The sequence below is a fragment of the Micromonospora sp. DH13 genome (assembly GCF_020873825.1).
GTDB classification, from domain to species: Bacteria; Actinomycetota; Actinomycetes; order Mycobacteriales; family Micromonosporaceae; genus Micromonospora; species Micromonospora haikouensis.
Window position 1 is genome coordinate 170,728 of record NZ_JAHWGR010000007.1, and the last position, 56,235, is coordinate 226,962.

Genomic DNA, 56,235 nt, shown 5'->3' on the forward strand with positions numbered 1-56,235 from the left:
CTCCTCCCAGACCGGCTCGGAGTCCACGATCACGCCGTCCAGGTCGAAGACCACCGCATCCGCCACGGGCACCATCCTGCCCGAGCCCTCGCCCGCCCGCTCCCCGGGGCGGCCCGCTACCGGCCTCGCCGGCGGCCGGTGGCCCGGCACCGGTCGCTCGTGGGCGGGCCCGGCGGCGTGTGCCGCCGCCCGGGAGGTCAGGCCGGCAGCGGCGGCAGGCGGATCGGATTCTCCGGCGGGATCACCGTGTGCCCGGCCCGGGCCAGCGGCTCCAGCAGCTCCCGCAGCCGGTCGGTGCGCTCCGCGCCGAGTGCCTGCCACGGATGCAGGGCGGCCACGTCGGTGGCGTCCTCCACCGCCCGGAACTCCGCCCGGCCGTGCTCGGTCGGCTTCCCGTCCCCGGTCAGCCAGCCCCGCTCGGCGAGCCGCGCGGCCGCCGCCTCCCACTCCTGCGGCGACCAGCCCCGGCCCAGCAGGTTCAGCTCCGGCATGCCCTCGGCGACCCGCCAGGCGAGCGTCTCCACCGGGTCCAGGCCGGCGGCGACCAGCGCCGCGATGTGCCCGTCGCCCCGGTGCTCCCGCAGCGTCGTCGCGGCCTGCCACAGCCGGGCCAGCGGGTATTCGGCGGCCGGCAGGGCGGCGTTGGCCGCACCCAGCACCCGGCCCTCCGGCCGCGCCGCCCCGGCGGCCTCCTCCAGCAGCTCGGCGGCCTCCGCGAGGTGCCGCTCCGGCAGCTCGTACGCCAGCTCCGCCAGCGCCTGCACGGCACCGGTGAGCCGGGCCCGCAGCGCCTCGGCCGGCGTCACCAACTGCCACACCGCCGGCACGGCCCGCGCCACCACGGGCGGGGCGAAGCTGAAGAACGCGGCCACCACCGGGGCGGCCTCCACGGCGCCCAGCGGGGCGGCCCGGCCGGCGAAGTAGCCCCGCCAGAAGCCGCGCAGCCCGACCGCCTCGAACGCCGCCCGCGCCCGGGGATGGAAGTAGGTCACCGTGTGCACCGGCTCGAAGTGGGTCCACATCAACCGGGCGATCCCCGGATCGTCCAGCGCCGCCACGTGCACCTCCGCGTCGATGGGGTCACCGTGCGGCGGGCGGGACCGCCCACGGTGACCCCGAACCTACTGGTCGTAGGCGACGGGAAGAAAGACTGTTGTGAACTACCGCACCAGGTGCGGGCTACTGCGCGGCGAGCACGTCGACGACGAACCGCAGCGGTCCGGCCGGCCGGCCGCCCGAGGAGTCGTTGCCGTACGCCAGGTCGGCCGGGATGTCGAGCTGCACCCGGCTGCCCACCTTGACCCCGACGAGGCCCTGGTCCCAACCCTTGATGACCTGGCCGACGCCGATCGGGAAGGTGGCCGGCTGGCCGCTGTTCCAGGACGCGTCGAACTCCTTGCCGTCGGCGTAGAACACGCCCACGTAGTTGGTGGTGATCTGCTGCCCGGCCTTCACCGCCGCGCCCTTGCCCTCGATCAGCGTCTTGACGGTGAGCTTCTTCAGCTCGCCCTTGCCCGCCTCGACCTTCGGCTTGGTGGCCAGCGCCGGGTCCGACCCCTCGGGCAGCTGCGGGGCGGGCGGCGCGGTGGGCGGCTGCTCCTCAGCCGGCGCGGTCGCCGACGGGGCGGAGGCGACCTCCTCCGGCGCGTCGTCCTTACCCTGGTTGACCACCACGAACACGGTGATCAGCACGCCGACGACGGCGACACCGGCGAGCGCGCCGACGATCGACTGGAGGCGGCGCTTCTTCTCGGCGGCCTTCTTCGCCGCCAGCTGGGCGGCCAGTCGCCGCTCCGCCTTGCCCGGGCCCTGGCCCGCCGACCGGTTCTGCACACGCTCGCTCACGTCGACTCCCTGATCAAGAGGTGGGGGGCCCGGCGGCCGCTGCCGAGGCCAGCGCACACGGTACCCGCCCTGCTGCCCACGGTGCTGCCTCGGCCGGCACCCCCACCGGTCCGAGCGGCTGCGGTTGCCGGCGCGCGGGGGTCGACGGGGGTAACTTGTCGACCATGGCGATCCTCACCGAAGAAGACCTGGCCCTGCTGGCCGAACCGCAGCTCGCCCACGTGGCCACCATCGAGCCCGACGGCAGCCCGCACGTCACGCCGGTCTGGGTGGACACGGACGGCGAGCACATCGTGTTCAACACCGCCAAGGGACGGCAGAAGTACAACAACATCCAGCGGACCCCGATCGTGGCCGTCTCGGTGGTGGACAAGGCCAACGACTTCCGCACCCTGTGGGTCAAGGGCACCGCCGAGTTCGTCGAGGAGGGGGCCGACGCGCACATCGACAAGATGGCGCAGAAATACCTCGGCCAGGAGACCTACCCGTTCGGGCAGCCCGGCGAGGTGCGGGTGATCGTCCGGATCACCCCCACCCAGAAGCTCGGCCGCGGCTGACCCCCACTTGCAAGGAAGGGCCCCTATTAACACCTGCGGTGAGAAGGGGACCCCTCTCTACCGGATGCGTTAACAAGGGGCCCCTCCTTACCCCCCGATGTACGCCGCGAGGTGCTCGCCCGTGAGCGTGGAGCGGGCGGCGGCCAGGTCGGCCGGCGTGCCCTCGAAGACGATCCGACCCCCGTCGTGACCGGCTCCGGGGCCCAGGTCGACGATCCAGTCGGCGTGCGCCACGACCGCCAGGTGGTGCTCGACGACGAGCACCGACTTGCCGGCGTCGACGAGCCGGTCGAGCAGCCCCAGCAGCTGCCCGACGTCGGCGAGGTGCAGGCCGGCGGTCGGCTCGTCGAGGACGTACACGCCGCCCTCGGTGCCCAGGTGGGTGGCCAGCCTGAGCCGCTGCCGCTCGCCACCGGACAGCGTGCTGAGCGGCTGGCCCAGGGTGAGATACCCGAGCCCCACGTCGGCGAGGCGGTCGAGGACCGCCCGCGCGGCCGGCGTACGGGCCTCGCCGGCGGCGAAGAACTCCCGCGCCTCGTTGACCGGCATCGCCAGCACCTCGGCGATGTCCCGGCCGCCGAGGCGGTATTCCAGCACCGACGCCTCGAACCGCCGCCCCTCGCACTCCTCGCACACCGTGGCGACCCCGGCCATCATCGCCAGGTCCACGTAGACCACGCCCGCGCCGTTGCAGCCGGGACAGGCGCCCTCCGAGTTGGCGCTGAACAGGGCCGGCTTCACGCCGTTGGCCTTCGCGAACGCCTTGCGGACCGGGTCGAGCAGCCCCGTGTACGTCGCCGGGTTGCTCCGCCGCGAACCCCGGATCGGGCCCTGGTCGACCGACACCACCCCCGCGCCGGCCGGGATCGACCCGTGCACCAGTGAACTCTTGCCCGAACCGGCCACGCCGGTGACGACGACGAGCACGCCGAGCGGGATGTCGACGTCGACGCCACGCAGGTTGTGGGTCGACGCGCCCCGGATCGGCAGCCGGCCCGTGGGCGTGCGTACCGTCTCCTTGAGGGCGACCCGGTCGGCGAGGTGACGGCCGGTCACGGTGCCGCTGGCCCGTAGCCCCTCGACGGTGCCCTCGAAGCAGACGGCCCCGCCCGCCGCGCCCGCGCCGGGCCCCAGGTCGACGACGTGGTCGGCGATCGCGATGGTGTCCGGCTTGTGCTCCACCACGAGCACCGTGTTCCCCTTGTCCCGCAGCCGTAGCAGCAGGTCGTTCATCCGCCTGACGTCGTGCGGGTGCAGGCCCGTCGTGGGTTCGTCGAAGACGTACGTGACGTCGGTGAGCGGGGAACCGAGGTGCCGCAGCATCTTCACCCGCTGCGCCTCGCCGCCCGACAGCGTGCCCGACGGCCGGTCCAGCGACAGGTAGCCCAGCCCGATCTCCACGAACGAGGCGAGGGTCTGGTGCAGCTTGTCCAGCAGCGGCGCGACCGACGGCTCGTCGAGACCGCCGACCCATTCGGCCAGGTCGCTGATCTGCATCGCGCAGGCGTCGGCGATGTTGACGCCGCCGATCCGGGCGGAGCGGGCGGCCTCGCCGAGCCGGGTGCCGCCGCACTCCGGGCACGCGGTGAAGGTGACCGCCCGGTCCACGAACGCCCGGATGTGCGGCTGCATCGCCTCGCGGTCCTTCGCGAGGAACGACTTCTGGACCTTGGGGATCAGCCCCTCGTACGTGAGGTTGACGCCCTCCACCTTCACCCGGGTCGGCTCCCGGTGCAGGAAGTCGTGCCGCTCCTGCGCCGTGAACTCGCGGATCGGCTTGTGCGGGTCGAGGAAGCCCGACTCGGCGTAGACCCGCACCGTCCAGAAGCTGTCGGCCTTCCAGCCGGGGATGGTGATCGCGCCCTCCGCGATCGACTTCGAGTCGTCGAAGAGTTGGGCGAGGTCGAGGTCGGTGACCGTGCCCCGGCCCTCGCAGCGTGGGCACATGCCGCCGGTGCGGGTGAAGGTCTGCCGTACGGTCCGGCCGCCGCCGCGCTCCACCGTGATCGCGCCGCTCGCCCGCACCGACGGCACGTTGAAGGAGAACGCGGCCGGCGGCCCGACGTGCGGCCGCCCCAGCCGGCTGAACAGGATGCGCAGCATCGCGTTGGCGTCGGTGACGGTGCCGACCGTCGAGCGCACGTCGCCGCCCAGCCGCTGCTGGTCGACGACGATGGCCGTGGTCAACCCGTCGAGCACGTCGACCTCGGGCCGGGCCAGCGTCGGCAGGAAGCCCTGCACGAAGGCGCTGTACGTCTCGTTGATCAGCCGCTGCGACTCCGCCGCGACGGTGCCGAACACCAGCGAGCTCTTGCCGGAGCCGGACACGCCCGTGAACACGGTGAGCTGCCGCTTCGGCAGGTCGACGCTGACGTCCTTGAGGTTGTTCTCGCGTGCGCCCCGCACCCGGATCACGTCGTGACCCCCGGCGTCGCGCCGCGCGGTCGACTCCGACCCCGTTCCCGCGACCATGCTCAGCGCAGCTCCTGGATCCGGACGAGGTTGCCGGCGGGGTCGCGGAAGGCGCAGTCGCGCACCCCGTACGGCTGCTCGGTCGGCTCCTGGACGACCTCGGCGTCGCTGGCCTGGATCTTCTCGAAGGTGCCGTCCAGGTCGGGCGTGGCCAGCAGGATCCAGCCGTACGTCCCCTTCGCCATCATCTCGGCGATCGTGCGCCGCTCGTCGTCGGTGATGCCGGGGTCGACGGCCGGCGGGGCCAGGAGGATGCTGGTGCCGGGCTGGCCGGCGGGGCCGACGGTGATCCAGCGCATGGTGCCCGTGCCGACGTCGTTGCGGACCTCGAAGCCGAGCACGTCGCGGTAGAAGGCGAGGGACTCCTCCGGGTCGGTGTGCGGCAGGAAGCTCGTGTGAATGGTGATGTCCATGCCGATCACGCTAGTTGCGGCCGACTGACCTGTGCTTCTTGATTCCTGATCGGTCCGGCCGTCGGTTCGTGTCGGCGGTCCGGCCGTCGGTTCGTGCCGCCGGTCCGGCCTGCCCGGCGGCCGCCTAGGCGGGCACCGGGGTCAGGACGACGATCGCGGTGTCCCGGCCCCGGTGGGCGGCGAGGCCGTCCAGGTCGCCGTAGCCCCGGTAGTCGTGCAGCGCCGACCACAGCCGGTCGCGCTCGGCTCCGGTGGCTCGGTGGGCGGTCACCTCGCGAGACTCGCCGCCGAGGTCGACGGTCGCCCGCGGGCGGGCCTGGAGGTTGAGCCACCAGGCGGGGTCGGCCGCGTCCCAGCCGTTCATGGCGAGGGTGACGAACCGGTCGCCGTCGCGGATGTAGCCGACGATGACGGCACGTGGCCGGCCCGAGCGGCGGCCGGTCGTGTGCAGCCGCAGCATGCCGAACCGGCCGCCCGGCGTCGGGGCGCTCAGGCCCACCCGGTCGGCGGTGACGCGGAGGAGAGCCTTGTGGCCCAGCCAGGCGCTGCGGACGAACCACCTCGGCGGGGGCTTGGGGGAGGTGCCCATGGCGGCCTCGTTTCTACGGTGTAGGTCTACACCGTAGAGTAAGTCCTACGCCGTAGGGCGGCAAGTAGGATCCGAAGGTGCCCCGACACGCCGACGACCGCTCCGCGACCCGCGCCCCCGCCCGCCTCAGCCGGGAGGCGATCGTCGCCGCCGCGATCGGCCTCGCCGACCGGGACGGCCTCGCCGGGCTGAGCATGCGGCGGCTCGCCCAGCACCTCGGCGTGGACGCGATGTCGATCTACTACCACCTGCGCGACAAGGACACCCTGCTCGCCGCGATGGTCGACGCCGTCGCCGCCGAGATCGAGGTCGACGGCGAGATCGAGGCCGCCACACTAGGCGGCGGTGGGACCGAGGCCGCCGCAGTCGGCGGCGGTGGGACCGGGGCCGGCGGCGAGGTGGCGGCCGGCAGCGGCCCGGCAGGCGCAGGCACCCCCGGGCCGTGGACCGACCAGTTGCGGGCGCTGATCATGCGGGCCCGCCGGACGATGCTGCGCCACCCCTGGGCGGCCCGCGTGCTGGAGGCCCGCGACACGCCCACCCCGGCCGTGCTGCGGCACATCGAGCGGGTGCTCGCCGTGCTGCGGGGCGGCGGCTGCTCGGTGAGCCTGAGCCACCACGCCCTGCACCTGCTGGGCAGCCGGATCCTCGGCTTCAGCCAGGACCTGTTCGACGACTCGCCGAACACCCCCGCGACCGAGGCGGAGACCGCCGCGCAGGCAGCCGCCTGGGCCGAGAGTATGCCGCACATCGCGGAACTCGCCGTCGCGGTCTCGCACAGCGGCGCCCTCGGCGGCTGCGACGACGAGGACGAGTTCGCCTTCGCCCTCGACCTGCTGATCGAGGGGCTCGACCGCCGGCGGCTCGCCGAACAGGGCTGACCTCCCCTTGCGGGGCCCCGCCCGAGGTGCGCGCGATCAGTGGCCGGTTGCGGTGGAACCGCACCGGCGTGTCGTGTGGTGGAGGCAGCCACTCATCCCGGCCCGGTCACTCCGGGACGCCTCGATACCCGGTGACACCGGCCCCGGCTAGGCGGTCTTGCGGGGCGCCGCCTTCTTCGGGGCGGCCTTTCGCGCCGGCGCCTTCTTCTCGGCCTTCGCCCCCGCCGCCTTCGTCGTGGCCTTCCCCGGGGCCGCCTTCTTCGTACCCCCGGTGGACCCGCCGCCGGTCCCGCCGGCCGCCTTCTTCGCCGGCTTCTTCTCGGCAGCCTTCCGCGCCGGGGCCTTCGCCTCCTTCGCGGCCTTCGTGGCCTTCTGCGCCGACCGGGCCGACGTGATCGGGGTCGGCTCGCCGCCCCGCTCCGGCTGCTCCCCGCGCGCCGCCCGCGCCCGCTCCACCGACGCCTTCAGCGCCGCCATCAGGTCCACCGCCGCCGCCGGGGCCTCCTCGACCTCCTCCGGCTGGACGACCTCCCTGCCCTCCACCTTCGCGTCGATGACCTCCTGCAACGCCGCCCGGTAGTCGTCGGTGAAGACCTCCGGCTCGAACTCGCCCGCCATCGAGTCGATCAACGAGCTGGCCATCGCCAGCTCCGGCGGCCGGACCTTCAGGTCCTCGCCCAGGAAACCGAAATCGGGGGTACGCACCTCGTCCGGCCACAGCATCGTGTTGAGCAGCAGCACCCCCTCGCGCACCCGCAGGGTCGCCAACTGCTCCCGCTGGCGCAGCGCCACCTTGACGATGGCCACCCGCTCCGAGTCGACCAGTGCGTCGCGCAGCAGCACGTACGGCTTCGTCGCCGCGCCCTCCGGCTCCAGGAAGTACGCCTTGTTGTAGAGGATCGGGTCGACCTGCTCCGCCGGGACGAACTCCAACACGTCGATCGCCCGCGACGTGGTCAGCGGCAGGTCCGCGAAATCCTCGTCGGTCAGGATCACCATCTCGCCGCCGCCGATGTCGTACCCCTTGGCGATGTCGTCGTAGGTGACCTCCTCGCCGCACACCGAACAGGTGCGCTTGTACCGGATGCGCCCCCCGTCCTCCCGGTGCACCTGGTGGAAGCGGATGTCCTTCTCCTCGGTGGCCGAATAGAGCTTCACCGCGATCGAGACCAGCCCGAACGAGACGGCCCCCTTCCAGATCGCCCGCATCCCCCGCTCCTCTCCCCGGTTAACGTTCAGGATCGCAAAGGATCGAAGCGGGCGCGATGACTTCTGTTGCCCTACTACAGTCAGGAAATGCCCGGCGCGCCGCTGAAGCCGATGCTCGCGACGACCGGCCCGCTGCCCGCCGGCGCCGAGTGGGCGTACGAGTTCAAGTGGGACGGCGTACGCGCGCTCGCCGACATCGTCGGCGGCCGGCAACACCTGTACGCCCGATCCGGCGTGCAGATCACCGCCGCCTACCCGGAGCTGATCACCCTCGCCGAGCAGGTCGACGACGCCCTGCTCGACGGGGAGGTGGTGTTGCTCAACCAGGCCGGTCAGCCCTCCTTCACCGCGCTCGCCGAACGGATGCACGTGCGCGATCCGACGAAGGCGGCCCGGCTCGCGGCGAGCGTACCCGTGACGTATCTGATCTTCGATCTGTTGCGGCTGCGCGGCGCGGACCTCACCGGCCGGCCCTGGCGCGAACGCCGCGACCTGCTGGAGGGCCTCGGACTCGGCGGCGCCCGGTGGGCCGTGCCCCCCGTCTTCGCCGACGGGCCCGCCACCTACGAGGCGGCCGGCGAACACGGCCTCGAAGGGGTGATGGCCAAGCGCACCGGCTCGGCCTACCGGCCCGGCGTCCGCTCGCCCGACTGGGTCAAGGTCAAGCTGGAGGTCACCGGCGACTTCGTCGTCGGCGGCTGGCGGCCCGGGGCCCGCAAGATCGGCGGCCTGCTCGTCGGCGTGCCCCGCCCCGACGGCCGGCTCACCTACCGGGGCCGCGTCGGCGGCGGCATCGGCGCGGCCCTCGAACGCGAACTGCTGCGCGAGCTGGAACCCCTGCGCGCCGGCAGCTCCCCGTTCGCCGCCGACGTGCCCCGCGAGGATGCCCGGGGTGCCATCTGGGTAGATCCTGAGGTCGTGGTGGAGGTGAAGTACGGCCAGCGCACCCCCGACGGCCGGCTGCGCTTCCCCCGGGTGCTGCGGCTGCGCCCCGACAAGCCGCCCGAGGAGGTGGACGATGCCGGCTGACCGGCTCAAGGTCGACGTGCAGGGCCGCTCGCTGGAGCTGTCCAACCTGGACAAGGTGCTCTACCCGGCGGCGGGCTTCACCAAGGGCGAGGTGATCGACTACTACACCCGCATCGCCCCGGTGCTCCTGCCGCACCTCGCCGACCGGGCCCTCACCCGCATCCGCTACCCCAACGGCGTCGAGGACAAGAGCTTCTTCGAGAAGAACGCCCCCGCCGCCACCCCCGCCTGGGTACGCACCGAGAACCTCCCCGCCCCCGGCTCCACCAAGGGCCGCGAGACCATCGACTACGTAGTCGCCGACGACCTGCCCACCCTCGTCTGGCTGGCCAACCTCGCCGCCCTGGAACTGCACACCCCGCAGTGGAAGATCGGCGGCCACCCCGACCTGCTGGTCGTCGACCTCGACCCCGGCCCCCCGGCCGGGCTGCGCGAATGCAGCCAGGTGGCGCTGCTGCTGCGCGACCGGCTGGCCCTTGACGGGCTCGACTCCTATCCGAAGACGTCGGGCAAGAAGGGCATGCAGCTCTGCTGCCCGATCGCCGGCACCCAGTCCTCGGACACGGTCTCCGACTACGCCCACCGGGTCGCCCGCGAGCTGGAGGAAGCCCACCCGAAGCTGGTCGTGTCGAAGATGGCGAAGAACCTGCGCGGCGGGAAGGTCTTCATCGACTGGAGCCAGAACAACGCGGCGAAGACGACGGTAGCGCCGTACTCGCTGCGCGCCCAACCCGTGCCGGCCGTGTCGACGCCGCTGACCTGGGACGAGGTGGCGGCCGGCGCGGCCGGAAAGCGCCCGGCTGCTCGCCCCTACACCGCCGCCGAGGTGCTCAAGCGGGTGGACAAGCACGGCGACCTGCTAGCCCCGCTGCTCGACGGCGGCCCCGAGGTGTAAGGAGGGGCCCCCTGTTAACGCATTCTGTTGTACAAGGGGCCCTTCCTAACCAACCAGACCCGGCAGCGCTAGCCGACTGCGGCGACGGTGGCGCCGCTCGCCAGGACGTGCCGCCCGAGGGGACGCAACGTGTGCAGCACGGAGCCGCCCGTCCGACGGGTGTCGATCAGCCCGGCGGCCCGCAGGACGCTCGCGTGCTGGCTGGCGGTGGCCGCCGACACGCCGACCCGCCGGGCCAGTTCGCTGGTGCCGCATCCCGCGCCCACCGCCGCCAACACCGCCGCCCGGGTGCCACCGAGCAGCGCGGCGAGCGACGCGCCCTCGGCCGCGTCCACCTGCGGTGGCGGCCAGGCGGTGTCGAGCCCGGCCGCCTGGGCGGTGTCGAGGCCGGTCGCCCAGCCGGTGTCGGGGCGGTCGGGCGCGGCGGTGCCCAGGTCGGTCGTCCGGGCGGCGTCGGACCGGCCGGGTCCGGCGCGATCGGCCGGCCCGACGGCGTACGCCTGCTCCGGCGGGGCCGGCACCAGGGCGGGACGGTGCGCGACCGGGTACACCAGCACGGGTGGCAGCTCGGGATCGCGGAGCAGGGTCGGCCTCCGCCAGCAGAAGAAGGACGGGACGAGCCGTAGCCCACGGCCGCCGAGGCGGACGTCCCGGCTGAAGCTCGTGCCGTGCAGCTCCAGCACCGGTGCACGCCACCGCAGGTCGGGGTGGAGCGACCCGACCAGCCCTTCGAAGCCGTGCCCGGTGAGCGTCCGCAACCGGGTGGCCCGGTCGGCGGTGACGGCGGCCCGGATCACCGGCCAGTACGGGGCCACCGCCGCCCGGTGGTAGTCGCCTACCGCGTCGGCGACCAGGCGCAGGCTCGCCGGCTCGGCGCGCGCGAGTGACCGGGCCAGCGGGGTGGGACGGCGCTGCTCGGCGAGCCGCCGCAGGTCACCGGCGAGCCGGCGGGGCCGGGTCGCGAGCAGCGCCTCGATTCCGGCCGCCAGGCCGTACGTGCCGGCGGACGGGGTGAGGAAGTCCGGTGAGTAGCCGCGGGGCGGGGCCAGCTCGGCGAGCAGCCGCGCCGCCGGGGGCAGTTGACGGCGGGTCTGCCGCCACCACTGTCGGATGCCGGGCGCCTCCGGCCGGCCCTGCAGCAGATGAATGCTGAGCAGCACCTCCCACATCGGATCGGGTGCCTCGGCGATCCGCACCCGGACGAGGTCGTCAGGGGTGAACAGAATCCTGATCATTACGACTTTCCCCCGTTCGTGTGACCAGAAATACCAGCCTTGTCGCCTCGGAGATCGTCGGCAACCCCATTCAACCTAATCGACGTACGGTGTCGCAGATCCGTTTGGCGGCGTGATTGTCGGTGGCGGATTTCGGGCTGAGTCGAAGGGTGTTGCCGCTGCTGGAGGCGTGGGGGACTCTGTTCGCAGAGGTGGAAAGCAGGGGCGCCTCGACGGAATTTCTGCCTTTGGTCAGCCTTATTCGGCCACGAATGTCAATGGTCGATCCGATCCCTCCGCGTGCCGATGGCGGCCTTCTCCTGCCGTACCCGAAAGGAAACCGCATGTTCAAGTCGACCATCAGCCGGACCCGGGCCGCGCTGCTCGCCCTCGCCGCCACGGCGGCGCTGCTCGCGGCCGGCAGCGTGCTCGCCGCGCCCGCGAGCGCAGCGAGCCGGGCCGCCGCCCCCGCCGACGGGCGGCCGGTCTGCGTGACCGTCCTGGCGCCCCTCAAGGCGGGGCAGGAGTTCTCCGAGGTCCTCTCCCGCCGGTGCGGGGCGTCGGAGCAGGCCGCCCTCGCGGCGACCAGGGAGGCCGGCGTCACCGCATCCGTGCAGATCTTCACGCTGATCGAGCACGCCAACTACGGCGGGGCCTACGACCACGTCTACGGCGGCGCCTGGTGCGACGCGGCCGGCTACGGCATCAACCCCGGCTGGTACGAGTGGCGGCTGTCGTCGTTCCTGCCCGACGGCGGCTGCTACTACACCACGCTGACCAACCACAGTGGGGCGTCCCGGCGGTTCAACGGCGGCACCCCGAGCCTCCCCTCCGGCTTCAACGACAACGCCGCGAAGATCCGCACCACCGCCTGACCGGTGCCCGAGGGGCCCGCACGCACCCGTGGGCGTGCGGGCCCGCACCCTCCGCCCGCAGGTGCGGCGATCAGTGACTCTCCGCGACGAGTCGTCCGCCGCGCTCCGGCGTCGGCGGTTGCCGGAAACTGGTCGCAGGTCTACGCCCCCGGCGGCTGCCGCCCGCGCCACCCGTAGGACCGCTGGTTGCGGCGGCTCGCGCACGGCGCGAGGTGGTCGCTTGGCAGGCCGCACCGCGCGCCGCCAGCCAGTCGCCGGTCGCAGAACACCCGATGATGTACGCGCTGCTCGTCCTCGGTCGACACGGTCACCTCCCCGACGTCGACACACCGGGTGAGCTGGGCCAGGACCCGTGCCGCCGTGCGGGCGAGGATCCGGGCGCGGAGCAGGTCCGGCACGACGATCGGCACGTGCACGACCCACCGGCTGTTGGGGCCCTTCATCGGCTTGGGGTCGGGGTCTTCGACATTCCAGTGCCCTTCCGTTGGTTGGGGGTGGACCTGCCGGCGCAGCCTCACTCGACGTGCGGCGGCAGGGCACAACTGGGGCCGGGGCGGCCGGGCCGGGGGAATGGCCCAGCCGCCCCGGAACGGGGGAGTGGTGCTGACGGGACGGGCCACCACCACGGCAAGCGCCAACCGACCGCAGGCGCCGCGTCACTGAAAGCGACCGTACGGACCCTTCGAAGCAATGTCAAGAGCAGTCGCAGTGTCCTCACCTATGTCAGCACTGCCAAATGGCTTAGGTGTTTTGCCTGTCTCAGGAGGTGGATCGATACTGGCAAAGCCAACCGACTGCAAGGGGTGCTCGTGCCTATCCCGCCCACCATGAACGAACTGCTGGAGGATCTCGTCAGGCGAATCGACGAGGGGGAGTGGCCTCGTGGTGCCCAGTTGCCGCCCGGTCATGTGCTGGCCGACGAGTACGACGTGTCGCTGTCGACCATCAACCGGGCTTGGGCGACGCTGCGGAAGCGGGGCGTCCTGGTGGGCCGCCCCGGCCGAGGTGTCTTCGTCGCCGAGCGCTAGCAGCAACTAGGCGCAAGCACGGTGGTGCGCGGGGTAGCGCGGCCAGGCCGGATGCCGAACGACGAGTGCCGCAGGGTCACCCCCGCATGCGTGGGGAGCAGCCCAGCCACGTCGCGGACACGTCGAAGATCAGCGGATCACCCCCGTATGCAGCGGGGAGCAGCGCATCGGCTGTCCGGCGTCGCTGTCGATGACGGGATCACCCCCGCATGCGCGGGGAGCAGAAGTGGGCGCTGACGGTGGTGAGCCCCTTCCAGGGATCACCCCCGCATGCGCGGGGAGCAGATGACCACGATCCCCGACCCCCGCCGCCTGGCCGGATCACCCCCCGCATGCGCGGGGAGCAGCTGCGGTCCGGGCCGCCGCCGATCTGGGAGCCGGGATCACCCCCGCATGCGCGGGGAGCAGGGCGTCGGCGGGTTGAGTGCGGCGGCCAGGAGGGGATCACCCCCGCATGCGCGGGGAGCAGCGCTTCTTCCCCAGGCAGGCGACGATGACGCCCGGATCACCCCCGCATGCGCGGCGAGCAGCTCGTCGAGGGCTACACCGAGCAGCTCGACAAGGGATCACCCCCGCATGCGCGGGGAGCAGCTGGGCATCAACGTCTACGACGCCCAAGGCCAGGGATCACCCCCGCATGCGCGGGGAGCAGGTCACGATCACCCGCGATCGCGGCGATTGGGAGGGATCACCCCCGCATGCGCGGGGAGCAGGACACCGACTTCGAGCTGGAGTTCGCCGGGCTGGGATCACCCCCGCATGCGCGGGGAGCAGCCCTTCTCCGTCCCCTCGTCGAGGGTCGCCCCGGGATCACCCCCGCATGCGCGGGGAGCAGGTCTCCGCCGGCCTGGACAAGGTGCTCCCTGGGGGATCACCCCCGCATGCGCGGGGAGCAGGCCACAATCCCAATGATGATCAGTCCAATGGGGGGATCACCCCCGCATGCGCGGGGAGCAGCTTAGCTCCACCGCGCAACAGCATCTTGCACAGGGATCACCCCCGCATGCGCGGGGAGCAGAAGGGGCACACCGACAGCGAGATCGCCGACGGCGGATCACCCCCGCATGCGCGGGGAGCAGAGCCAGTCGCCCACCGGCACCTGCTGGTCCGGGGGATCACCCCCGCATGCGCGGGGAGCAGCAGGATCACGCACTTCCCGACCGGCCCGGTCGCGGGATCACCCCCGCATGCGCGGGGAGCAGCGGGTGCCCGCCGGATGCTCTTTGGTGATCCCGGGATCACCCCCGCATGCGCGGGGAGCAGACCTGCCCGTCGCCGGCCAGCGCGCGCCGCTCGGGATCACCCCCGCATGCGCGGGGAGCAGGTTCCTCTCTGCGACAGAGGGCGCGGAACCCGGGGATCACCCCCGCATGCGCGGGGAGCAGGTACGGGGTTCCGTACGAATGACCGTACGGGATGGATCACCCCCGCATGCGCGGGGAGCAGCAAGACGGACGACTCCGGCACGATCAACACCGGGGATCACCCCCGCATGCGCGGGGAGCAGGTTTTCGTCAGTTCGTCAGCCTCATCGCCACCGGGATCACCCCCGCATGCGCGGGGAGCAGAGCAGATCCGGATCGCGGCGGTGCTGGCGGCCGGGATCACCCCCGCATGCGCGGGGAGCAGTTGTCGTGTTTGCCGAACTGGGATCGGCGGACGGGATCACCCCCGCATGCGCGGGGAGCAGAAGTGCGACGCTGCTACCCGAACGCCTTTCCAGGGATCACCCCCGCATGCGCGGGGAGCAGACTCTCGCGTTAGTGGCAGGATCATAAAGGTCGGGATCACCCCCGCATGCGCGGGGAGCAGGCCGAGGGCAGCGAGACCGTCGGCCGCGGCAACGGATCACCCCCGCATGCGCGGGGAGCAGGTCGCTTAGTGCACAGGTCGGCATGCTCATGGAGGATCACCCCCGCATGCGCGGGGAGCAGGTCTTGACCACGCCCGACCCGGCCGTGCCGGCGGGATCACCCCCGCATGCGCGGGGAGCAGGCTGTTTGCAACTCCCTTGACTTCGGATCGGGGGGATCACCCCCGCATGCGCGGGGAGCAGTCGTCCGGCCCGCCCAGGTAGACGCGGTACGGCGGATCACCCCCGCATGCGCGGGGAGCAGCGTTAGTCAGGTGCGCCAGGGAGGGGAAACCTGGGATCACCCCCGCATGCGCGGGGAGCAGTTATGCGTGCGGGCCCCAAAGCTTCCCTTATTCGGATCACCCCCGCATGCGCGGGGAGCAGGCTTTCTGACCTGCGATGCTAAAGATCAACTTCCTGGTTTTCGTTCACTTGCCTCTCAAGGCCATCGCTGTTGGAATCGAGCGCGCCGGTTGGGTTGGTGTGAGTCGCAGCCGGATCAGCGTACCGATGGAATCTCCGCGAGGGCGTCCGACGGGGAGGGGTTCCGGCGACCGGATTAATCTTGCTCGATCTCCAGCCAGGCCGCGTCCGGGCGTATATGAGCGTCGTTCTCGATGCTGAAAGCGGCCGCGTGGTCGGTCTGTGAGTCGTCCCTGGAAGTAGGTCGTCAGGTGTCGTACCCCTCTGTTCTCATCTCCTCCGTGCCCGATCGACCTGGTCTCAGCGAGAGTGCCCGTCTTGTCTGGGGCAAGACGAACCGCGATCGGGGCTTCTGGCTTCCGCTGCATCGTCACCTCGCCGACAGTGCCGATGTCGCCGGCCTGCTGTGGGACATGTGGCTGCCGGAAAGTGTCCGGCGGCCCATCGCTGCGCCGTTGCCCGGTGGGGCCGACGACGGCCGCCGGCTGGTCCGCTGGCTTGCCGGCGTCCACGACATCGGCAAGGCCACCCCGGCGTTCGCCTGGCAGGTGAAACACCTGCGGCAGGGGATGCGGGACCACGGTTTCGCCTTCGACAGCCAGGTGGAGAATGACCGCCTGCGCGCCCCGCACGGCCCGGCAGGGCATCTCGCCCTGATCGACTGGCTGACCGGTGCGAAGGGCTGGACCCGGGACCAGGCCGAGGCGTACGCGGTGGTCGTCGGCGGCCACCACGGGGTGCCGCCGACCGACGGCGACCTCAAGGCAATCCGCGACCGGCCCTACCTGCTCGGAGTCGACGGGCTGTGGCCGCAGGTGCGCGAGGAGCTGCTCGATTGGATGAGCCAGCACGCCGAGGTGACCACCAGGCTGCCGGTCTGGCGGGAGGCCGCCCTGCCGCAACCGGTGCAGGTGTTGCTGACGGCCATTGTGATCGTCGCCGACTGGATCGCCAGCAACGACGATCTCTTCCCGTACGGCTTCCAGCGGGAGAATGCGCCGGACCGCCTTGCCCAGGCGTGGGATGAACTCGACCTGCCGACCCCCTGGCAGGCAGTCGACGTGAGTGGCCTGGATATCTCGACCTTGTTCTCCCGGCGCTTCGAGTTGCCGGCTGGGACGCGGCCCTACCCGGTCCAGGCGGCAGTGGTGGAACAGGCGCACACCATGCCGCTGCCGGGTCTGCTGATCGTCGAGGCGCCCATGGGTGAGGGCAAGACCGAGGCCGCGCTCGCGGCCGTGGAGATTCTCGCCCGGCGCAGCGGTGCGGGCGGTTGCTTCCTGGCGCTTCCTACCCGCGCGACCGGGGACGCCATGTTCAGCCGGGTGCTGACCTGGCTCAGCCGGCTCCCTGATGCGGATCTGGGCAGGGGTGCCCGGGATGCTGCCCTGGCGCACGGCAAAGCGATGCTCAACGACGAATACTCCCGGCTCTACCGGGGGGTGCTGCCCAGCGCGATCGCCCTGGACGAGGGCGGGACACAGACCGCCGTGCACGGCTGGCTGGCCGGCCGGAAGCGCAAGCTGCTGTCCAGCTTCGTCGTCGGCACCATCGACCAGTTGCTCTTCGCCGCGTTGCAGGCCCGGCATGTGGCCCTGCGACACCTCGGCCTCGCCGGCAAGGTGGTCGTTATCGACGAGGCGCACGCCTACGACGTCTACATGAGCCGGTACCTGGACCGGGCGCTGGAATGGCTGGGGGCCCACGGCGTACCCGTGGTCATCCTGTCGGCGACCCTTCCCGCTGCGCGGCGGGCCGACATGATGCGGGCCTACGACGACGGTCGGTTGGGCCGTCGGCAGGCGGGCGGCGCTCGCCGCAGGTATCGCGCGGGCGGCACCGCCGCCGCCGACGACTACCAACCTCTGCGCGATGATCGACGGTATCCGCTGCTCAGCGTTTCCGGTGTCGGCCGGCAGCCGGTGGCGGTGGGCTGCGCGGCATCCGGCCGCAGCCTCGACGTACGGCTGGCACCCGCGGACGACGACCTGGCTGCCCTCGCCGACCGGCTCCGGGCCGACCTTGCGGACGGTGGCTGCGTCCTGATCGTCCGCAACACCGTTGCCCGGGTGTTGGACACGGCGGCCACGTTGCGCGAGCAGCTCGGGCCGCAGATTCCGGTGTCGGTGGCGCACTCCCGCTTCATGGCCGCCGACCGTGCGGCCAAGGACAAGTGGCTGCGGGACACCTTCGGCCCGCCCAGCCACCTCGCCAAGCTCGGACGCGCCCGGCCGAGCTGCCACGTCGTCGTGGCCAGCCAGGTCGCCGAGCAGTCCCTGGACATCGACTTCGACCTGCTGGTCACCGACCTCGCCCCGGTGGACCTGATCCTGCAACGGCTCGGCCGGCTGCACCGGCACCACCGGGCCGACCGCCCCGCCCGGCTCGCGCATCCTCGGTGCCTGGTGACCGGCGCGGACTGGACAGCCGAGCCGCCCGCCCCGGTGACCGGCTCGGTCCGGGTGTACGACCGTTTCGCCCTGCTCCGGGCGGCGGCTGTGCTCCTGCCCTACCTCGACGGTGAACGTGGCCTTGCCCTTCCGCAGGAGATCGCGTCCCTCGTGCAGGACGCGTACGGCGCCGAGCCGGTCGGCCCGCCCTCGTGGCAGGACGCGCTGGCCAAGGCCGAGACGCAGGCGCTGAAGCGGACCTTCGCGGCTGGTGAGCGCGCGGAGACGTTCCGAATCCGGCCGGTCAAGCAGCCGGGGGTTTCCCTGCTGAGCTGGCTCGACGCCAACGTGGGCAACACCGATACCGCCAACGGCGACGAACGGCGCGGCCGGGCACACGTGCGCGACGACGCCGCCGAAACGCTGGAGGTGCTGCTGCTGGTCCGCCGGGGAGACGAACTGCGCACGCCGTCCTGGCTTGCCGAGGGGGGCGATGTGACTGTCCCGACGGACTTCGCGCCGTCGAAGGCGGTAGCCCGCGCGATGTTGCGGTGCGCCCTGCCACTGCCGAGGGCGCTCACCGCCAACGGTGGCACCGAGCGGATCATCGCAGAACTGGAGACCCGCAACGCCTTCCCGGCCTGGGAAAAGGATCCGCTGCTCGGCGGCGAGCTGATCCTCGATCTCGACGAGCGGGGACAGGCCCGCCTTGCCGATCACATCCTGACGTACGACCGGCACAGCGGCCTGCGCGTCGAGAAGGCCGACCCGTGTGGCGACTGACCGACGGTTGTCCGCTATCAGACAGGCCATGCGAGGCTGCTGACTCTTGGTCACCAACTTCGCTGGCCCGCACCTTGTTGAGCTGCGGCAAACCCTGCCTATGCAGGGAGCATCGTGAATATCGGTAGCGACAGCGGATCACCCCGCGTGACGTGGGAAGCGACTACAGTGCAACCGCCGTCGCATTGGTAGGGACAGGTTCAGGCCCTGATCTCATTGCCGGTCGAAGTGGATGGAGAACCTTCAGATGCCGGACGCCGCCACCTCTTCCTTCTCGCTGATCGAGCGGCCGTGGATACCGGTGCTCGACCTGTCCGGCCGTCGTCGCCTGGTCACCCTGAACGAGCTCTTCGCCCAAGCGGCGGAGCTGCGGGCCGTCGTCGGTGACCTGCCGACCCAGACGTCCGCGATCCTAAGGCTGCTCCTCGCGATCCTGCACCGGGCGGTCGACGGACCCGAGGACGAGCGTGCGTGGCAGGGGTTGTGGCGGCGTTCCGACCTGCCGGCGGACGACATCGCCGGCTACCTCGACGAGTACCGGGACCGTTTCGACCTGCTGCACCCGGTCACGCCGTTCTACCAGGTGGCCGACCTACGTACGCAGAAGGGAGACGGGTTCGGCCTGGAACGGCTGATCGCCGACGTACCGAACAACGCGCCCTACCTCACCACCAGGCTCGGGCCCGGCCTCGCCCGGCTGACACCTGCCGAGGCGGCCGTCTGGCTGGTCCACTGCCAGGCATACGACACGTCCGGCATCAAGTCCGGGGCGGTCGGTGACGACCGGGTCAAGGGCGGGAAGGGCTACCCGATCGGCCCCGCCTCCTGCGGCTCCCTCGGGCTGGTCTACCTCGAAGGCCGGACACTGCGCGAGACACTGCTGCTCAACCTCGTCCCGCTCGACAGCGACTACCTCCGGCAGGACCCGGAACGTGACTCCCCGGTCTGGGAGCGCGAGCCGCACGGCCCGACCGAGGAGGTCGAGCGCGCTCGTGGCCCGCACGGGCTGCTCAACCTCTACACCTGGCAGTCTCGCCGGATCCGCCTCTTCGGCGACCAAGCCGGGATCACCGGTGCCATGATCGCAAACGGGGACCGCATCGCCTGGCCGAACCTGCACCAGCAGGAGCCGATGAGCGGCTGGCGGCGCAGCGCCAACCAGGAGAAGAAGCTCGGGCAGCCCCTCGTCTATCTGCCCGCCCTCCACGACCACACCCGGGCCCTCTGGCGCGGGCTGACCAGCTTGCTGCCCGCCCCGACCGAACGACCGGGGGCCGAAGCCGCGAGCCGACGACCGCCAGCGGTCAGCCAGTGGCTGGCCCGGCTCCGGATCAGGCAGTTGATCGACGACCAGTACCGGGTCACCGCCCGCGCCGTCGGCGTCGTCTACGGCAACCAGATGTCGGTGGTCGACGAGGTCTACCAGGACGCGTTGACCATGCCCGTGCAGGCGTTCGACCCTGCGGGTCCGCTTGCCGTCACCATCGTGGACAGCGCCGCCGACGCCGAGGCCGCTGTCCTCACGCTGCGCCGGCTGGCCGCCGACCTGTGCCGCGCCGCCGGAGGGTACGGGGACCGGGCCGAGGACCCGCCCGCTGCCGCCGCAGACCGGGCCGCCGAAATCGGCTACGCCAAGTTGGACGTCCTGTTCCGGCGCTGGCTGGGCGACCTCGGCCCCCACAGCGACCCGGCGCGGGCGCGCATCCAGTGGCAGACGTTGGCCGATCGCTGCGTGCGCCGGCTCGGCCGGGACCTGGTGGAGCAGGCTGGCCCGCAGGCCTGGGCCGGCCGCTACGTCGACCAGGAGAAGAAGAAGCACCTGAGCAGCCCGCTCGCGGACAAGTTCTTCCGCGACGCCCTGCGTCGCGCCCTGCCGATGGCTGCTGTCACCGAGAACCCGCCCGTTTCCCAGGAGGTGCCGGCGTGACCGTCACAGCCCCAGCCGACAACGAAACCCAGAGCCCGGAGCCCAAGCGGTACGCCCGCCCGCGCGGGCCCTTCGGGGGATACGTCGCCACCCGGGTCGTGGTGTTGCAGGAGGGCTACCTTCGCGAGGAGAGCTTCGCCATCGCCGCCCTGGCCAGGCTGCGGGGTGTGGTCGGCCGGGAGCCCGGCGAGGACTTCACGATCCTGGAGCAGACCCGCGTGGCGGAGAAGTACCTCGGGGATCGCCTCGGCGACGACCCGACTCACACCGAGCGGGCCATGCACACCGCGCTGACCCTGTACGCGGTGCATCAGCAGTCGCTCCGCGACACGCCCATGCACCAGGACGGCATCGGACTTGGCGGGGCGGTCAGCCTGCTGTGCAGCGACCCGGACAGCGCCGTCGCCGTGCGACGGCGGTTCGCCGCCCTCGGCACCGCCACCAGCTACGCCGCCGTCACCACCCATTTGCGCAGTCTGATCCGGCTTCTGCGGGACCACCGGATCGCCCTCGACTACGGAGTGCTCGCCGAGGACCTGGCCAGGCTGCAGAAGCCATGGGGGCCCGCCCAGGTCCGCGGCCTGTGGGGCCGTGACTTCTACCGCCAGCCCGAGCCCGGGGACCGGCGGGGCGACGACAGCACCGACTCGAAAGCCGACTCCGCGCCCGCAGGCGCCACCTCCGAGGAGTGACCATGAGCCGCACGATCCTGGACGTCCACATCCTGCACACCGTGCCGCCGAGCAACATCAACCGGGACGACTCCGGCTCCCCGAAGACCGCCACCTACGGCGGCGTGCGCCGGGCCCGGGTCTCCTCCCAGTCCTGGAAGCGGGCGGTCCGGCTGGCGTTCCGCCGTACCCTCGACGACTCCCAGCTCGGCGAGCGGACCAAGCGCATCGGAGAGGCGATCGCCGCCCGGATCGCCGACCTCGACCCAGAGCTGAAGGATCGGGCGTCCGCCCTGGCAGCCGACGTGCTGAAGGCGTCCGGTCTGGTGAAGAAGGAGGCCGCGGCGAAGAAGGGCAAGAGCGAGGCGGCGGCGAAGTCCGACGTCGAGTCCGGCTACCTGATGTTCCTCAGCCACCGCCAGCAGGAGAACCTGGCGCGGGCCGCGATCGACGCCGAGCGGATCGGGGAGAAGCTCGACACCAAGCAGCTCCAGAAGCTGGCCGACACCGACCACTCCATCGACATTGCCATGTTCGGCCGGATGCTCGCCGACGTGCCGGACCTGAACGTCGACGCCGCCGTCCAGGTCGCCCACGCCCTCAGCGTCCACGCCGTCGACAACGAGTTCGACTACTACACCGCCGTGGACGACCGTAAGCACGACAACCAGGAGACCGGTGCCGGCATGATCGGCACGATCGAGTTCAACTCCGCCACCCTCTACCGGTATGCGACGGTCGACGTCGACCGCCTGCACGAAACCCTCGGCGACGCCGACGCCACGCGTGAGGCCGTGACGGCATTCCTGCAGGCCTTTGTCACCAGCATGCCGTCCGGCAAGCAGAACACGTTCGCCAACGGCACCCGCCCCGACGCGGTCATGGTGCGGCTGCGTGACACCCAGTCGGTCAACCTGGTGGGGGCCTTCGAGGAGCCCGTTCGGGAGCGGCAGCTCGGGGATCGCTCCGGCATGGTCGCCGAGGCCGCCCAGAAGCTCGCCGACTACACCACCGAGATCGAGGAGACGTACGGAGATCCCGCCGTCGCCGCCTGGGTCACCCACGTCGGCAGCCGTACCGCCGCCCTCGCACCTCTCGGCGAGGTGCTGCCCCTGCCCGGCCTGGTCAGCGCCGTCGGGACGACTGTCGCGGACCGCCTCGGCACGCCGGCATGAGCGTCCTGCTGCTGCGGCTGGCCGGCCCGCTCCAGGCATGGGGGTCGACCAGCCGCTTCACCCAGCGGCACACCGAGATCGCGCCCACCAAGAGCGGAGTGATCGGGCTGCTCGCCGCAGCCCGGGGGCAGCGGCGCACCGATCCGCTGACCGAGCTGCTCGGCATTGACTTCGGGGTACGGATCGACCAGCCCGGCCAGATCCTCCGCGACTTTCAGGTTGCCCGCACCCTCGACGGCCGGGACAGCATGCCGCTGACCAACCGCTACTACCTCTCCGACGCGGTGTTCCTCGCCGCGATCGGTGGCGACAGCGAGCTGCTCGACGGCCTGCACGAGGCGGTACGCCGGCCGCAGTTCCCGCTCTATCTGGGCCGCCGGTCCTGCCCGCCGGTCGCGCCCGTCACCCTCGGCGTCCGCCCCGGCACGGTCGCAGAGGTGCTCGGTGACGTGCCGTGGCAGGCTTCGAAGCGACTGCGTGAGCGCGCACCATCGACCGTTGGGCTGGAGGCGCTCCTCGACGCTCCGCCGGGGGCCGAGGCCACCGAGACTTTCCAGGACGAGCCGATCAGCTTCGACCCGGCCCACCGGCAGTACGGGTGGCGGGCTGTCGTCCGTACCCGGGTCCTCGTGCCCAACCCCGACGGCCGTCCTCCCGTCGCCGCCGGTGTCCCCGGAGGCCCCGCCCTGGCCGACCACGACCCGCTCACGTGGCTGTGAGGACGACGATGTACCTGACCCGGTTCCTCATGAACACCGCCCGGCAGGGCGCGCGCAAGTTGCTCGCCTCGCCGCAGGCGATGCACGCCGCCGTACTGTCCGGCTTCCCCCGTCCCGAGGACCACACCCGCGACGACGCCCGCACCCTGTGGCGCGTCGACCAGCGGCGGGACCGGCAGGTCGTGCTCTACATCGTGAGCCCGACCGAGCCCGAGCTGACCCACCTCGTCGAGCAGGCCGGCTGGCCGAGGAGCAGCGAGTCCTGGGAGACCCGCCCCTACGACCGCCTGCTCGACTCCTTGGAGAAGGGGCAGCGATGGGCGTTCCGGTTGACGGCCAACCCCAGCCGCACCGGCCGTAAGACGGAGAACTCGCCGACGACGCAGAGATTCGGTCAGGTCACCGCCACGCAGCAGATCGAGTGGCTGACCAGCCGGGCCGAGCGGCACGGGTTCACCATCGCCCGGCAGGCTGACGGGGAGCTGAACCTCGTCACCTACGACCGCCAGGTTCGCCGGTTCACCCGCAACCACGGACAACGGCCGGTCACCCTCGTTACGGCCACCTACGACGGCGTCCTTGACATCGAGGACCCGGCCCTGTTTCGTAACGTCCTCACCCGGGGCATCGGCCACGCTCGGGCGTACGGGTGCGGGCTGCTGACCCTCGCGCCCGCGCAGCCGAACTCGTGAAGAAGACCCCGGGTGTGCCGCCGGCTGAACTGGCGGAACTCAACCGCGCGCAGGACCGGGTCAGTTTCGTCTACCTCGAACGATGCGTCATCCACCGGGACAGCAACGCGATCACCGCCGCCGACGAGAAGGGCGTCGTGCATCTGCCGGCCGCCACGCTCGGGGTCCTCATGCTGGGTCCCGGCACCAGCATCACCCAGCAGGCGATGATGCTGATCGCCGACAACGGCGCCACGGTCGTCTGGGTCGGTGAGCACGGCATCCGGTACTACGCACACGGGCGCTCGCTCGCCCGGTCAAGCCGTCTTCTTGTCGCCCAGGCCGCCGCCGTCTCGCACCGGGACCGGCGACTCCAGGTGGCGCGCGCGATGTATCGGATGCGCTTTCCCGGGGAAGACACCAGCAAGCTCACGATGCAACAGTTGCGCGGCAAAGAAGGAGCGAGGGTCCGCCGCTGCTACCGGGAACACTCGCTGCGCACCGGTGTGTCGTGGAACAACCGGGAGTACGACCCGGACAACTTCGACGGCAGCGATCGAGTCAACCAGGCGCTGTCGGCGGCGCACGCCTGCCTGTACGGCATCGTGCACGCGGTCATCGTCGCCATCGGCGCATCGCCGGGGCTCGGATTCGTCCACACCGGCCACGATCGGTCGTTCGTCTACGACATCGCTGACCTGTACAAGGCCGAGATCAGCATCCCGGTCGCCTTCGACATCGCGGCCGGCGAGTCGACCGACATCGGCTCGGACACCCGTCGGGCCGTCCGCGACCGGGTCCACGACGGCGCACTCCTCGACCGGTGCGTCCGCGACATCCGAAGCCTGCTGCTCACCGATGGCTCGGCCGGACCGATCGACGAGGAACAGCTCGACGAGGAAGCCGGCAGCGATGCCGTACGCCTGTGGGACGAGGAAGGCTACGAACTCGCCGGCGGCCGGAACTACTCCGGGGACGTGGACTTCTGATGACCGTCATCATCCTCACCGCCTGCCCCGAAGGGCTGCGTGGGCACCTGACACAGTGGCTGCTGGAGATCTCTGCCGGGGTGTACGTGGGGCACGTGAACAGCCGGATCCGACAGCGGCTCTGGGCCAAGGTCGTCGAGATGGCCGGGCCAGGCCGGGCACTGCTCGTCTACCAGCGGCCAGGCGAGCAACGACTGACCTTCGAGGTACACGACCATCACTGGGAGCCGGTGGACTTCGACGGGATCACGCTGATGCGTCGGCCTACAGATCGGAGGTCGTACAACCCGGCAGTGGGCCCAGGGTGGAGCAAGGCATCCAAGCGCCGGAGGTTCGGGCGGAGGGCCCCAGATGGGGGCAGCGGATCGTCGGTGCCCTCCGAACAAAGTGAAGGAAAGAGGGGTAGTTGATCTTTAGCATCCCAGCTCAGGAAGTCTGCTCCCCGCGCACGCGGGGGTGATCCGGGCACGCGTCATGATGGGTTGGCGGGACATGGCTGCTCCCCGCGCACGCGGGGGTGATCCCATCAGCGGCCCCGGCCTGTCGAGGGAGACCCTCTGCTCCCCGCGCACGCGGGGGTGATCCCCCGGTCGCGAAGCGGGTCAAGGTGTCCCGCAACTGCTCCCCGCGCACGCGGGGGTGATCCCCCGGTCGCGAAGCGGGTCAAGGTGTCCCGCAACTGCTCCCCGCGCACGCGGGGGTGATCCGCCGCCGCACTTGGCTTGGTCGGCGATGCGCCACTGCTCCCCGCGCACGCGGGGGTGATCCCCGGATTTCCAGCTCGTACGCGTCTTCGGCGAGCTGCTCCCCGCGCACGCGGGGGTGATCCGGAAGACGCGCCGTTCTCGTGGATCAGCACCGTCTGCTCCCCGCGCACGCGGGGGTGATCCCGGGCGCATGACAGCCACCGGGGCGATCGGGTCCTGCTCCCCGCGCACGCGGGGGTGATCCCGATCAGCCGGCCACCGTGCACGAGATGGAGGCCTGCTCCCCGCGCACGCGGGGGTGATCCCAGGACCAGGGCGACGACGGACGCGCCGCCGTACTGCTCCCCGCGCACGCGGGGGTGATCCCCGGCAGATCAACCACATCGAAGCTGCGATCGACTGCTCCCCTTGCACGCGGGGGTAATCGCGGATCTTGAAGGCGACGCCGGACTGGCCGACGGTGGGAGGCGTAGCGGCGATGGTACCGCCCGCAGTACCGTCGGCTCGTGCCGTCCGTAGCCAAGCTCGTTGCAGTGATGCGAAGTAACCAGCAGAACACTGCCTACAACGATCTCTACGCGGTGTGCGAGCACTACTTCGGGAAGCCCCGGCAGGCCGGCACCTCTCACGCGGTGTTCAAGATGCCCTGGGCGGATACCCGCGAGTCAAGATCCAGAACGACAAAGGCAAGGTCAAGGCATACCAGGTACGGCAGGTGCTCAAGGCGATCGACAAGAAGGAGGCCCTGTGATGGACCCCGAAACCCATCTTGACATCACCCACTACACCTACCGCGTCACCTGGTCCGCCGAGGATCGTGAGTTCGTTGCGACCTGTGCCGAGTTCCCGTCGCTCTCCTGGCTCGCGTCGTCGCAGGTCGGCGCGCTTCAAGGGCTTCAGGACCTGCTGCGCGAGGTGATCGCGGACCTGGCGGAGCAGGGCGAGCAGGTGCCGCAGCCGATCGCCGACCGCAGCTACTCGGGCAAGTTCAACCTCCGCGTCGGTGAGAGCCTGCATCGCGAACTCGCCATCCAGGCTGCCGAGGACGGGATGAGCCTCAACCAGTACGTCATCCGGAAGCTCAGAGCCGCCTGATCATTCACGCTCGGCGGCGGGTGCGTGGTCGCCGTATGCCGCCGTCGCAGAGTCAGCTCGTGGCGGTACGGTGACCTTCCGTGGCCCGAGTGGGTCGCGTTCACAGGGAGGTGTGCGATGGGAGCGCCGGACGTGTTGGCCCTGCCGGTCGCGGCGCAGGCCGAGGTAGCCCGGCCACTGTTCACCTTCTGCGACGACGCCACCGGCGAGCGGGTCGCCCTGAGCGCTGCTGACCTGGGCGGCTGGGCGGCGCGCACCGCCGGGCTGCTGCGCGACGGCTGCGGGCTGGCCCCGGGCAGCCGGGTCGCGGTGCTGCTGCCGCCGCACTGGCGTACCGCCGCCGTGTTGTTGGGTGCCTGGTCGGTGGGTCTGGCCGTGTCGTTCCGGCCCCGGGCCACCGCCGGGCTGCCGGTGCTGGAGCCGGGCGGGGACCGGCCGTACGACGCGGTGTTCGTCACCCCGCAGCGGCTCGACGACTGGCTGGAGGACGTGCCGGACGGGGTGCACCGTTACCTCGTCGGCACCGGGCCGGGCCCGCTGGTCGACGTGCCGGTGGGCTGGCTCGACTGGGACGGCGAGGTGCTCCGGCACACCGACACGCCGCCCGACTACGCCGGCGTCCACCCGGCGGAGGCGGCCACCCCCGACGGCACGAGCTTCGGCGCGTGGGGTCGGCTCGCCCGGGAGATGGCCGACCAGTTCGGCCTGCGGTCCGGCGACCGGCTGCTGGTCGACGCGGCCGAGCACGAGCAACCACTCAAGTGGCTCCTGGCCCCGCTGTCGGTCGGCGCGTCGGTGGTCGTCTGCGCCAACCTCGACCGGTCCCGCCTCGACGCCCGGGTCGCCGCCGAGGAGATCACCCGGGTGCTCTGACCGACGACGCCATGCCGGGCAGGTGGGGGTATCCGAGCGGCGGGATACCGCCACCTGCCCGGCATTCGAGCAGAGGAGCGGGGCGTCAGCGGCGGCCGAAGACCTTCGCGGCGGGGCTGAGCCGGAGCAGGACCGTCTCGCCCGTGGCGTCCTGGACGCCGTCGTTGTCGGTGATCGCGTACACCTGGCCGTTGCCGGCGACGGTCAGGCCCTCCAGCTTCTCCTGGGTCCAGCCGTTGGTGGCGCGCAGCGCCGGCAGCACGTCGACGGCGAGCGTCTTCGGCAGCACCGCCAGCGGGCCCGGCTCGGCGGGGCCGGCGGGCATCGGCACGGTGTAGACGCGCTTGAGCGCGGCGGCCGGGCCGTTCAGCTTGTCCCGTTCGATGATGGCGAGCCGGTTTCCGACCACGGTCACCTCGGACAGCCCGATCCAGTCGCCGGCGACGGCGGTGGACTCCAGCCGGTAGCCGAACCAGCTCCACGTCCCGGCGGTCACGTCGTACCGGCCGATGCGGGCGACGCCCGCCGGGTCGGTGGACACCTCGCGCTGGAGCACCGCCCAGACGATCTCCCGGCCGTGCCGGTCGGTGCCGGCGGCGACCCCCTCGAAGCCCTGCTTGCCGAGCCCGGCGGCGACCTCCGCCGGCAGGGGCACGGTCTGCCGGGTCCGCCCATCGGCGTCGAGCCGGACCAGCTTGTTCTCCGCGCCCTTGGCGCCCTCGACCGCGAGCCAGAAGCCGCCCTGCGGGCGGGCGAAGATCCCCTCCGCGTCGTAGGCGGCCGGGTTGCCGTCGGCGTCGGTCACGGGCAGGGAGTCGGTGATCACCGCCGGGGATCGGCCGGCGTCGACCGTGAAGATCCGGGTCGGGGTGTACGCCGCGTCGGTGACGCTGTAGAGCTGCTGCGGCTTGCCCGGCGCGGCGGAGAGGGCACCGAGCGCCCCCCAGCCGATCGGTGCGCCCTGCGCGTCGTCGGCCGACACGAGGCTCGGGAAGCCGGGGGTGCCACCGCCCAGCCGGTAGAGCGACACGGAGGCGCGTACGCCCGCGTCGGCGTCATCGGCCTCGCTGGAGACCGCGAGCAGCCCCCGCGACGGGATCGGCAGCAGCCCTTCCGGGCCGTTGGTGGTGGGCAGGACCTGCCGGAAGACCGGGGCGGTGGGCCGGCTGAGGTCGTAGACGGCGACGAAGTTGCTCCGCTCCGAGCCGACGAACGCGTACCGCACGCCGCCGTACTCGGCGATCGCCACGCCCTCCGGCTCGGTGCCCTTCTTCGCGGCCCGGTCCTCGTTGTGCAGGCCGTGGCGGACGGCGAGCCGCTCGAAGGTGTTGCCGGCGTCCCAGGCCACCTGGCCGGTGCGGCTGTCGAAGACGGACCAGCCGCGGGTGCCGCCCCGCCAGTCGCCCTCGTTGGCGGTGGCCAGGTAGCGGTCGTCCACCCAGGCGACGGCGTCGGGCTCGCGGGGCACGTCGGTGATCGAGCCGGTCAGGTCGATCCGGCCGTCCTTCACGGTGTCGATGCCGCTGACCGTGGCCGTGCCGGCGCTGAAGGCTCCGGTGACCCGGCCGGTGGGCAGGTCCACCAGGACGACGCCGTTGTTCTCCTGCAGGGTGACCGCGAGCTGGTTGTGCCGGTTGATCGAGACGTACTCGGGTTCCGGGTCGGTGGGCTCGGTGATCCCGGCGGCGGCCAGCGCGGGCAGGGCCTGCCCGTCGGCGGCGGTCAGCGGCACGGTCCGCAGCTTCCACCGCTGCGGCGTCGACCTGCCGTCGAGGTCGAGGATCTGCACGAAGCCGGCGGGGGCCTGGGGCAGGTCGCCCTTCTTGCGGCCGGGCGGGGTGGCGTCCTCGTCGCGCTCGTTCTCGATGGCGATCGCCGCGTACCGCTGGTCGTGGCTGATGGCGATCGAGTCCGGCTGGCCGCCGAGGTCGATGCTGCGGACCCGCTGGCGGGTGGCCAGCTCGATGACGTCGAGGCGGCCGGAGGGGGCGGTGTAGCTGGCGCTGGTGTTGACGACGACCAGGACGTACCGGCCGAGGACCGCCACCGAGGTGGGCTCGTCCTCGGCGTCACCGAGCTGGGCGAGGGAGAGCGTGCCGAGCCCGCGCGGCCGGTCCGGGCGGGAGATGTCGAGGAAGCCGATCCGGCGGGCCGCCGCGTCGGTGTAGACCAGGGTGCGGCCGTCGGGGCTGACCGCCGAGATCTCGGCGACCGTCTCCGTCGCCGGGTCCTCGCCGGCCGGCCGGTTCTGGAACACGGGGTAGGTGGCGGTGCGGTCGAAGGTGGGGCCCCCGGCGGGGTGGTGCCGGCCGGCGTCAGCGGGGCCGGCGGCGGCCGTGCCGGTGACGGCCAGCGTGCCGGCGATGGCCAGCGCGGCGGCGGCGATGCCGGCCGTCGGGGTGAGAATGCGTTTCGGTGTCACGTCGTCCTCCGTCATGTCGCTGCGACGGAGGCTGGCACGCAGGGCCGAGCGGGAGCTGGCCCGGCCGTGAACGGCGGGCGAACAACCTCAGGCCAGGCCCTGCGTGGGGGGCCACGACCGGTGAGCGGGGTGGGGCGTCAGCAGGTGGTGTTGCCGCCCGGGACCCAGCCGTCGATCGCCGGGTCCTCGGCGCCGTGGCCGTAGATCCAGACGTCGTCGTCCTCCGCCCACACCTGGCCGTGCCAGCGGAAGCCCCGCCCGGCGGTCAGGGTGCGCAGGACCTGGGCGTGCGGGGCGGCCCGCAGCCAGGTGTTCTGCGTGAGGTTGCAGACGATGCCCCACGCGTCGCTCGCCGAGGCGGCCGTGGGGGCCACGGCGGAGCCGGCGAGAGCGACGGTGGCGACCGTCAGTGCGGACAGGATTCGGCGCTTCACTCGGGTCCCTTCCGGCGGGTGTCGGTGACGGTCCCCGATTGTGCCACTGTGGACGGACGTCGGGGTGCCCGTGCAGGACGACTCGGTCAGGTTGGCGTCAGTCGAGGGCGGCGGCGAACATGCCGGGCTGATAGGAGCCGCCCCGCTGGTGCACGATCACGGCCAGCCGGTTGGCAGCGTTGATCAGGGCGACCAGGCAGACCAGCGCGGCGATCTGGTCGTCGTCGTAGTGCTTGCGCACCCGGGCCCAGGTCTCGTCGGACACGCCCTGGTGGGCGTCGGCGAGCCGGCTGCCCTCCTCGGCTAGCGCCAGCGCGGCCCGCTCCGCCTCCGTGAAGACCGTCGACTCGCGCCAGGCGGCGACCAGGTGCAGCCGGACCTGACTCTCGCCGGCGGCGGCCGCCTCCTTGGTGTGCATGTCGATGCACCAGCCGCAGCCGTTGATCTGGCTGGCCCGCAGCGACACCAGCTCCTGCGTGGCCTTCGGCAGCGGCGACTGGTGGATCACCATGCCGGCGTTGGCGAACCGCTTGGCGAACCTCGTGGCCAGCTCGTTGCTGAACAGGTCGAATCGGGTGTCCATGGCTTCCGTCCTTCGCTCGTTCGCTCGTCGCCCCGGAGAGTCGTCGCCCCGGAGAGGGGACGAACACGAGATGCCGGCGCCCGGCTCCCCGTGACGGCCGGGGTCGGGTGACGATCGCCACAGGCGGAGGTGTCACACGTCGGCGGGGACCGGCGTCTGATGGGCGACCAGCCGAAAACGAACCGACGCAGCCGAGAACGAACGGGGGCCGACCATGGCGGGCACACCGCAGACCGCAGCCGACGCCGGCCGGGGCGCCGGCTCGCCGGACCCGGCCACCGAGGCGTTCCTCGCCCACCGGAACCTGCTGTTCACCGTCGCGTACGAGCTGCTCGGCTCGGCCGCCGACGCGGAGGACGTCCTGCAGGAGACGTGGCTGCGGTGGGCGGGCGTCGACCTGGGTGCGGTGCGGGACCAGCGCGCCTACCTGGTCCGGATCGCCACCCGCCAGGCGCTCACCCGGCTGCGTGCGCTCGGCCGCCGCCGGGAGTCCTACGTCGGCCCCTGGCTGCCCGAACCGCTGCTCACCGCGCCCGACGTGGCCGACGACGTCGCGCTCGCCGACAGCGTGTCGATGGCGATGCTGCTGGTGCTGGAGACCCTCGGGCCGACCGAACGGGCGGTGTTCGTGCTGCGCGAGGTGTTCGACCTCGGGTACGACGAGATCGCCGAAGCCGTCGACAAGAGCCCCGCCGCGGTCCGGCAGATCGCGCACCGGGCCCGGGCGCACGTGGCGGCGCGCCGCCCGCGCCGGGTCGTGCCGGCGGCCGAGACCCGCACCGTGCTCGACGCGTTCCGGCGGGCGGTCGAAACCGGCGACCTCCAGCGCCTGCTCGACCTGCTCGCCCCGGACGTCGTCCTGCTCGGCGACGGCGGCGGCGTCAAGCAGGCCGTCCTGCGGCCCGTCGTGGGCGCCGACAAGGTGGCCCGCCTGCTCGCCGGCGGGTGGGGCAGGGTGCCAGGTGTCACGTCGCTGCTGCCGACGCAGGTCAACGGCAACCCGGCGCTCGTCATCCGGCTCGACGGGGAACTCGACACCGTGCTGGCCGTGCACGTCGACGACGGTCGCATCGGCGGGCTCTACGCCGTACGCAATCCGGAGAAGCTGTCGCACATGACGAAGGAGACCAGGCTGAGCCGTTGAGCCGGTCGCGCGGGCGTCAGTCCACGCTGGGCAGCGGCGGGCCCAGGACGTCGTCGGCGTCCACGATCGTGTACGCGTAGCCCTGCTCCGCCAGGAAGCGCTGCCGGTGCGCCGCGTACTCGGTGTCGATCGTGTCCCGGGAGACGACCGTGTAGAAGTGCGCCTGCCGCCCGTCGGCCTTCGGCCGCAGCACCCGACCCAGCCGCTGCGCCTCCTCCTGCCGCGACCCGAACGTGCCCGACACCTGGATCGCCACCGCCGCCTCCGGCAGGTCGATCGAGAAGTTGCCGACCTTCGAGATCACCAGCGTGCGCACCTCGCCCGACCGGAACGCGTCGAACAGCCGTTCCCGCTCCTTGTTCGTGGTGGACCCCTGCACGATCGGCGCGTCCAGGTATTCGCCGAGCTGGTGCAGCTGGTCGATGTACCCGCCGATGACGAGCACCTGCTCGTCCGGGTGCCGGTCGACCAGCGCCCGCACCACCGGCAGCTTCGTGCGGGCGGTCGCCGCCATCCGGTAGCGCTCCTCCGCCTCCGCCGTCGCGTACGACATCCGCTCCGCGTCGGTGAGGGTCACCCGCACCTCGGTGCACTGCGCCGGGGCGATCCAGCCCTGCTGCTCGATGTCCTTCCACGGCGCGTCGTACCGTTTGGGGCCGATCAGGCTGAACACGTCGCCCTCCCGGCCGTCCTCGCGGACCAGGGTCGCGGTGAGGCCCAGGCGGCGGCGGGCCTGGAGGTCCGCCGTGAACCGGAAGATCGGCGCGGGCAGCAGGTGCACCTCGTCGTAGACGACCAGGCCCCAGTCGCGCGCGCCGAACAGGTCCAGGTGGGTGAACGCGCCGCCGCGCCGCGAGGTGAGCACCTGGTACGTGGCGATGGTGACCGGCCGGATCTCCTTGCGCTCACCCGAGTATTCGCCGATCTCCTCCTCCGTCAGCGAGGTGCGGGCGATCAGCTCCCGCTTCCACTGCCGGCCGGCGACCGTGTTGGTGACCAGGATCAGGGTGGTGGCCTTCGCCTCGGCCATGGCCGCCGCCCCGACGAGGGTCTTGCCGGCGCCGCAGGGCAGCACCACCACGCCGGACCCGCCGGCCCAGAACGCCTCCACGGCCTCCCGCTGGTACGACCGCAGCGTGAACGGCTTCCCGCCGTCCTTGCCGCCCTCGGCCAGCTCGATGGGGTGCGCCTCGCCGTCGACGTACCCGGCGAGGTCCTCCGCCGGCCAGCCCAGCTTCAGCAGCGCCTGCTTGAGCCGCCCCCGTTCCGACGGGTGCACCGCGATCGTGTCGTCGTCGAGCTTCGCGCCGAGCATCCCGGCCAGCTTTTTGCTCTTGGCGACCTCGATCAGCACCAACCGGTCCAGGGCGCGCAGCACCAGGCCGTGCGCCGGGTCGTTGGCGAGCTGGAGCCGGCCGTACCGGTCCATCGTCTCGGCCACGTCGACCAGCAGCGCGTGCGGCACCGGGTAGCGGCTGTACTTCAGCAGCGCGTCCACCACGGCCTCGGCGTCGTGGCCGGCGGCGCGGGCGTTCCACAGGCCCAGCGGGGTCAGCCGGTACGTGTGCACGTGCTCCGGCGAGCGTTCCAGCTCGGCGAACGGGGCGATCGCCATCCGGCAGGACTGGGCGTCGGGGTGGTCGATCTCCAGCAGCAGCGTCTTGTCCGACTGCACGATCAGTGGTCCACCGCTCACGCCGGCGTCCTCTCTTTGGCCTGGTCAACGGGCCCCCGCCGGGCGGCTACCCACCCCGGGCCGACCAACCAGTGTTGCACGAAGCCCGAATGGGGCCGAAAATTCGGACACCAGGTGCAACCATTCCGGTACGTCCGGCGTCTAGGCAGTGGGACGACCGACCCGGGGAGGCCTCATGAGACAGGTTCGCTTCAGCGCCCGGGTCGTCGCCCTGGCCGTGGTCACGCTGGTCGGCGTCGGTGCGTGCACGCCCGAACGCCAGGCCGACCCGGGTGGCCGTGGAGGAGGGCTCGCCCAGGCCGGCTCGGCGGAACGGGAAACGGGGGCGGGCGGTTCGTCCGGCTCCGACCAGCGGACCCGGCCGGAACCGAAGCCCACCCGCACGAAGGCCAAGCCGAAGCCGAAGCCCACCCCGACGAAGGCGAAGCCCGCGCCGGAGCCGACGCCGGCCGGGTGCCCGCTGGGCGAGCACCAGCGCGAGGTGGAGACCTACCTCGCCCGGCTGGGCGGCTTCGGGCGGGTGACCGTCGACGGCCGCCAGTCCGCCGCCGACTGCGCCGCCATCAAGAAGTTCCAGCAGCGGTACGACATCCGCCCCGCCGCCGGTCGCGCCGGCCCCACCACGTACGACGTGGCGAAGCGCCTCGCCACCACCGACACGAAGCGCTGCAAGGCCGCCTCCTCCGGCACCACGTTCTGCATCGACCTGACCCGCCAGACCACGTGGGCGCTGCGCGGCGGCAAGGTGGTGTGGGGCCCGACGGTGACCCGCACCGGCATGAAGGGCTACGCCACCCCCGCCGGCACGTTCACCATCAACTACCGCAACATCAAGGAGTGGTCCGACCCGTACGAGGTGTGGCTGCCCTACTGGCAGCACTTCACCCAGGGCATGGGCTACCACCAGACCACCACCTACCTGCACGACAAGTCGATCGGTTCGCACGGCTGCGTCAACCTCCTCCCCGCCGACGCCCTCCGCGCCTGGGAGCTGGGCAAGGTCGGCAGCCGGGTCGTCCTCTTCGGCCGCCGGCCCGGCACGTGACCGCCGACGACGAACCCGCGCCGGCCGGCGAGGTCTCGGCGGCGACGCTGCTCGCGTACGCGACCGCCGCCGTGCTCCTCGTCGGCTGGTTCCTCTATGGCTGGCTCGTCCAGCGGCAGGGCTTCGTCGCCTCCGTCGGCGAGTCCGCCGGGGCCGGGTTCGCCCTGCTGCTGGCCGTCTCCGTGGTCGGCACCGTGCGCCGCAGCCGCCGCTGACGCCCCCGTCGACGGTGACGCCCGACCCGGCGGCCGGGCGGCTCAGGAGCCCTCCAGCACCGCCGCGGTGATCCGGTGCAGCGCGAACGTGTGCAGCATCTCCGTGCGCTCGTCCTCGGCGCGCAGGTAGCCCGCCCCGATCGACACCGGCCGGACCAGCCGCGACGCGGTCGCCCCGTGCGCGTCGACGTAACCCACCCAGACCAGCGCCTTGTCCCGCACCGCCTGCTGCAGCACCGCCAGGGCGTCGGAGTGACCGTGCACCGGGGCCGGGCCGGTGCGCGCCGCCGTGCCGCGTACCACCGCCGGGGCCCGCCGGGCCGCCCGCGCCGCCGCCTCGCCCCGCCGGATCTGCTCCACCACCCCGAGCAGCCGGGGCAGGGCCAGCTTCGGCGACGCCAACGGGTCCACCGTCCGGCCCACCGGGGCCCGCCCCGGGGCCCGCCGGGTCCTCGGCCGCGACAGCACCGCCGCCCCCGACGCGTCCTCGGGCACCGGGGCGTACCCGGCGTCGCGCAACGCCAACAGCATCCGGTTCACCTGGTACGGGGTGACCAGCACCGTCGGGGCCAGCCGCCGGAACGCCAGCGCCTCCAGCCGCCGGTCGGCGAGCACCTCCGCCAGCAGCGCCTCGTCGTCGCTGCGCACGTACCCCCCGGCGGAGCCGACCCGCAGCCCGCCGTGCTTGCGCGCGACGTCGTCCACCAGGTACGTCAGCCCCTGCGGCACGGGTGTGCGGGACCGGCGGCGGAACAGGTCGTGCAGGTCGTCGGCCGAGTAGCCGGCGTCCAGGGCCCGGCGCACGCTGGCGGTGGTGACCCGGTGCACGCTCGCCCCGCCCGCCGACTCGTGCTCGGCCACCACCTCCAGCTCGCCGGCGAGCGCCGGGTCGGGCGGGCCGGGCACCACCACCGTCAGGTCGGCCTGCACCAGGAAGTGGTCGACCGGCGCGGGCAGCAGCCCGTCCAGCGCCCGCACGGCCGTGGACGCGTCCTCGGCGTCGGCGCGCAACCCCAGCGGGTCGTCCCCGCCCCGCTCGTCGGCCTCGGCCACGTCGGCCAGCAGCAGCCGCCCGTACGAGGTGAGCGCCCCCAGCCCCGTCACGCCCAGCCGCGCCGCCTCGACCAGGGCCTCCCGGTGCGGGGCCTCCCGGCCCCGACTACGCCGGGGCGCCCGCCAGTCGAGCAGCTCCAGCACCTCCTCCGGGGTGGGCGCGACGGCCGGCTCCAGGTCGGCCAGCACCGCCAGCACGGCCCGGCGGGCGGCGGGCGCCCCGGCCCGTTCCGCCTCGGGCGAGAGCGCGCCGATCGGGCGGTCCCGGTCGTCGCGCTGCCCGACGAGGCCCACCTGGCGGGTCATCAGCAGCCACGCCCGGGCCAGCTGCTCCCAGCGCCGGGCCAGCGACATGGCCCGCCACACCTCGTATCCGCCGGTGGGCAGGACCTGCTGGTCGGCGCCGTACCGGGTGGTCGTCGCCCCGGACAGCTCCAGCTCGCCGGCCAGCCCCGCCGCGTACGCCACCTCCAGCAGGAGGGCGGTCGTCGCCTCGTCCAGGGCGAGGGCCTTCGCCAGCCGGCGCAGGTCACGCACCCCGATCCCGCCGGAGCGCAGCACGGGAGCCGGCTCGGCGGAGAGCAGCTCCAGCAGCGCCTCGGTGTGGCGTACCACCTCCATGGTCTGCCCGGCCCCGGCCGAGTCGACGGCCTTCGCCTCGCGCGCGACGGCGGCCACCGGCGGTGGGCTGGTGCGCAGCGGCCCCAGGGGGCCGCTGTCGCGGCGCAGCAGCAGGCCGACCTCGCGGGGCAGCTCCACCGTGCCGGCGGACACCGCCACCAGCAGCCGGCTGTCGACCAGCCAGCGCACCGGCGAACCGGTGGGCGCGCCGCCGTTGGTCGGGTCCGGCGGGACGCTGTCCTCCGCCCCGAGCGGCGGGGCCTGGAGCGCGCCCGGGGGCACGCTGCCCACCGGCGGGCCGGCGGCGAGCCGGTCCAGGATCGCCCGCGCCGACGGGGGCGCGGCCAGCAGCGTGCGACGCAGCTTCGCCGGGTCCGCGCAGAGGGCCGCCGTGCGCGCGTCCAGCTCCGTCGCGGGTCGGCCCAGCCCCGCCGGGTACGGGGCGACCTCGTCGACGCCGTCGACCACGCGCAGGGCGTGCTCGGGCCCGTACAGCAGGAACAGCGCCCGCAGCTTGTGCACCGCGCCCCGGATGGTGGCCGGGGCGGGCGGGCGCGGGCCGGCGGTGGCCATGGCGAGGACGGCCTCGGTGGAGGTGGTGCCGTCGTCCGGGTCCCGGGTGAGCCGGGCGGCGTCGAGGATCTGGAGGGTGAACTGGTCCAGCCCGTCCAGCGCCCGGGCCACCGAGACCCGGGACTGGGCCCGGACGGCGAGCGCGGACACGTCGGCCGGCACGGGCACGACGAGGTCCGGCCGCAGCTGGAGCAGGGCGGCCAGGGACTCGTCGGGCAGCGTCCGCAGGTGGTCGGCGAGTGAGGTCGTCATCGTCGTTCCACGCTAGCCCGGGACGGGGCCCGCGCGCCCCTCGGACGTCCGGCTGGACCCGCCGGCCGGGTAGGTTCTCGGCATGCCCCCGCTCACCGTCGGTTTCGACCTCGACATGACCCTCGTCGACTCGCGTCCCGGCATCGCCGCGGCGTACCGGGCGCTGACGGCGCGCACCGGCGTGCCCGTGGACGCCGACGCGGCGGTGTCCCGGCTCGGTCCGCCGCTGCGGGTGGAGATCGCCCGCTGGTTCCCGCCCGAGCAGGTCGAGTCGGCCGTCGAGGCGTACCGCGAGCTGTATCCGGCGTACGCGATCACCCCGACCCTGCCGATGCCCGGCGCGGTCGCGGCCATCGAGGCCGTGCACGCCCACGGCGGCCGGGTCGTGGTCGTCACCTCGAAGCTGGGCCGGCTGGCCCGGCTGCACCTGGACCACCTCGGGCTGGCCGTCGACGAGCTGGCCGGCGACCTGTTCGCCGAGGAGAAGGCGACGGCGCTGCGCGCGCACGGCGCGACCCTGTACGTCGGCGACCACACCGCTGACATGGTCGCCGCCGGGGCGGCGGGTGTGCCGGGCGTGGCGGTCGCCACGGGCCCCTGCTCGGCCGACGAGCTGCGCTCGGCCGGGGCCAGCCTGGTCCTGGCCGACCTCACCGGATTCCCGGCGGCGCTCGCCACCATGATCCGGCTAGCCTTGGAGCAGTAGACGTCTCAAGTGAAGCAGGGGTTCTCAGGTGCCGACGGGTCGAGTGAAGTGGTATGACGCGGCCAAGGGATACGGGTTCGTCACCAGCGACGAGGGTGGCGACGTGTTCCTGCCGAAGGGCGCGCTGCCGGCGGGTGTCACCGACCTCAAGGGTGGTCAGCGGGTCGACTTCAGCGTGGTGGACAGCCGCCGGGGCGCCCAGGCGATGGGGGTCAAGCTGCTGGAGGCCCCGCCGTCGGTGGCGGAGCTGCGCCGCCGGCCGGCGGAGGAGCTGCACGGCCTCGTGGAAGACATGATCAAGGTGCTGGAGGCGAAGGTCCAGCCGGACCTGCGGCGGGGGCGGTTCCCCGACAAGAAGACGGCGCAGAAGATCGCTCAGCTGGTCCACGCGGTGGCGCGCGAGCTGGAGGTCTGAGGGCCGGCGGCCCGGGGCACGAGCCCGGCGTCGGCGGCCCGGCCCAGCAGCGCCTCCACGGCGGCGAACCCCGCGTCCCCCAGGTCTGCGGTGAACTCGTTGACGTAGAGGGCGATGTGCCGGTCCACCACGTCGGGCTCCATCTCCTGCGCGTGGGAGAGCACGTACGGCCGGCTGGCCTCCGGGTCGGCCCACGCCTGGCGTACGGACTCGCGGATCCAGCCGGCCGCCTCGACCGGGTCGACCGCGCCCCGGCGGGCCAGGATCGCGCCGAGCGGGATCGGCAGCCCCGTGTCGCCCTCCCACCACTCACCGAGGTCGACCAGGGCGGTCAGCCCGTGCCGCTGGTAGGTGAAGCGGGCCTCGTGGATCACCAGCCCGGCGTCGTACCGGCCGGCCGCCACCGCCGGCATGATCTCGTGGAACGGGACCACCTCGATCCGCGCCGGCGGGCGCTCGGCCGACCAGAGCCGGAACAGCAGGTACGCCGTGGTGCGGTCCCCGGGCACCGCCACCGTCGCCCCGCTCAGGTCGGCGCTGTCGGGCTGCGCGTTGCCGACCCGTGCAGTGTCGGTCTGCCCGTCGCCGGTCTGCCCGCTGATGGCCCGGTCGGGGCGGGTCAGCACCAGCGGCCCGCAGCCCCGGCCGAGCGCGCCCCCGCAGGGCAGCAGGTGGTAGTCGTCCAGCAGCCACGGCAGCGCCGCGTAGCTCACCTTCACCAGGTCGAACGCGCCCCGCCCGGCAGCGGTGTTCGTGACGTCCACGTCCGCGTAGGTCACCTCGACCGGCGGCGCGCCGGGCACCCGGCCGTGCACCAGGGCGTCGAAGACGAACGTGTCATTGGGGCAGGGCGAGATCGCCAGGGTGAGCGCCACGCCCCCACCGTATCCCCGCCCCCCTTCTGGCCCGCCACCCGCTCGGTGCGGGCGCCTGCCGTGCGGCGACGGTTCTGCCGTGCGGCGACGGTGCCGGCGGACCTCGGGTACTTCTTCCGCCGGCTAGGGAGCTGATGTCGTGGATGACTCAGCGAACAGGCCGGCCCCGAACAGGCTGGTCCCCGGGCGGGCTGTTGCCGGGCAGGCTGGTCTCGGGCAGGTTGGTCCGGGCAGGCTGGTCCCCAGGCAGGCTGGTCCCCAGGCAGGCTGGTCCCCAGGCAGGCTGGTCCCGGGCAGCCGGTCCGGGAAGGGCGGTTCCCGACATGCCGGGAATCGTCCTGCCGGCCTCCTTCGCTGCGCGCCGCCTTCCGGCCTTCCGGCCGCGTCGCCACGCCCCGCGCTGTCCTGCGACCCCGCCGTGCCGCCTCGCCTCGCGCTGTCTTGCGACCCCGCCACGCCGCCTCGCCTCATGCTGTCTCCTGGGTCCGCCGTGCCGCCTCGCCTCGTGCTGTCTCCTGGGCCTGCCGTGCCGCCTCGCCTCGCGCCGCCCCCTGGCCTGTGCCTGGCAGGTGGCTCTGGTGTCGTGCTCCGGTCCCTGATGTCGTAGGTGACTCAGCTCCCTAGCGAGCGGCACGCAGTATCGGTCCTCAACAGCGAGTGGAGTTATCCACAGGTTGTCCACAGCCTGGCGGGGGTTGTTGATGACCGGCGGGGGTGGGCGACAGCATTGAGGCATGGCAGAGACAGCGGACCGGGTCGATCTGGGCGGATCGCTTCGGGCATTGCGTCGCCGCGCGGATCTGAGCCAGCGTGAGCTGGCGGACCTCGCCGGGGTGCCACAGGCGACGTTGGCGCGGATCGAGTCGGGCCGCTCCGGGGACGTCCGGTTCCGGACGGTCGAGCGGCTGGTGCGGGCGGCCGGCGGGCGGGTGGCGATCGGGATACCCGGCGATCAGGCCAGCGACCACACCTGCGACCAGCCCGGCGACCGCACCTGCGTTCAGCCCGGCGACGACCGGGTGCCGGAGGTGGTGCCGGTGCCCGGGGTGCCGCACGACGGGCTGCGGGACGAGGCGGGGCGGCGGTACCCGGCGCACCTGGACGCCTGGGAGGTGCATGGCCCGAAGGACTGGCCGGGTGCCTGGTGGGCGGGGTGGTGGAACCTTCCGCCGCAGCACTGGCCGCGGCGGTTGCCCGCGGCGACGTACGAGCTGAGCCGCGAGCGTCGGGACCGCCGTCGGTGGGGCGAGCGGATCCGCCGCGAGGTGACTGTGCGCCGGGTCACCGACGACGGGCTGCCCGGGACGTGTTGGCGGTTCGTGGCGGAGTTGCCCGACGGCCGCCTGGTCGGGGAGCTGCGCGCCCACGAGCGCGATCCCCGGTTGCTGTACGGCGACCTGATCGACGCCGGTGAGCGGGAGATCGTGCTGGACGGCGTGCTGGTGGCCGGGCCGTGCCGGCTGCTGGGGATCGGGCGGCGGCTGGTGGCGGCGTTGACTGCGGAGATGGAGCGGGCCGGGGTCCGGGTCGCCCACGCCGTCGCGGACTTCGGCGGTGTCGACCTGCTGCTCGCCTGTGGATACCGGATCGAGGGGCGGGGGCACTACGCGATGCGCCTCGACCGTGCGTGGCTCGGTGCTGCGCTGCTCCCTGGCCCAGCGCCGCTCCAGCCCTAGCCCAGCGCCGCCGCGGCCGCCGTGAGGGCGGCGAACGCCTCGCGCATCCGCCACGCGCTGCGGTCCCGGGGGCCGATCGGGTTGGAGACGGTGCGCAGCTCGGCGAAGGGCACGCCGGCCTGGGCGGCGGCGACCGCCACGCCGTACCCCTCCATGGCCTCGGCCACCGCGTCGGGGTGCCGGTCGGCGAGCGCGGCGGTGCCGGCGGCGGTGCCGGTGACCGTGCTGACGGTGAGCACCGCGCCGACCGTCGCCGCCGGCAGGGCCGCGCGCAGGGCGGCCAGCAGGCCCGGGTCGGCGGGCACGGCGGTGCCGGCGCCGAGCAGCTCGGGGGGCATGCCGAGCTGGTCCACCGGGATGAAGCCCGTCGGCGACTCGGCACCGAGGTCGGCGGCGACGCTGCGGCTCGCCAGCACCGTCGCGCCCACGGCCGCCCGGCCGACGAAGCCACCGGCGATGCCCGCGCTGACCACGGCCCGGTACGGGCGGCCGGCGGCCTCCGCGAGCGCCAGCAGCCGGGCGGTGGCCGCCCCGGCGACGGCCGGACCCACCCCCACGGGCACCACGGTCACCCCGGCGGCGGTCGGCGAGGTCCCGGCCGGCGCAGCCGCGGGCGGGGTGGGCCCGGGCGAAGCGGCGGAAAGGCCGGCGCGGATCGCCTCGGCCTCGGCCGGCACCGCCGTCACCACGAGCAGGCCGGCCTCGCCGAGCAGGCCGGCCTCGCCGAGCAGGCCGGTCCCGCCGAGCCGGCCGGTCACGCCCGTCCCGCCGGTCACGCGAGGGGCTCCCGGCGGGCCTCGTCGTCGGCCGCGCCCGCTCCGCCGGCGCCGGCGACCGCGGAGGACGGCCGGTAGACGTGGTAGCCGGGCGGGGCGGAGGAGGCGGGTGCGGGCGAGGTGGGGGCGATGTCCGTCACCGGGTCGTGGTCGGTCACCGGGTCGTGCGTCACCGGGTCGGGTGTCACCGGTCCGTGCGCCGTCGGGTCGTCGGCTGCCGGGCGGTCCCCAGGAGCCGGCTTCCCGGCGGGATCCCCGACCGGCTCGTCGGCCAGCTCGTCGTCGCCGAGCGGACGGCCGAGCAGCCGCTGGTCGCGGAGCTTTCCGGCGACGTACGCGCCCCGGGCGGCGGCGAGCACGCCCACGCCGGCGGCCACGGCGATGCCCAGCCGGCCGTCGAACGGGACCAGGCCGAGCGCACCGCCGGCCACGAAGGCGAGCATCAGCGCCGTCTCCGAGTGGGCGAACGAGCTGGCCCGCAGCCGCTCCGGGATGCGTTCCTGGATGGAGGCGTCGACCGCGAGCTTCGCCACGCCGCTGGCCAGCGTGGCGACCAGGCAGAGCAGGGCCACCATCGGCAGCGAGAACTGGATCGTGGCGAGAACGGCCGTGCCGGCCACGATGATCGTGCTGCTGGACTGGATCGCGGTGGGGCGGTGGATGCGCAGCCGGGTGCCGACCGCGGTGGCCAGGAAGCTGCCCACCGCCAGCGCACCGCCGACGAGGCCGAGCGCCATCTCCGCGCTCAGCTCGCGCCCGAAGAAGTCGGTGGTCAGGTCGCCCTTCTTCAGCGCGAAGGCGAGGAAGAGCAGCAGGAAGCCGTAGACGACGCGGAGCAGCGCCGCGCCGAGCAGGCTGGCGATGACGAGGCGGCCGGACGGGCGGCCACGCCCCAGCGGGCGGTCCCCGGCGGCCCGCCGGCCCAGGGAGCGCAGCGGGCGGGGCACCCGCTCGGGCGGCTCGGAGTCGGCCCGGGGCGGCAGCCGCAACGCGACCACCATGCCGACCAGGAAGAGCACCGAGGCGACCCGCAGCGGCCACTGCGGCCCGAACCAGAACGCGGCCAGCCCGATCGGGGCGACGAGGGCGCCGGCCACCGTGCCGTAGACGCTGGCCCGCGCGCCGACCTGGGACAGGCCGAGCCCCTCGGGCAGCAGCCGGGGCACGGCCGCCGAGCGGGCCACGCCGTACGCCCGGGAGAGCGCGAGCACCCCGAAGGCCGCCGGGTAGAGGCCGAAGCCGTGCATGTAGTCGGAGATCAGCCAGGCCAGGAAGGCCCGGCCGAGCATGGTGGCGGCGAGCGCGTACCGCCGGCCGTGCCGGAAGTGGTCCAGCAGCGGGCCGACCACCGGCGCGAGCATCGCGAACGGCACCATCGTGACCAGCAGGTAGAGCGCGACCTTGCTGCGCGCCTCGCCGAGGGGGACGTTGAAGAAGATCGTCCCGGCGAGGCCGATCGCGATCAGCGTGTCTCCCGCGCAGGAGAGGGCGTGCAGGTCGAACAGGCGCACCATGCCGACCTCGCCGCCCGCGCCCCGGGCCCGGGCCGAGCCGGCCTGGCGGGTCATCCAGCGCCCGCCGCGGGCGGAGCCGCGCAGCACGAGGCGGCCGGCCCGGATGCCGGTGCCGACGGTCCGCCCCAGCATGGACCGATCGGAGCGGGAGAACAACGGCATGTGCACCATCCTCGCCCATGCCCCCCACCTCCGCGCCAGCACCGCCGGAGAACGACCTTGCGGGGAGTGCCTGTCGGTCTTCGGCACCCATGGGGAACAATGGTCGGGTGACCAGGCCCGCCTCCGCACGTGCCGCCCGCCTCGACCAGGTCTGCGCCGCCGCCGTCGAGGTGGCCCGCGACGCCATCACCGAGGTGGAGCCCTCCGACGTCGGCGACCACCTCCAGGCCGTCGCCGAGGGGGACCGGGTCGTCACCCACTACTTCGAGTGCCGGCTGTCCGGCTACCGGGGCTGGCGGTGGGCGGTCACCGTGACCCGGGTGCCGCGCAGCCGCAAGGTCACCGTCTGCGAGACGGTCCTGCTGCCGGGCTCGGACGCGCTGCTCGCGCCGGGCTGGCTGCCCTGGCAGGAGCGGCTCAAGCCGGGCGACCTGGGCCCGGGTGACCTCCTGCCGACCCCGCCCGACGACGAGCGGCTCGCCCCGGGGTACGTCCTGTCCGACGACCCGGCGGTGGAGGAGACCGCCTGGGAGTTGGGCCTCGGTCGGCCGCGGGTGCTGTCCCGGGAGGGGCGCAGCGAGGCCGCGCAGCGCTGGTACGACGGCGACCACGGCCCGTCGGCGCCGATCTCCACCGCCGCCCCGGCCGCCGCCCGCTGCGGCACGTGCGGCTTCTACCTGCCGCTGGCCGGCGCGCTGCGGCAGGCGTTCGGGGCGTGCGGCAACTTCTACGCCCCCGACGACGGTCGGGTGGTCAGCGCCGACCACGGCTGCGGCGCGCACTCGGAGACGCTGGTCGAGACGCCCGAGAGCCCGGTCGACGAGCTGCCCACGGTCTACGACGACAGCGCCGTCGAGGCGATGTCGGTGAGCCGGGCCCCGGGCTCGGTGGAGGCGGCGGAGCCGGGCGAGCCGTACGGCCACCCGTGACCGGGCGGGCTCAGCTTCGGGTGTCGGCGGGCTGACCGGCCCGCGCGGCGGCGCGACGGCGACGCCGGTTGGCGTCGTGACGCATCATCACGGCGAGACCGGGGAAGCCCCAGAGGAAACCGGCCAGGCAGATCCAGAGCCAGTCCTGGTGGCCGTGCTCGGTCAGCCAGCCACGGAAGAAGAGCAGCAGCACCAGGCCGGCGACCGCCCAGGCGACCAGCCCGGCGACCGCGAACGGCACCATCGGCGGGTCGAGCGGCTCGGGCCGCGGCGGTTGCTCCTGTCGCACGGGGGCAAGCGTACGCGATCAACTTTCCCAGTTGGCGTGTGATCTGCGACGATGCGCGCGACAGACGGATGATCACCTGCGAGGACCAGATGGCCATTGCGCCGCCGGACAACGGCACTCCACCCGATCCCGCTCACCCCCGCAACGCCTTCGACCGCTTCTTCGAGATCACCGCGCGCGGCTCGACACCGGGCCGGGAGGTGCGGGGCGGCCTGGCGACGTTCTTCACGATGGCGTACATCGTGGTGCTCAACCCGCTGATCATCGGCAGCGCCGTCGACGGCGACGGCAAGAAGCTGGCGATCCCGGCGCTGGCCGCCGCGACGGCGCTCGTCGCGGGCCTGATGACGATCCTGATGGGGGTGGTCGGCCGGTTCCCGATGGCGCTGGCCGCCGGCCTGGGCGTGAACGCGCTGGTGGCGTACGAGATCGCCCCGCAGATGACCTGGGCCGACGCGATGGGCCTGGTGGTGATCGAGGGTGTGCTCATCGCGATCCTGGTGCTCACCGGCCTGCGTACGGCGGTGTTCCGCTCGGTGCCCACACAGCTCAAGACCGCGATCGGCGTCGGCATCGGCCTCTTCCTGACGATCATCGGCCTGGTCGACGCCGGCTTCGTCCGGCGGGTGCCGGACGCGGCGAACACGACGGTCCCGGTGGGGCTGGGCATCGGCGGCAAGATCGTGAGCTGGCCGATGCTGGTCTTCGTGGTGGGCCTGCTGGTCACGATCGTGCTGGTGGTGCGCCGGGTGCGCGGCGCGATCCTGATCGGCATCCTCGCCTCGACCGTGCTGGCGATCGTGGTCGAGGCCGTGGCGAACGTGGGCCCGTCCTTCGTCAACGGCAAGCCCAACCCCAAGGGCTGGTCGCTGAACGTGCCGGAGCTGCCGAAGACGGTCGTGGACGTGCCCGACCTGTCGCTGCTGGGCAACTTCAACGTGCTGGACTCGTGGACCCGGGTCGGTTGGCTGGTGCCGCTGATGTTCGTCTTCACGCTGCTGATCACGGACTTCTTCGACACGATGGGCACGATGGTCGCGATCGGCCAGGAGGGGGACATGCTCGACGAGCGGGGCACCCCGCCGCGGGCCAAGGAGATCCTGCTGGTCGACTCGATCGCCGCGGCTGCGGGTGGCGCGGCGAGCGTCTCCAGCAACACGTCGTACATCGAGAGCGCCGCCGGTGTCGCGGAGGGCGCCCGCACGGGCGTGGCCAACCTGGTCACGGGCGCGTTGTTCCTGCTGGCGATGTTCCTCGCGCCGCTGGCGGTGGTGGTGCCGTTCGAGGCGGCGTCGACGGCGCTGGTGGTGGTCGGCTTCCTGATGATGACGGCGGTGCGGACGATCGACTGGACCGACTACGAGATCGCGATCCCGGCGTTCCTCACGATCACCCTGATGCCGTTCACGTACTCGATCTCCAACGGCATCGGCGCGGGCGTCATCTCGTACGTGATCGTGAAGCTGGCGAAGGGGAAGGCCCGCGAGGTCCACCCCCTGCTGTACGCGGTCGCGGCGCTGTTCGTCCTGTACTTCCTGCGCGGGCCGATCGAGTCGGTCGTACTCTGACGCCCCATGTTCCCGGGGGTCGGGGTGCCGGACCGGTACCCCGGCTTCCGGGGCGCACACCCCCTGGTGAGCATGGTCATAACGGCTGTCGTTAGCCAGGCTCATTAGTTAGGCTAACTATCGTGACGGAGCGGACGGTGACGGCGAGACGCGTGCCACCGGCGCAGCTGGCTCCCCAGTTGCGTGATGCGATCACCCGGCTCAACCGGCGGGTCCGACAGGCCCGACCGGTCGGCGACCTGACGGTCACCCAGCTCTCCGCGCTCACCAGCCTCGTGCTGGCGGGCGCGCTGACGCCCCGGGAACTGGCCGACGTCGAACGGGTGCAACCGCCGACGATGACCAAGATCGTCGCGAAGCTGGAGGAACGCGGCCTCGTGGGCCGCACCCCCCACCCGACCGACGGCCGGCAGGTCATCCTCTCGGCGACCGAGGGCGGCCGGGCCGTGCTCGACCAGTTCGAGCGGGCCCGCAACGAGTGGCTGGCCAGCCGGCTGGCCGAGCTGCCCGAGACCGACCGGGAGACCCTGCAACGGGCTGCCGAGATCCTGCAGCAGCTCGCCCGCGCCTGACGCGCCGCGCCCACCGGGGCGCGCCGCCGCCGGGTCCGCGCCGTCCGCCGTCGATGAGGCGTACGAGCGAGGAGGCGCATCCAGGGTGCAGGCGAAGCTGAGCACGATGTTCCAGTCACTGCAGGTCCGCAACTACCGGCTCTTCGCGTCCGGGCAGCTGATCAAACTGATCGGCGTCTGGATGATGTTCATCGCCCAGGACTGGCTCGTCCTCGAACTCTCCGACGACTCCGCCACCGCCCTCGGCGTGGTCACCGCCCTCCAGTTCACCCCCGTGCTGCTGCTCACCCTGCTCTCCGGGCGGCTCGCCGACCGGTACGACAAGCGCCTGCTGCTCTTCGTCGCGAACGCGTTCTGGACGGTGCTGTCGTTCGGGATGAGCCTGCTGGTGCTCACCGGGCTTGTCCAGCTCTGGCACGTCTTCGTCTTCGCCGCCCTGCTCGGCGTCGCCAACGCGGTGGAGACGCCCGTGCGGCAGGCGTTCGTCTCCGAACTCGTCGGCACGTCGCTGCTGCCCAACGCGCTGTCGCTCAACGCGGCCGTGTTCAACTCGGCCCGCATCGTCGGCCCCGCCGTCGCCGGCCTGGCCATCGCCGCCGTCGACGTCGGCCCGGTCTTCCTGTTCACCGCGCTCAGCTCGCTCGGCCCGCTGGCCACCGTGGTCCGGATGCGCCCCGCCGAGCTGCACCGCAAGGACCTCCTCCCCGTCGCCGAGCGGGACTCCGCCCGGGTCGTCGACGGCCTGCGCTACGTCGCCCGCCGCCCCGACCTGCTGCTGCCGATGGCCGTGATGTCGGTGATCGGGATGAGCCTGTTCAACTTCCAGCTCACCCTCGCCGCCCTGGCCAAGACCGTGTTCAAGACGGGTGCCGCCTCGTTCGGCCTGTTCAGCACGGCGCTGGCCGTCGGCGCGCTCGTCGGGGCGCTGGCCGGCACCGGGCGGCGCAGCCGTCCCTCGGTGTGGCTGGTGCTCGGCGCGGCGGTCGGGTGCGCCGTCTTCGGCACCCTGGTCGGGCTCGCCCCGGCGTACTGGATGGTCGTGGCGCTGCTGCTGCCCGCCGGGTTCTTCATGGTCTTCTTCGCCCAGTCGGCCAACCAGCGGGTGCAGCTCGGCACCGACGCCGCGTTCCGGGGCCGGGTCATGGCGCTGTGGGTGCTGGTGTTCCTCGGCACCAACCCGGTCGGCGCGCCGGTCATCGGCTGGGTGGCCGAGCGGTTCGGCGCCGGTGCGAGCATCTGGATCGGTGGGCTGATCTCGCTGGCCACCGCCCTGCTGGCGCTCGCCTGGCAGTTGCGCCGCTCGGGGGCCCGGCTGCGCCTGCGGGTGCTCCCGTCCCCCCGCTTCTACGTGGTGGAGGCAAGGAGGGGCACCCTGTTAACGCCTTCTGCATAGCAGGGGCCCCTTCCTAACCCCACCGGGCGGCTCGCGGCCCGCCGCGAGCGCCGGCTCGCAGGCCGGCAGCGCGCTCCCGGCGGGCGCCAGGAAATTGGCGTCTATGAATGTCAACAAACCGGTGGCGGTGAGGCTCGCGGGAGCATAGCGTCGATACGTGGAGGTAGGCCGAGCGATGCTCCTTGCCCTGGCGTTCGTCGCTGTCGCGAGTCTTCCGGTCGCCTTTGCGCTGGTGTTCTGCGCCGACGAGATTATCGACCGGGTCGCCTGCGGCTATGCCGAGTGGCGCGAACGACGCCGGGAACGCCGCACCATCGCCCAGCTGGACCGAGCCGTCGACGCCGAGGGGCTGACCCGAGGCATCGACCTCACCGAGTTCGACCGGGAGGACCGCCGGTCCCTCCAGCAGATCGCCGCCGACCTGCACCGGTTCGCCGGGCACCGGGTCAACCCGGGCGGCCGGGCGGTGATCTGGCACGCCGCCGTCGTCGACGCGTACGACGAGCACCTGAGGGCCGCCTGCCGCTGCCTGGGGCTCCCCGAGCACCTGGGCGAGCTGGAGGGCGTCGACCGGCAGATCGAGCGGGTCCGGGTCGAGGGGATGCTGCACGCGGCCGGTCTCACCCTGCCCGCCGCGCGGCCCCGACACCGCCAGCGGCACCGCTGACCCCCGCCGAGCCCCCGTTGACCGGCACCGTCGTGCCCGCCGCCGGGATGCGGCTCTTCGTCGCGGTCTTCCCGCCACCCGAGGCCGTCGCCGACCTGAGCGCCGAGGTGGCCCGGCTCCGGGTCGGCCGCGCGGCGGCGGCCGGCACCAACGTCAGGCTCGCCGACCCGGCGCGGGCGCACCTCACCGTCGCCTTCCTCGGCCAGGTCGACGCGAGCCGTCTCGTCGACGTCGAGAGCGCCCTCGGCATCGCCGCCGAGGCATTCCGCACCCGCGACCTGCCGCCGGCCGAACGACCGGCGGGCGGCCGGACCGGGCCGGCCGTGCTGCGGCTCGGCGGCGGGCGCAGCTTCGGCCGGGGCCGGTTCACGGTCCTCTGGGTGGACGTGCGCGGCGACGTCGAGGCGTTGCGCGTCCTGGCCCGGTTGGTCCGGTCGGGGCTCCGTCGGGGCCGGCTGCCGTACGACGAGAAGCCGTTCACCCCGCACCTCACCATCGCCCGCCCCGGCGACCGGATCGACCGCGCCGACGTGGCCGCCGACCGGGAGGCCCTGCACGACTACCTGGGGCCGCCGTGGCCGGCCGCCGAGCTGGTGCTGGTCCGCAGCCACCAGGGGCCGCAGCCGGCGTACGACCGGGTGGCCGCCTGGCCGATCTGACCGGGACCGGCGAGGCCGGGTCGGGCCGGTGGGCCCGGGTCGGGCCGGTGGTGGCCCGGTCGCCCCGGCGAGGCCGGGCCGGGGCCGCGTCGGGGCCGGGTCGGGCCGCGTCGGGGCCGGTGGTGGCCCGCCATGTCGGCGACATGGGGGCTTCCCGCCTCGGGGATACCGCCATGTCGCCGACATCGCGGCGCGTGCCCGGCCGCGGCGCGACGCGCGCCTACCAGGCCCACGCCTCCGGACCGGGGCCGCCCTTGCCCACCGGCGGGAACAGCTCGTCGAGCCGGGCCAGCGCCGCCTCGTCGAGGCGGACGTCCAGCGCGCCCAGCGACCGGTCGAGCTGGTCTATGGTGCGCGGGCCGATGATCGGGGCCGTCACCCCGGGCCGGGAGAGCAGCCAGCCGAGCGCCACGTCCGCCGGGTCGTGGCCGAGGTCGGCGCAGAACTTCTCGTACGCCTCGATGGTCGGCCGGTGCTCGGCCAGGCCCTCGGCGGCGCGGCCTGCGGCGCTGCGGGCGGCCCCGCCCTCGGCCATCTTGCGCAGCGCCCCCGACAGCAGCCCGCCGTGCAGCGGTGACCAGGGGATGATGCCGAGGCCGTAGTGCTGGGCGGCCGGGACCACCTCCAGCTCGACGGCCCGGGTCAGCAGGTTGTAGATGGACTGTTCGGAGACGAGGCCGAGGAAGTTGCGCCGCTGCGCTGCCGCCTGTGCCTGCCCGATGTGCCAACCGGCGAAGTTGGACGATCCGACGTAGACGACCTTGCCCTGGGCGACCAGGGTCTCCATCGCCTGCCAGATCTCCTCCCACGGGGTGGCCCGGGAGACGTGGTGCATCTGGTAGAGGTCGATGACGTCGGTCTGGAGCCGGCGCAGCGAGTCCTCGCAGGCCCGGATGATGTGCCGGGCGGAGAGCCCCTGCTCGTTGGGCCAGTCGCCCATCTTGCCGTAGACCTTGGTGGCCAGCACCACCTTCTCCCGCCGGCCGCCGCCCTGGGCGAACCAGCGGCCGATGATCTGCTCGGTGATGCCCTCGCCGGTCTGCCAGCCGTAGATGTTGGCGGTGTCAAAGAAGTTGATGCCGTGCTCGAGCGCCCGGTCCATGACGGCGTAGCTGTCCGGCTCGCTGGTCTGCGGACCGAAGTTCATCGTGCCGAGGCAGAGCCGGCTCACCGACAGACCGGTGCGTCCCAGATTCGTGTACTCCATATGACCCACCCTGCCACGGCGGGATGCCGACTGCCTGCCGCCGCCGGGCGGTGCGCGGGGAACGCGTGCCGCCCGGCGCGGGCGGGTGGGTCAGGAGGACTCGCGGGCCGCCGGGCCGCTGCCGAACAGCACGTCGTCCCAGCTCGGCAGGCGCTTGCGCGGCTTGCCGGACGCGTCGGTGGACTCGCCGCCGGAGGCCGCCGCGGCAGCGCCCGTGCGGCGGGGCCGGAGCACCGCCAGCGACGGCACGGCCGGGACCTCCTTGGGCGCGTCCGAGTCGTCGTCGAACGCCGAGCCCTGGCCGCCGCCGAGCAGGGCCGCCGCCCCGCCGCCGACCGGCCGCTGCCGGGGCGCGTCCGACCCGGCCAGCGCCGCCGGCGTGCGCGGCTCCAGGCCGCGACCGGACGTCGAGCCGAGCGGCCGGTCCAGGGAGGCGAGCAGGGCGTCCCGCCCGGCGCGGATCGGGTCGCGCCCCGGGCGGCTGTGGTCACCGGCCGCCGAGGGCAGCCCGTGCCCGCCCCGGCTCGGCTCGCCGCGCGAGGGGCCGGGCAGCGCGTGGCCGCCGCGCTCGGGTGCCGGCTCCTGGCCGAGGATCGGCGTGGGGCGCTCGGCGCAGAGGTATTGCGCCATGTCGTCGTGCGGGACGACGTGCTGCCGGGTCTTGTCCAGATCCCAGACCGCCTGCGCGGTGGCCTTGCCCGACGGCCAGGTGGCGATGATCCGCCAGGTGCCGTCGTCGCGGCGGTAGGCGTCCCAGGAGATCTTCTCGGTGTCGATCCCGTGCTGGGCCAGCCGGCCGTTGACGACCTCGGCCAGGGGGGTCGGCTTCTCCGCGCCCTTGAGGCGGGTGCGCCGGGCGTGCTGGGCGAGCATCGCCCGCTCCTGGAGCACCGGGCCCGCGTAGCGCAGCACGCGGTCGACCGGGACGCCCGCGATGCGGGCCACGTCCTCGGCGGACTCGCCGGAACGGATCTTGGCCTGGATGTCGCGCGGGGACAGCGATGGCAGGGGGTGGTCGGTGGTGTTCGGCACCACGGCGAGCGGGGGCGCGCCCGGCTCGGCGTGCAGGGCGCCGGCGATGCGCTCGTCGATGGGCAGGGCGAGCAGCCGCCCGACCTCGTCGGCGAGCACCAGAGCCTGGCCGTCCTCGGAGAGGGCGACGAAGCGTACTGGGCGCATGAGCGTTGCCTCCGTCCCGCTTCGCTGGCCGCACGCCACGGGTCGGCCACCCGGGCGTCCCGCACCACGGTACGCCCATCCGCAACCCGGTGGGGGATGCGACACCCGCATGTCGCGGATGAGCTGCGAAGATGATCACACTGGGTGGCCGGCGGCGGTGCGGCGGCCACCCAGTGTGACGTTGCCTCAGAGCCGCTCGACCACGTAGTCGATCGAGGCGGTCAGCGCCTCCACGTCGGACGGCTCGACGGCCGGGTAGAGCGCGATGCGCAGCTGGTTGCGGCCCAGCTTCCGGTAGGGCTCGGTGTCGACGATGCCGTTGGCCCGCAGCGCCTTGGCGATCGCCGCCGCGTCCACCCCGTCGGCGAAGTCGATGGTGGCGACCACGTTGGAGCGCAGCGCCGGGTCGGTGACGAACGGGGTCGCCACGGCGGAGCGCTCGGCCCAGCCGTACACGATGCCGGCGCTCTCGGCCGTGCGCTTGGCCGCCCAGGCCAGGCCGCCCTGCTCGTTCATCCAGTCGGTCTGCTCGGCGGCCAGGAAGATGGTGGCCAGCGCCGGGGTGTTGTAGGTCTGCTCCAGCCGCGAGTTGTCGATCGCGGTGACCAGGTCGAGGAACGCCGGGATGTAGCGGCCCGACGCCTTGATCTCGGCGGCCCGGTCCAGGGCGGCCGGCGACATCAGGGCCAGCCAGAGGCCGCCGTCGGAGGCGAAGCACTTCTGCGGGGCGAAGTAGTAGACGTCGGTCTCGGCGACGTCCACCGCCAGGCCGCCGGCCGCCGAGGTCGCGTCGACCAGCAGCAGCGAGCCCTCGTCGGCCCCGGCGACCCGGTTGATCGGCACCGCGACGCCGGTGGAGGTCTCGTTCTGCGGCAGCCCGTACGCGTCGACGCCGGCCTCGGCGACCAGCGCCGGAGCGCTGCCCGGCTCGGCCTTGCGCACGGTGGGCTCGCCGAGGAACGGGGCGTCCTTGACCGACTTGACGAACTTCGCGCCGAACTCGCCGAAGCTGGCGAACTGCGCCCGGTCGCGGATCAGGCCGAACGTCGCGACCTCCCAGAAGGCGGTGGTGCCGCCGTTGCCGAGGATCACCTCGTAGCCCTCGGGGAGGGAGTAGAACTCGGCGATGCCGCGCCGCAGCCGGGCGACCTGGTCGCGGACGGTCTTCTGCCGGTGCGAGGTGCCCAGGAAGCCCGTCGCCGCGTCGGCGAGGGCGGAGACGGCCGCCGGACGGACCTTGGACGGCCCGCAGCCGAACCGCCCGTCGGCGGGCTTGATGTCGTCGGGAATCCGGATGGTCGGTGCGTCAGCCACGGTTGTCGAGATCCTTCCGCGTGGGCGGGGCCCGGTCACAGGTGGTGGTCGGGCGCGGAGGACGGACGCGTGCGTGGGGCGCACGGGCGGCCGGATCCGAGCCCGGTGCGGCGGCACTGCCGAGCCCCCATCCTCGCACCCGGGGCGGCCCGGACACCCGAGGGTCCCGCCGCCGGAGCTGAGGCGTATGACACATCCGCCCGGTTACGTCGCCACCCCACCCCCGGTTACGCGGGGCCGGACGGACCTTCTGGTACGCGGAGGGGCCCCGCCGAACCGGCGGGGCCCCTTCCGTCGTCGCGTCGACGGGTGGATCGGACGGGCGTCGCGCACCCAGGTGGTGGGTGTTAACAGGGGGCCCCTGCTATGCAGAAAGCGTTAACAGGGTGCCCTTCCTTGCACTGATCACACGCCGTGCGGGATGGCGTCCCAGCCCTCGACCTGCTGCGGCTTGCGGCTGCCCGGCCCGACGTAGCGGGCCGACGGGCGGACCAGCCGCTGGAGCTTCTTCTGCTCCAGGATGTGCGCGCTCCAGCCGCCCATCCGGGCGCAGGTGAACATCGAGGTGAACATGTGCGCGGGCACCTCGGCGAAGTCGAGCACGACGGCCGACCAGAACTCGACGTTCGTGGCGAGCACCCGGTCGGGGCGGCGGGCCTGCAGCTCGGCCAGGGCCGCCTTCTCCAGCGCCTCGGCGATCTCGAAGCGCGGCGCGCCCAGCTCCTTGGCGGTGCGGCGCAGCACGCGGGCGCGCGGGTCCTCGGCCCGGTAGACCCGGTGGCCGAAGCCCATCAGCCGCTCGCCCCGGTCGAGGACGCCCTTGACGTACCCCTCGGCGTCGCCGCTGCGCTCGACGGCCTCCAGCATGCTGAGCACCCGCGACGGCGCGCCGCCGTGCAGGGGGCCGGAGAGCGCGCCGATGCCGGAGGAGATGCAGGCGGCGGCGTCGGCGCCGGTGGAGGCGACGATCCGGGCGGTGAAGGTGGAGGCGTTCAGGCCGTGCTCGGCGGCCGAGATGAAGTAGGCGTCGACGGCCTTCACATGGCGGGGGTCGGGCTCGCCGCGCCAGCGCTTCATGAAGCGCTCGACGATCGTCTCCGCCTTGTCGATCTCCTTCTGCGGCACGGCCGGCAGGCCCAGGCCGCGCGCGGACTGGGCGACGAAGGAGAGCGCGGTGACCGACACCCGGGCGAGGTCCTCGCGGGCCTGGGAGTCGGAGATGTCGAGGAGCTGGCTGAGCCCCCAGTACGGGGCGAGCATCGCGACGGCGGACTGCACGTCGACCCGGATGTCGCCGGAGTGCACGGGCACCGGGAACGGCTCCGCCGGCGGCAGGCCGGGGCCGAACCGGCCGTCGACCAGCAGCGCCCAGACGTTGCCGAAGGAGACCTGACCGATCAGATCCTCGATGTCCACGCCGCGGTAGCGCAGGGCACCGCCCTCGCGGTCGGGCTCGGCGATCTCGGTCTCGAAGGCTACGACGCCCTCCAGGCCCGGTTTGAAGTCGGCCATTCTTACTCCTGGATCTGCTCGATGCGCCCGCCTGGGCTCATCCGGCCCGGCCGGCCGAGCGCCTTAGGCGACCCTCAGGGACGTGTTCGTGACATCTTGCCTGGTGGGTAACCGGCTGCGCGACCCGCGACGACTGTGCTGCACGCGACATCCCCGCCGGTGGACAAAGGTGCGGGGTCGATGAGACTGGGCGGTAGGGGCTGGCCAGCGTCGCCGAGGGTGACGGGGCCACCGAAGGGGAGGGTAGCTGTGACGGGTGACACACCCGGCCCGGCCGGCATGCGTAACGAGTACGCCGCCGACCTGGGCCTTTCCGAGGCTGATCTGGCCGCCGACTGGCACGCCCAGTTCGCCCGCTGGTTCGCCGACGCGGTGGCGTCCGGCCTGCCCGAGCCGAACGCGATGGTGCTCGGCACCGCCGACGCCGCCGGCCGCCCCAGCGGGCGCACCGTCCTGCTCAAGGGGTACGACCCGCAGGGCTTCGTCCTGTTCACCAACCACGGCTCGCGCAAGGGCACCGAGGCGCTGGCCAACCCGTACGCCAGCCTGGTCTTTCCCTGGTTCCCCAGCCAGCGGCAGGTGGTGGTCGCCGGGCGGATCGAGCCCGTCGACCGGGCCGAGACCGAGGCGTACTTCGCCAGCCGGCCGCGCGGCTCGCAGCTCGGCGCGTGGGCCAGCGAGCAGTCGCGGGTGATTCCGGACCGGGCCGCGCTGGACGCCGGCTACCGGGCGGTGGCCGAGCGGTTCGCCGACGTGGACCCGGTGCCCGCGCCCCCGCACTGGGGCGGCCTGCGGGTGCGCCCCGAGACGGTGGAGTTCTGGCAGGGCCGGGCCAGCCGGCTGCACGACCGGCTGCGGTTCCGCCGCACCGCGCCCGACCCGGGGCCGGCCGACGACGGCCGGTGGGTGGTGGAGCGGCTCGCCCCGTGACCGCCGTCAAGGAGACCCGGCCGCGCGGGGCGCGTCGCTGGGCGATCGACCTGCGCCCGCTGCGGGTGCCCGTCTACCGCCGGATCTGGGTCGGCAACAGCGTCGCGATGCTCGGCTTCCAGTTCACGGCCGTGGCCGTGCCGGTGGAGATGTTCGCGCTGACCCGGGACTCGTTCTGGGTCGGGCTGCTCGGCGTGGCCGCGTTCCTGCCGCTGCTGGTCTTCGGGCTGTGGGGCGGCGCGGTCGCCGACGCCCGGGACCGGCGCGCGGTGCTGCTGGTCAGCCAGGCGGTGCTGTGGGCGTCGATGGTGGGGCTGCTGGCCCAGGCCGTGTTCCGGGTGGGCAGCCCGGTGCTGCTGCTGGTCCTGGTGGCGTTGCAGTCGGTCGGGTTCGCGGTGAGCGGGGCGGCCCGCACCGCGAGCATCCCCCGGCTCGTCCCGGCCGAGCTGGTCCCGGCCGCGAGCACCCTGAACTTCACCACCCACACCGCCGCGTCCGTGCTGGGGCCGCTGCTGGCCGGGCTGATCTTCGCGGCCTGGGAGGTCGGGGTCGCGCTGCCCATCGCGTAC

General features: G+C 73.1%; 52 protein-coding genes and 2 CRISPR repeat arrays (2 of these 54 cut by a window edge). Of the genes, 30 read left to right on the forward strand and 22 right to left on the reverse strand.

Going from position 1 to position 56,235, the window contains the following annotated elements; translation table 11 throughout:
* From LPA42_RS09680 to LPA42_RS09690, 3 genes are all read right to left on the reverse strand, one after another.
* A protein-coding gene (locus tag LPA42_RS09680; protein WP_077935743.1) for an HAD family phosphatase crosses the window boundary here: on the reverse strand, positions 1–75 show its 5' portion. It extends 588 nt beyond the left edge of the window; 75 of the gene's 663 nt are visible here — the first part of the coding sequence; its start codon is at positions 73–75; its stop codon lies off the left edge, out of view.
* Between the two features lie 122 nt (positions 76–197).
* On the reverse strand, positions 198–1,022 hold the full coding sequence (locus LPA42_RS09685) for a hypothetical protein (RefSeq protein ID WP_077935752.1): 825 nt from the start codon (positions 1,020–1,022) through the stop codon (positions 198–200).
* Between the two features lie 157 nt (positions 1,023–1,179).
* Entirely contained in the window at positions 1,180–1,845 is a 666-nt protein-coding gene (locus LPA42_RS09690) for an FKBP-type peptidyl-prolyl cis-trans isomerase (RefSeq protein ID WP_043961523.1), read from the reverse strand.
* Between the two features lie 164 nt (positions 1,846–2,009).
* On the opposite strand from LPA42_RS09690, the gene LPA42_RS09695 reads away from it, so the two are divergent.
* On the forward strand, positions 2,010–2,402 hold the full coding sequence (locus LPA42_RS09695) for a PPOX class F420-dependent oxidoreductase (protein WP_043961524.1): 393 nt from the start codon (positions 2,010–2,012) through the stop codon (positions 2,400–2,402).
* An 87-nt stretch (positions 2,403–2,489) separates the two neighbouring features.
* Here the strand turns inward: LPA42_RS09695 and LPA42_RS09700 are convergent, their stop codons facing one another.
* From LPA42_RS09700 to LPA42_RS09710, 3 genes are all read right to left on the reverse strand, one after another.
* Entirely contained in the window at positions 2,490–4,874 is a 2,385-nt protein-coding gene (locus tag LPA42_RS09700; protein WP_077935744.1) for an excinuclease ABC subunit UvrA, read from the reverse strand.
* A 2-nt stretch (positions 4,875–4,876) separates the two neighbouring features.
* Positions 4,877–5,287, reverse strand: coding sequence for a VOC family protein (locus tag LPA42_RS09705; RefSeq protein ID WP_077935753.1), 411 nt, complete (start codon positions 5,285–5,287; stop codon positions 4,877–4,879).
* Positions 5,288–5,411: 124 nt separating this feature from the next.
* Positions 5,412–5,876, reverse strand: coding sequence for a nitroreductase/quinone reductase family protein (locus LPA42_RS09710; protein WP_077935745.1), 465 nt, complete (start codon positions 5,874–5,876; stop codon positions 5,412–5,414).
* Positions 5,877–5,953: 77 nt separating this feature from the next.
* On the opposite strand from LPA42_RS09710, the gene LPA42_RS33830 reads away from it, so the two are divergent.
* Positions 5,954–6,757, forward strand: a complete 804-nt coding sequence (locus LPA42_RS33830; protein ID WP_077935746.1) for a TetR/AcrR family transcriptional regulator — start codon at positions 5,954–5,956, stop codon at positions 6,755–6,757.
* Positions 6,758–6,904: 147 nt separating this feature from the next.
* On the opposite strand, the gene LPA42_RS09720 is transcribed toward LPA42_RS33830, so the two are convergent.
* Positions 6,905–7,966: a Ku protein gene (locus LPA42_RS09720; protein WP_077935747.1), complete on the reverse strand. Its 1,062-nt coding sequence runs from the start codon at positions 7,964–7,966 to the stop codon at positions 6,905–6,907.
* Between the two features lie 87 nt (positions 7,967–8,053).
* On the opposite strand from LPA42_RS09720, the gene ligD (LPA42_RS09725) reads away from it, so the two are divergent.
* Positions 8,054–8,995, forward strand: a complete 942-nt coding sequence (ligD, locus tag LPA42_RS09725; RefSeq protein WP_077935748.1) for a non-homologous end-joining DNA ligase — start codon at positions 8,054–8,056, stop codon at positions 8,993–8,995.
* Entirely contained in the window at positions 8,985–9,890 is a 906-nt protein-coding gene (ligD, locus tag LPA42_RS09730) for a non-homologous end-joining DNA ligase (RefSeq protein WP_228986494.1), read from the forward strand. The genes ligD (LPA42_RS09725) and ligD (LPA42_RS09730) overlap by 11 nt, the downstream gene beginning before the upstream one ends.
* Before the next feature lie 68 nt (positions 9,891–9,958).
* Here ligD (LPA42_RS09730) and LPA42_RS09735 read toward each other — a convergent pair whose 3' ends face one another.
* A complete protein-coding gene (locus LPA42_RS09735; RefSeq protein WP_077935754.1) occupies positions 9,959–11,125 on the reverse strand; it encodes a helix-turn-helix domain-containing protein in 1,167 nt (388 codons plus the stop codon).
* 323 nt (positions 11,126–11,448) lie between these two features.
* On the opposite strand from LPA42_RS09735, the gene LPA42_RS09740 reads away from it, so the two are divergent.
* A complete protein-coding gene (locus tag LPA42_RS09740; protein WP_077935755.1) occupies positions 11,449–11,979 on the forward strand; it encodes a hypothetical protein in 531 nt (176 codons plus the stop codon).
* 140 nt (positions 11,980–12,119) lie between these two features.
* On the opposite strand, the gene LPA42_RS09745 is transcribed toward LPA42_RS09740, so the two are convergent.
* Positions 12,120–12,422: a hypothetical protein gene (locus tag LPA42_RS09745; protein WP_077935756.1), complete on the reverse strand. Its 303-nt coding sequence runs from the start codon at positions 12,420–12,422 to the stop codon at positions 12,120–12,122.
* Between the two features lie 366 nt (positions 12,423–12,788).
* Here LPA42_RS09745 and LPA42_RS09750 point away from each other — a divergent pair, with 366 nt between their 5' ends.
* From LPA42_RS09750 to LPA42_RS09800, 11 genes are all read left to right on the forward strand, one after another.
* A complete protein-coding gene (locus LPA42_RS09750) occupies positions 12,789–13,007 on the forward strand; it encodes a GntR family transcriptional regulator (protein ID WP_077935775.1) in 219 nt (72 codons plus the stop codon).
* 73 nt (positions 13,008–13,080) lie between these two features.
* Positions 13,081–15,246: a CRISPR direct-repeat array (repeat unit 28 nt; unit sequence GGATCACCCCCGCATGCGCGGGGAGCAG).
* 320 nt (positions 15,247–15,566) lie between these two features.
* A complete protein-coding gene (locus LPA42_RS09755) occupies positions 15,567–18,458 on the forward strand; it encodes a CRISPR-associated endonuclease Cas3'' (protein ID WP_228986495.1) in 2,892 nt (963 codons plus the stop codon).
* Positions 18,459–18,690: 232 nt separating this feature from the next.
* Positions 18,691–20,385, forward strand: coding sequence for a type I-E CRISPR-associated protein Cse1/CasA (gene casA / locus LPA42_RS09760; RefSeq protein WP_228986496.1), 1,695 nt, complete (start codon positions 18,691–18,693; stop codon positions 20,383–20,385).
* Positions 20,382–21,077, forward strand: a complete 696-nt coding sequence (gene casB / locus LPA42_RS09765; protein ID WP_077935759.1) for a type I-E CRISPR-associated protein Cse2/CasB — start codon at positions 20,382–20,384, stop codon at positions 21,075–21,077. The genes casA and casB overlap by 4 nt, the downstream gene beginning before the upstream one ends.
* A 2-nt stretch (positions 21,078–21,079) precedes the next feature.
* Positions 21,080–22,231, forward strand: coding sequence for a type I-E CRISPR-associated protein Cas7/Cse4/CasC (cas7e, locus tag LPA42_RS09770; protein WP_077935760.1), 1,152 nt, complete (start codon positions 21,080–21,082; stop codon positions 22,229–22,231).
* Positions 22,228–22,950 (forward strand): type I-E CRISPR-associated protein Cas5/CasD, encoded by a 723-nt coding sequence (gene cas5e, locus LPA42_RS09775; RefSeq protein ID WP_077935761.1) that lies wholly within the window; start codon positions 22,228–22,230, stop codon positions 22,948–22,950. Before cas7e ends, cas5e begins: the two co-directional genes overlap by 4 nt.
* Positions 22,951–22,958: 8 nt before the next feature.
* Positions 22,959–23,642, forward strand: coding sequence for a type I-E CRISPR-associated protein Cas6/Cse3/CasE (gene cas6e, locus LPA42_RS09780; protein WP_077935762.1), 684 nt, complete (start codon positions 22,959–22,961; stop codon positions 23,640–23,642).
* On the forward strand, positions 23,639–24,610 hold the full coding sequence (gene cas1e, locus LPA42_RS09785) for a type I-E CRISPR-associated endonuclease Cas1e (RefSeq protein WP_077935763.1): 972 nt from the start codon (positions 23,639–23,641) through the stop codon (positions 24,608–24,610). The genes cas6e and cas1e overlap by 4 nt, the downstream gene beginning before the upstream one ends.
* Entirely contained in the window at positions 24,610–25,020 is a 411-nt protein-coding gene (gene cas2e / locus LPA42_RS09790) for a type I-E CRISPR-associated endoribonuclease Cas2e (protein WP_077935764.1), read from the forward strand. Before cas1e ends, cas2e begins: the two co-directional genes overlap by 1 nt.
* A 25-nt stretch (positions 25,021–25,045) precedes the next feature.
* Positions 25,046–25,745: a CRISPR direct-repeat array (repeat unit 28 nt; unit sequence CTGCTCCCCGCGCACGCGGGGGTGATCC).
* A 322-nt stretch (positions 25,746–26,067) separates the two neighbouring features.
* Positions 26,068–26,412, forward strand: coding sequence for a type II toxin-antitoxin system HicB family antitoxin (locus LPA42_RS09795; RefSeq protein ID WP_077935776.1), 345 nt, complete (start codon positions 26,068–26,070; stop codon positions 26,410–26,412).
* A gap of 117 nt (positions 26,413–26,529) precedes the next feature.
* Positions 26,530–27,285 (forward strand): TIGR03089 family protein, encoded by a 756-nt coding sequence (locus tag LPA42_RS09800; RefSeq protein ID WP_077935765.1) that lies wholly within the window; start codon positions 26,530–26,532, stop codon positions 27,283–27,285.
* An 85-nt stretch (positions 27,286–27,370) separates the two neighbouring features.
* Here the strand turns inward: LPA42_RS09800 and LPA42_RS09805 are convergent, their stop codons facing one another.
* The 3 genes from LPA42_RS09805 to LPA42_RS09815 all read right to left on the reverse strand — a co-directional run bounded on the left by LPA42_RS09805 (position 27,371) and on the right by LPA42_RS09815 (position 30,724).
* Positions 27,371–29,707, reverse strand: coding sequence for an esterase-like activity of phytase family protein (locus LPA42_RS09805; protein WP_077935777.1), 2,337 nt, complete (start codon positions 29,705–29,707; stop codon positions 27,371–27,373).
* A 137-nt stretch (positions 29,708–29,844) separates the two neighbouring features.
* Positions 29,845–30,141 (reverse strand): hypothetical protein, encoded by a 297-nt coding sequence (locus LPA42_RS09810; RefSeq protein ID WP_074475262.1) that lies wholly within the window; start codon positions 30,139–30,141, stop codon positions 29,845–29,847.
* 97 nt (positions 30,142–30,238) lie between these two features.
* Positions 30,239–30,724 (reverse strand): carboxymuconolactone decarboxylase family protein, encoded by a 486-nt coding sequence (locus tag LPA42_RS09815; protein WP_077935766.1) that lies wholly within the window; start codon positions 30,722–30,724, stop codon positions 30,239–30,241.
* A 214-nt stretch (positions 30,725–30,938) separates the two neighbouring features.
* Between LPA42_RS09815 and LPA42_RS09820 the strand changes: the two genes are divergently transcribed.
* Positions 30,939–31,868: an RNA polymerase sigma-70 factor gene (locus tag LPA42_RS09820; protein ID WP_077935767.1), complete on the forward strand. Its 930-nt coding sequence runs from the start codon at positions 30,939–30,941 to the stop codon at positions 31,866–31,868.
* Positions 31,869–31,884: 16 nt separating this feature from the next.
* Here LPA42_RS09820 and LPA42_RS09825 read toward each other — a convergent pair whose 3' ends face one another.
* A complete protein-coding gene (locus tag LPA42_RS09825) occupies positions 31,885–33,564 on the reverse strand; it encodes a DNA repair helicase XPB (RefSeq protein WP_077935768.1) in 1,680 nt (559 codons plus the stop codon).
* 175 nt (positions 33,565–33,739) lie between these two features.
* On the opposite strand from LPA42_RS09825, the gene LPA42_RS09830 reads away from it, so the two are divergent.
* Positions 33,740–34,609: a L,D-transpeptidase family protein gene (locus tag LPA42_RS09830; RefSeq protein ID WP_077935769.1), complete on the forward strand. Its 870-nt coding sequence runs from the start codon at positions 33,740–33,742 to the stop codon at positions 34,607–34,609.
* Positions 34,606–34,824, forward strand: a complete 219-nt coding sequence (locus tag LPA42_RS09835; RefSeq protein ID WP_077935770.1) for a hypothetical protein — start codon at positions 34,606–34,608, stop codon at positions 34,822–34,824. Before LPA42_RS09830 ends, LPA42_RS09835 begins: the two co-directional genes overlap by 4 nt.
* A gap of 42 nt (positions 34,825–34,866) precedes the next feature.
* Here LPA42_RS09835 and LPA42_RS09840 read toward each other — a convergent pair whose 3' ends face one another.
* Positions 34,867–37,323, reverse strand: coding sequence for a helicase-associated domain-containing protein (locus LPA42_RS09840; protein WP_077935771.1), 2,457 nt, complete (start codon positions 37,321–37,323; stop codon positions 34,867–34,869).
* 82 nt (positions 37,324–37,405) lie between these two features.
* Here LPA42_RS09840 and LPA42_RS09845 point away from each other — a divergent pair, with 82 nt between their 5' ends.
* Positions 37,406–38,029, forward strand: a complete 624-nt coding sequence (locus LPA42_RS09845) for an HAD family hydrolase (RefSeq protein ID WP_077935772.1) — start codon at positions 37,406–37,408, stop codon at positions 38,027–38,029.
* Between the two features lie 28 nt (positions 38,030–38,057).
* Positions 38,058–38,444: a cold-shock protein gene (locus LPA42_RS09850; RefSeq protein ID WP_007074225.1), complete on the forward strand. Its 387-nt coding sequence runs from the start codon at positions 38,058–38,060 to the stop codon at positions 38,442–38,444.
* On the opposite strand, the gene LPA42_RS09855 is transcribed toward LPA42_RS09850, so the two are convergent.
* Positions 38,405–39,319 carry a 1,4-dihydroxy-6-naphthoate synthase gene (locus LPA42_RS09855; RefSeq protein ID WP_077935773.1) on the reverse strand — a complete coding sequence of 305 codons (915 nt, stop codon included), beginning with the start codon at positions 39,317–39,319 and terminating at the stop codon, positions 38,405–38,407. The genes LPA42_RS09850 and LPA42_RS09855 overlap by 40 nt on opposite strands.
* A 734-nt stretch (positions 39,320–40,053) precedes the next feature.
* Between LPA42_RS09855 and LPA42_RS09860 the strand changes: the two genes are divergently transcribed.
* Positions 40,054–40,995, forward strand: coding sequence for a GNAT family N-acetyltransferase (locus tag LPA42_RS09860; protein ID WP_077935774.1), 942 nt, complete (start codon positions 40,054–40,056; stop codon positions 40,993–40,995).
* Here the strand turns inward: LPA42_RS09860 and LPA42_RS09865 are convergent.
* Positions 40,992–41,708 carry a futalosine hydrolase gene (locus tag LPA42_RS09865; RefSeq protein WP_077935778.1) on the reverse strand — a complete coding sequence of 239 codons (717 nt, stop codon included), beginning with the start codon at positions 41,706–41,708 and terminating at the stop codon, positions 40,992–40,994. The genes LPA42_RS09860 and LPA42_RS09865 overlap by 4 nt on opposite strands.
* Positions 41,709–41,767: 59 nt before the next feature.
* Entirely contained in the window at positions 41,768–43,447 is a 1,680-nt protein-coding gene (locus LPA42_RS09870; RefSeq protein WP_228986497.1) for an MFS transporter, read from the reverse strand.
* Between the two features lie 89 nt (positions 43,448–43,536).
* On the opposite strand from LPA42_RS09870, the gene LPA42_RS09875 reads away from it, so the two are divergent.
* A complete protein-coding gene (locus tag LPA42_RS09875) occupies positions 43,537–44,376 on the forward strand; it encodes a DUF3027 domain-containing protein (protein ID WP_077935779.1) in 840 nt (279 codons plus the stop codon).
* Between the two features lie 10 nt (positions 44,377–44,386).
* Here LPA42_RS09875 and LPA42_RS09880 read toward each other — a convergent pair whose 3' ends face one another.
* Positions 44,387–44,665 carry a DUF2530 domain-containing protein gene (locus LPA42_RS09880; protein ID WP_077935780.1) on the reverse strand — a complete coding sequence of 93 codons (279 nt, stop codon included), beginning with the start codon at positions 44,663–44,665 and terminating at the stop codon, positions 44,387–44,389.
* An 89-nt stretch (positions 44,666–44,754) separates the two neighbouring features.
* Here LPA42_RS09880 and LPA42_RS09885 point away from each other — a divergent pair, with 89 nt between their 5' ends.
* The 5 genes from LPA42_RS09885 to LPA42_RS09905 all read left to right on the forward strand — a co-directional run bounded on the left by LPA42_RS09885 (position 44,755) and on the right by LPA42_RS09905 (position 49,524).
* Positions 44,755–46,233 (forward strand): NCS2 family permease, encoded by a 1,479-nt coding sequence (locus LPA42_RS09885; protein WP_077935796.1) that lies wholly within the window; start codon positions 44,755–44,757, stop codon positions 46,231–46,233.
* A 122-nt stretch (positions 46,234–46,355) separates the two neighbouring features.
* On the forward strand, positions 46,356–46,805 hold the full coding sequence (locus LPA42_RS09890; RefSeq protein WP_176734295.1) for a MarR family winged helix-turn-helix transcriptional regulator: 450 nt from the start codon (positions 46,356–46,358) through the stop codon (positions 46,803–46,805).
* Positions 46,806–46,890: 85 nt separating this feature from the next.
* Positions 46,891–48,198 (forward strand): MFS transporter, encoded by a 1,308-nt coding sequence (locus LPA42_RS09895; protein WP_077935781.1) that lies wholly within the window; start codon positions 46,891–46,893, stop codon positions 48,196–48,198.
* A 157-nt stretch (positions 48,199–48,355) separates the two neighbouring features.
* On the forward strand, positions 48,356–48,865 hold the full coding sequence (locus tag LPA42_RS09900) for a hypothetical protein (protein ID WP_077935782.1): 510 nt from the start codon (positions 48,356–48,358) through the stop codon (positions 48,863–48,865).
* Positions 48,866–48,912: 47 nt separating this feature from the next.
* On the forward strand, positions 48,913–49,524 hold the full coding sequence (locus LPA42_RS09905; RefSeq protein WP_077935797.1) for a 2'-5' RNA ligase family protein: 612 nt from the start codon (positions 48,913–48,915) through the stop codon (positions 49,522–49,524).
* A gap of 220 nt (positions 49,525–49,744) precedes the next feature.
* Here LPA42_RS09905 and LPA42_RS09910 read toward each other — a convergent pair whose 3' ends face one another.
* The 4 genes from LPA42_RS09910 to LPA42_RS09925 form a co-directional block, all read right to left on the reverse strand.
* On the reverse strand, positions 49,745–50,731 hold the full coding sequence (locus tag LPA42_RS09910) for an aldo/keto reductase (protein WP_043961558.1): 987 nt from the start codon (positions 50,729–50,731) through the stop codon (positions 49,745–49,747).
* Positions 50,732–50,821: 90 nt separating this feature from the next.
* Entirely contained in the window at positions 50,822–51,910 is a 1,089-nt protein-coding gene (sepH, locus tag LPA42_RS09915) for a septation protein SepH (protein ID WP_077935783.1), read from the reverse strand.
* Positions 51,911–52,096: 186 nt separating this feature from the next.
* Positions 52,097–53,224 carry a phosphoserine transaminase gene (gene serC, locus LPA42_RS09920; RefSeq protein ID WP_043961560.1) on the reverse strand — a complete coding sequence of 376 codons (1,128 nt, stop codon included), beginning with the start codon at positions 53,222–53,224 and terminating at the stop codon, positions 52,097–52,099.
* A gap of 405 nt (positions 53,225–53,629) precedes the next feature.
* Complete coding sequence (locus tag LPA42_RS09925) at positions 53,630–54,736, reverse strand: citrate synthase 2 (protein ID WP_077935784.1); 1,107 nt, start codon at positions 54,734–54,736, stop codon at positions 53,630–53,632.
* A gap of 279 nt (positions 54,737–55,015) precedes the next feature.
* On the opposite strand from LPA42_RS09925, the gene pdxH reads away from it, so the two are divergent.
* Positions 55,016–55,666 carry a pyridoxamine 5'-phosphate oxidase gene (gene pdxH / locus LPA42_RS09930; RefSeq protein ID WP_198956426.1) on the forward strand — a complete coding sequence of 217 codons (651 nt, stop codon included), beginning with the start codon at positions 55,016–55,018 and terminating at the stop codon, positions 55,664–55,666.
* A protein-coding gene (locus LPA42_RS09935; RefSeq protein ID WP_077935786.1) for an MFS transporter crosses the window boundary here: on the forward strand, positions 55,663–56,235 show its start. The gene runs 735 nt beyond the window's last position; only the first 573 of its 1,308 coding nucleotides appear in the window; its start codon is at positions 55,663–55,665; the stop codon falls past the right edge of the window. Before pdxH ends, LPA42_RS09935 begins: the two co-directional genes overlap by 4 nt.

Excerpts from the sequence above, each read along its gene's own strand:
- LPA42_RS09720 (WP_077935747.1), bottom strand. The coding sequence starts at position 7,966 with ATGCGGGCGATCTGGAAGGGGGCCGTCTCGTTCGGGCTGGTCTCGATC.
- LPA42_RS09910 (WP_043961558.1), bottom strand. The coding sequence starts at position 50,731 with ATGGAGTACACGAATCTGGGACGCACCGGTCTGTCGGTGAGCCGGCTC.
- cas5e (WP_077935761.1), top strand. The coding sequence starts at position 22,228 with ATGAGCGTCCTGCTGCTGCGGCTGGCCGGCCCGCTCCAGGCATGGGGG.
- LPA42_RS09740 (WP_077935755.1), top strand. The coding sequence starts at position 11,449 with ATGTTCAAGTCGACCATCAGCCGGACCCGGGCCGCGCTGCTCGCCCTC.
- cas2e (WP_077935764.1), top strand. The coding sequence starts at position 24,610 with ATGACCGTCATCATCCTCACCGCCTGCCCCGAAGGGCTGCGTGGGCAC.
- LPA42_RS09695 (WP_043961524.1), top strand. The coding sequence starts at position 2,010 with ATGGCGATCCTCACCGAAGAAGACCTGGCCCTGCTGGCCGAACCGCAG.
- ligD (WP_077935748.1), top strand. The coding sequence starts at position 8,054 with ATGCCCGGCGCGCCGCTGAAGCCGATGCTCGCGACGACCGGCCCGCTG.
- cas6e (WP_077935762.1), top strand. The coding sequence starts at position 22,959 with ATGTACCTGACCCGGTTCCTCATGAACACCGCCCGGCAGGGCGCGCGC.
- pdxH (WP_198956426.1), top strand. The coding sequence starts at position 55,016 with ATGCGTAACGAGTACGCCGCCGACCTGGGCCTTTCCGAGGCTGATCTG.
- LPA42_RS09700 (WP_077935744.1), bottom strand. The coding sequence starts at position 4,874 with ATGGTCGCGGGAACGGGGTCGGAGTCGACCGCGCGGCGCGACGCCGGG.
- LPA42_RS09860 (WP_077935774.1), top strand. The coding sequence starts at position 40,054 with ATGGCAGAGACAGCGGACCGGGTCGATCTGGGCGGATCGCTTCGGGCA.
- casA (WP_228986496.1), top strand. The coding sequence starts at position 18,691 with ATGGAGAACCTTCAGATGCCGGACGCCGCCACCTCTTCCTTCTCGCTG.
- LPA42_RS09685 (WP_077935752.1), bottom strand. The coding sequence starts at position 1,022 with ATGTGGACCCACTTCGAGCCGGTGCACACGGTGACCTACTTCCATCCC.
- LPA42_RS09875 (WP_077935779.1), top strand. The coding sequence starts at position 43,537 with ATGGGGAACAATGGTCGGGTGACCAGGCCCGCCTCCGCACGTGCCGCC.
- LPA42_RS09885 (WP_077935796.1), top strand. The coding sequence starts at position 44,755 with ATGGCCATTGCGCCGCCGGACAACGGCACTCCACCCGATCCCGCTCAC.
- LPA42_RS09735 (WP_077935754.1), bottom strand. The coding sequence starts at position 11,125 with ATGATCAGGATTCTGTTCACCCCTGACGACCTCGTCCGGGTGCGGATC.
- LPA42_RS09840 (WP_077935771.1), bottom strand. The coding sequence starts at position 37,323 with ATGACGACCTCACTCGCCGACCACCTGCGGACGCTGCCCGACGAGTCC.
- LPA42_RS09925 (WP_077935784.1), bottom strand. The coding sequence starts at position 54,736 with ATGGCCGACTTCAAACCGGGCCTGGAGGGCGTCGTAGCCTTCGAGACC.
- LPA42_RS09800 (WP_077935765.1), top strand. The coding sequence starts at position 26,530 with ATGGGAGCGCCGGACGTGTTGGCCCTGCCGGTCGCGGCGCAGGCCGAG.
- LPA42_RS09705 (WP_077935753.1), bottom strand. The coding sequence starts at position 5,287 with ATGGACATCACCATTCACACGAGCTTCCTGCCGCACACCGACCCGGAG.
- LPA42_RS09870 (WP_228986497.1), bottom strand. The coding sequence starts at position 43,447 with ATGCCGTTGTTCTCCCGCTCCGATCGGTCCATGCTGGGGCGGACCGTC.
- cas7e (WP_077935760.1), top strand. The coding sequence starts at position 21,080 with ATGAGCCGCACGATCCTGGACGTCCACATCCTGCACACCGTGCCGCCG.
- ligD (WP_228986494.1), top strand. The coding sequence starts at position 8,985 with ATGCCGGCTGACCGGCTCAAGGTCGACGTGCAGGGCCGCTCGCTGGAG.
- LPA42_RS09830 (WP_077935769.1), top strand. The coding sequence starts at position 33,740 with ATGAGACAGGTTCGCTTCAGCGCCCGGGTCGTCGCCCTGGCCGTGGTC.
- LPA42_RS09845 (WP_077935772.1), top strand. The coding sequence starts at position 37,406 with ATGCCCCCGCTCACCGTCGGTTTCGACCTCGACATGACCCTCGTCGAC.
- sepH (WP_077935783.1), bottom strand. The coding sequence starts at position 51,910 with ATGCGCCCAGTACGCTTCGTCGCCCTCTCCGAGGACGGCCAGGCTCTG.
- LPA42_RS09815 (WP_077935766.1), bottom strand. The coding sequence starts at position 30,724 with ATGGACACCCGATTCGACCTGTTCAGCAACGAGCTGGCCACGAGGTTC.
- LPA42_RS09795 (WP_077935776.1), top strand. The coding sequence starts at position 26,068 with ATGGACCCCGAAACCCATCTTGACATCACCCACTACACCTACCGCGTC.
- LPA42_RS09710 (WP_077935745.1), bottom strand. The coding sequence starts at position 5,876 with ATGGGCACCTCCCCCAAGCCCCCGCCGAGGTGGTTCGTCCGCAGCGCC.
- LPA42_RS09820 (WP_077935767.1), top strand. The coding sequence starts at position 30,939 with ATGGCGGGCACACCGCAGACCGCAGCCGACGCCGGCCGGGGCGCCGGC.
- LPA42_RS09905 (WP_077935797.1), top strand. The coding sequence starts at position 48,913 with ATGCGGCTCTTCGTCGCGGTCTTCCCGCCACCCGAGGCCGTCGCCGAC.
- LPA42_RS09745 (WP_077935756.1), bottom strand. The coding sequence starts at position 12,422 with ATGAAGGGCCCCAACAGCCGGTGGGTCGTGCACGTGCCGATCGTCGTG.